The sequence below is a fragment of the Streptomyces sp. NPDC043908 genome (assembly GCF_056435525.1).
The window spans coordinates 114,852-170,614 of record NZ_JBWKEI010000014.1 but is presented as its reverse complement, the minus strand read 5'-3'; the positions used below and the strand labels follow the sequence as shown (position 1 = coordinate 170,614).

55 protein-coding genes (2 of these 55 cut by a window edge) are annotated in these 55,763 nt (G+C 68.9%); 33 read left to right on the top strand and 22 right to left on the bottom strand.

Annotation, left to right across the window (positions count from 1 at the left end; genetic code table 11):
• Positions 1 to 248, top strand: partial view of an NADPH-dependent F420 reductase gene (locus tag AC069K_RS28085; RefSeq protein WP_478621017.1) — the final stretch only. It extends 400 nt beyond the left edge of the window; 248 of the gene's 648 nt are visible here — the last part of the coding sequence; the start codon falls outside the window, past its left edge; the stop codon is at positions 246 to 248.
• 569 nt (positions 249 to 817) lie between these two features.
• Complete coding sequence (locus AC069K_RS28080) at positions 818 to 2,065, top strand: methyltransferase domain-containing protein (RefSeq protein WP_478621015.1); 1,248 nt, start codon at positions 818 to 820, stop codon at positions 2,063 to 2,065.
• 164 nt (positions 2,066 to 2,229) lie between these two features.
• On the opposite strand, the gene AC069K_RS28075 is transcribed toward AC069K_RS28080, so the two are convergent.
• The 4 genes from AC069K_RS28075 to AC069K_RS28060 all read right to left on the bottom strand — a co-directional run bounded on the left by AC069K_RS28075 (position 2,230) and on the right by AC069K_RS28060 (position 6,456).
• A complete protein-coding gene (locus tag AC069K_RS28075) occupies positions 2,230 to 3,012 on the bottom strand; it encodes a phosphotransferase (RefSeq protein ID WP_478621013.1) in 783 nt (260 codons plus the stop codon).
• 194 nt (positions 3,013 to 3,206) lie between these two features.
• A complete protein-coding gene (locus tag AC069K_RS28070) occupies positions 3,207 to 3,563 on the bottom strand; it encodes a darcynin family protein (protein ID WP_478621011.1) in 357 nt (118 codons plus the stop codon).
• Between the two features lie 707 nt (positions 3,564 to 4,270).
• Positions 4,271 to 5,191 carry a MerR family transcriptional regulator gene (locus tag AC069K_RS28065; protein ID WP_478621008.1) on the bottom strand — a complete coding sequence of 307 codons (921 nt, stop codon included), beginning with the start codon at positions 5,189 to 5,191 and terminating at the stop codon, positions 4,271 to 4,273.
• Positions 5,192 to 5,313: 122 nt separating this feature from the next.
• Positions 5,314 to 6,456: a serine hydrolase domain-containing protein gene (locus AC069K_RS28060; protein WP_478621006.1), complete on the bottom strand. Its 1,143-nt coding sequence runs from the start codon at positions 6,454 to 6,456 to the stop codon at positions 5,314 to 5,316.
• A gap of 411 nt (positions 6,457 to 6,867) precedes the next feature.
• On the opposite strand from AC069K_RS28060, the gene AC069K_RS28055 reads away from it, so the two are divergent.
• The 5 genes from AC069K_RS28055 to AC069K_RS28035 all read left to right on the top strand — a co-directional run bounded on the left by AC069K_RS28055 (position 6,868) and on the right by AC069K_RS28035 (position 11,431).
• Positions 6,868 to 7,038 (top strand): hypothetical protein, encoded by a 171-nt coding sequence (locus AC069K_RS28055; protein WP_358833204.1) that lies wholly within the window; start codon positions 6,868 to 6,870, stop codon positions 7,036 to 7,038.
• A 116-nt stretch (positions 7,039 to 7,154) separates the two neighbouring features.
• Entirely contained in the window at positions 7,155 to 8,279 is a 1,125-nt protein-coding gene (locus tag AC069K_RS28050; protein ID WP_478621106.1) for a CgnE/CgnB domain-containing protein, read from the top strand.
• A gap of 35 nt (positions 8,280 to 8,314) precedes the next feature.
• Positions 8,315 to 9,565: an MFS transporter gene (locus tag AC069K_RS28045; protein WP_478621004.1), complete on the top strand. Its 1,251-nt coding sequence runs from the start codon at positions 8,315 to 8,317 to the stop codon at positions 9,563 to 9,565.
• Positions 9,543 to 10,499: a JmjC domain-containing protein gene (locus tag AC069K_RS28040; RefSeq protein WP_365112752.1), complete on the top strand. Its 957-nt coding sequence runs from the start codon at positions 9,543 to 9,545 to the stop codon at positions 10,497 to 10,499. The genes AC069K_RS28045 and AC069K_RS28040 overlap by 23 nt, the downstream gene beginning before the upstream one ends.
• A 197-nt stretch (positions 10,500 to 10,696) precedes the next feature.
• Entirely contained in the window at positions 10,697 to 11,431 is a 735-nt protein-coding gene (locus AC069K_RS28035) for an aKG-HExxH-type peptide beta-hydroxylase (RefSeq protein WP_478621001.1), read from the top strand.
• An 84-nt stretch (positions 11,432 to 11,515) separates the two neighbouring features.
• Here the strand turns inward: AC069K_RS28035 and AC069K_RS28030 are convergent, their stop codons facing one another.
• Positions 11,516 to 12,724 (bottom strand): alpha/beta hydrolase family protein, encoded by a 1,209-nt coding sequence (locus AC069K_RS28030; protein WP_478620999.1) that lies wholly within the window; start codon positions 12,722 to 12,724, stop codon positions 11,516 to 11,518.
• 353 nt (positions 12,725 to 13,077) lie between these two features.
• Here AC069K_RS28030 and AC069K_RS28025 point away from each other — a divergent pair, with 353 nt between their 5' ends.
• The gene (locus AC069K_RS28025) at positions 13,078 to 14,034 is read left to right on the top strand and encodes an SDR family NAD(P)-dependent oxidoreductase (RefSeq protein ID WP_478620997.1); all 957 of its coding nucleotides are present in this window, start codon (positions 13,078 to 13,080) and stop codon (positions 14,032 to 14,034) included.
• A gap of 438 nt (positions 14,035 to 14,472) precedes the next feature.
• Positions 14,473 to 14,820, top strand: coding sequence for a DoxX family protein (locus AC069K_RS28020; protein WP_478620995.1), 348 nt, complete (start codon positions 14,473 to 14,475; stop codon positions 14,818 to 14,820).
• Between the two features lie 152 nt (positions 14,821 to 14,972).
• Here AC069K_RS28020 and AC069K_RS28015 read toward each other — a convergent pair whose 3' ends face one another.
• Entirely contained in the window at positions 14,973 to 15,878 is a 906-nt protein-coding gene (locus tag AC069K_RS28015; RefSeq protein WP_478620993.1) for an FG-GAP repeat domain-containing protein, read from the bottom strand.
• A 363-nt stretch (positions 15,879 to 16,241) separates the two neighbouring features.
• Between AC069K_RS28015 and AC069K_RS28010 the strand changes: the two genes are divergently transcribed.
• From AC069K_RS28010 to AC069K_RS28000, 3 genes are all read left to right on the top strand, one after another.
• Positions 16,242 to 16,790 (top strand): hypothetical protein, encoded by a 549-nt coding sequence (locus AC069K_RS28010; protein WP_478621104.1) that lies wholly within the window; start codon positions 16,242 to 16,244, stop codon positions 16,788 to 16,790.
• Entirely contained in the window at positions 16,769 to 17,167 is a 399-nt protein-coding gene (locus AC069K_RS28005) for a lysine transporter LysE (RefSeq protein WP_478620991.1), read from the top strand. Before AC069K_RS28010 ends, AC069K_RS28005 begins: the two co-directional genes overlap by 22 nt.
• 105 nt (positions 17,168 to 17,272) lie before the next feature.
• On the top strand, positions 17,273 to 17,920 hold the full coding sequence (locus AC069K_RS28000; RefSeq protein WP_478620989.1) for a hypothetical protein: 648 nt from the start codon (positions 17,273 to 17,275) through the stop codon (positions 17,918 to 17,920).
• Positions 17,921 to 18,051: 131 nt separating this feature from the next.
• Here the strand turns inward: AC069K_RS28000 and AC069K_RS27995 are convergent, their stop codons facing one another.
• The 3 genes from AC069K_RS27995 to AC069K_RS27985 all read right to left on the bottom strand — a co-directional run bounded on the left by AC069K_RS27995 (position 18,052) and on the right by AC069K_RS27985 (position 21,638).
• A complete protein-coding gene (locus AC069K_RS27995) occupies positions 18,052 to 18,987 on the bottom strand; it encodes a DUF4232 domain-containing protein (protein WP_478620987.1) in 936 nt (311 codons plus the stop codon).
• Between the two features lie 139 nt (positions 18,988 to 19,126).
• Entirely contained in the window at positions 19,127 to 19,837 is a 711-nt protein-coding gene (locus AC069K_RS27990) for an N-acyl homoserine lactonase family protein (protein ID WP_478620985.1), read from the bottom strand.
• Between the two features lie 172 nt (positions 19,838 to 20,009).
• Entirely contained in the window at positions 20,010 to 21,638 is a 1,629-nt protein-coding gene (locus AC069K_RS27985; RefSeq protein ID WP_478620983.1) for a TlrC/CarA/OleB/SrmB family ABC-F type ribosomal protection protein, read from the bottom strand.
• Positions 21,639 to 21,767: 129 nt separating this feature from the next.
• On the opposite strand from AC069K_RS27985, the gene AC069K_RS27980 reads away from it, so the two are divergent.
• Positions 21,768 to 21,905 carry a hypothetical protein gene (locus AC069K_RS27980; protein WP_478620981.1) on the top strand — a complete coding sequence of 46 codons (138 nt, stop codon included), beginning with the start codon at positions 21,768 to 21,770 and terminating at the stop codon, positions 21,903 to 21,905.
• A 38-nt stretch (positions 21,906 to 21,943) separates the two neighbouring features.
• On the opposite strand, the gene AC069K_RS27975 is transcribed toward AC069K_RS27980, so the two are convergent.
• From AC069K_RS27975 to AC069K_RS27965, 3 genes are all read right to left on the bottom strand, one after another.
• Positions 21,944 to 22,771 carry a terpene synthase family protein gene (locus AC069K_RS27975; RefSeq protein ID WP_478620979.1) on the bottom strand — a complete coding sequence of 276 codons (828 nt, stop codon included), beginning with the start codon at positions 22,769 to 22,771 and terminating at the stop codon, positions 21,944 to 21,946.
• A gap of 442 nt (positions 22,772 to 23,213) precedes the next feature.
• Complete coding sequence (locus AC069K_RS27970; RefSeq protein WP_478620977.1) at positions 23,214 to 24,515, bottom strand: glycine-rich protein; 1,302 nt, start codon at positions 24,513 to 24,515, stop codon at positions 23,214 to 23,216.
• A gap of 592 nt (positions 24,516 to 25,107) precedes the next feature.
• The gene (locus tag AC069K_RS27965) at positions 25,108 to 26,751 is read right to left on the bottom strand and encodes a protein kinase domain-containing protein (RefSeq protein ID WP_478620975.1); all 1,644 of its coding nucleotides are present in this window, start codon (positions 26,749 to 26,751) and stop codon (positions 25,108 to 25,110) included.
• Between the two features lie 672 nt (positions 26,752 to 27,423).
• Here AC069K_RS27965 and AC069K_RS27960 point away from each other — a divergent pair.
• A complete protein-coding gene (locus AC069K_RS27960) occupies positions 27,424 to 28,299 on the top strand; it encodes an isocitrate lyase/PEP mutase family protein (RefSeq protein WP_478620973.1) in 876 nt (291 codons plus the stop codon).
• On the top strand, positions 28,296 to 28,547 hold the full coding sequence (locus tag AC069K_RS27955) for a hypothetical protein (protein ID WP_478620971.1): 252 nt from the start codon (positions 28,296 to 28,298) through the stop codon (positions 28,545 to 28,547). Before AC069K_RS27960 ends, AC069K_RS27955 begins: the two co-directional genes overlap by 4 nt.
• 112 nt (positions 28,548 to 28,659) lie before the next feature.
• On the opposite strand, the gene AC069K_RS27950 is transcribed toward AC069K_RS27955, so the two are convergent.
• The 3 genes from AC069K_RS27950 to AC069K_RS27940 form a co-directional block, all read right to left on the bottom strand.
• Positions 28,660 to 29,235, bottom strand: coding sequence for a GNAT family N-acetyltransferase (locus tag AC069K_RS27950; protein WP_478620969.1), 576 nt, complete (start codon positions 29,233 to 29,235; stop codon positions 28,660 to 28,662).
• 195 nt (positions 29,236 to 29,430) lie between these two features.
• Entirely contained in the window at positions 29,431 to 30,036 is a 606-nt protein-coding gene (locus tag AC069K_RS27945) for a dihydrofolate reductase family protein (RefSeq protein WP_478620967.1), read from the bottom strand.
• A 274-nt stretch (positions 30,037 to 30,310) separates the two neighbouring features.
• Positions 30,311 to 30,898 carry a cysteine hydrolase family protein gene (locus AC069K_RS27940; RefSeq protein ID WP_478620965.1) on the bottom strand — a complete coding sequence of 196 codons (588 nt, stop codon included), beginning with the start codon at positions 30,896 to 30,898 and terminating at the stop codon, positions 30,311 to 30,313.
• 74 nt (positions 30,899 to 30,972) lie between these two features.
• On the opposite strand from AC069K_RS27940, the gene AC069K_RS27935 reads away from it, so the two are divergent.
• From AC069K_RS27935 to AC069K_RS27880, 12 genes are all read left to right on the top strand, one after another.
• The gene (locus AC069K_RS27935; RefSeq protein ID WP_478620963.1) at positions 30,973 to 31,953 is read left to right on the top strand and encodes a GlxA family transcriptional regulator; all 981 of its coding nucleotides are present in this window, start codon (positions 30,973 to 30,975) and stop codon (positions 31,951 to 31,953) included.
• Between the two features lie 989 nt (positions 31,954 to 32,942).
• Positions 32,943 to 34,946 carry an RICIN domain-containing protein gene (locus AC069K_RS27930; protein WP_478620961.1) on the top strand — a complete coding sequence of 668 codons (2,004 nt, stop codon included), beginning with the start codon at positions 32,943 to 32,945 and terminating at the stop codon, positions 34,944 to 34,946.
• Between the two features lie 79 nt (positions 34,947 to 35,025).
• On the top strand, positions 35,026 to 35,586 hold the full coding sequence (locus tag AC069K_RS27925; protein ID WP_478620960.1) for a hypothetical protein: 561 nt from the start codon (positions 35,026 to 35,028) through the stop codon (positions 35,584 to 35,586).
• 137 nt (positions 35,587 to 35,723) lie between these two features.
• Positions 35,724 to 36,518, top strand: coding sequence for a papain-like cysteine protease family protein (locus AC069K_RS27920; protein WP_478620958.1), 795 nt, complete (start codon positions 35,724 to 35,726; stop codon positions 36,516 to 36,518).
• An 11-nt stretch (positions 36,519 to 36,529) separates the two neighbouring features.
• Entirely contained in the window at positions 36,530 to 37,396 is an 867-nt protein-coding gene (locus tag AC069K_RS27915; RefSeq protein WP_478620956.1) for a hypothetical protein, read from the top strand.
• A 309-nt stretch (positions 37,397 to 37,705) separates the two neighbouring features.
• Positions 37,706 to 38,311: a hypothetical protein gene (locus AC069K_RS27910; protein WP_478620954.1), complete on the top strand. Its 606-nt coding sequence runs from the start codon at positions 37,706 to 37,708 to the stop codon at positions 38,309 to 38,311.
• Positions 38,304 to 39,581 (top strand): MFS transporter, encoded by a 1,278-nt coding sequence (locus AC069K_RS27905; protein WP_478620952.1) that lies wholly within the window; start codon positions 38,304 to 38,306, stop codon positions 39,579 to 39,581. Before AC069K_RS27910 ends, AC069K_RS27905 begins: the two co-directional genes overlap by 8 nt.
• A 71-nt stretch (positions 39,582 to 39,652) precedes the next feature.
• Positions 39,653 to 40,852: a threonine aldolase family protein gene (locus AC069K_RS27900; protein WP_478620950.1), complete on the top strand. Its 1,200-nt coding sequence runs from the start codon at positions 39,653 to 39,655 to the stop codon at positions 40,850 to 40,852.
• Between the two features lie 898 nt (positions 40,853 to 41,750).
• On the top strand, positions 41,751 to 42,020 hold the full coding sequence (locus tag AC069K_RS27895; protein WP_365108639.1) for a phosphopantetheine-binding protein: 270 nt from the start codon (positions 41,751 to 41,753) through the stop codon (positions 42,018 to 42,020).
• Positions 42,010 to 43,233 carry a beta-ketoacyl-[acyl-carrier-protein] synthase family protein gene (locus AC069K_RS27890; protein WP_478620948.1) on the top strand — a complete coding sequence of 408 codons (1,224 nt, stop codon included), beginning with the start codon at positions 42,010 to 42,012 and terminating at the stop codon, positions 43,231 to 43,233. The genes AC069K_RS27895 and AC069K_RS27890 overlap by 11 nt, the downstream gene beginning before the upstream one ends.
• 26 nt (positions 43,234 to 43,259) lie before the next feature.
• Positions 43,260 to 44,405 (top strand): type III polyketide synthase, encoded by a 1,146-nt coding sequence (locus AC069K_RS27885; RefSeq protein WP_478620946.1) that lies wholly within the window; start codon positions 43,260 to 43,262, stop codon positions 44,403 to 44,405.
• Positions 44,406 to 44,587: 182 nt separating this feature from the next.
• On the top strand, positions 44,588 to 44,998 hold the full coding sequence (locus AC069K_RS27880; protein ID WP_365108631.1) for a VOC family protein: 411 nt from the start codon (positions 44,588 to 44,590) through the stop codon (positions 44,996 to 44,998).
• A gap of 329 nt (positions 44,999 to 45,327) precedes the next feature.
• On the opposite strand, the gene AC069K_RS27875 is transcribed toward AC069K_RS27880, so the two are convergent.
• The 6 genes from AC069K_RS27875 to AC069K_RS27850 all read right to left on the bottom strand — a co-directional run bounded on the left by AC069K_RS27875 (position 45,328) and on the right by AC069K_RS27850 (position 49,295).
• Entirely contained in the window at positions 45,328 to 45,792 is a 465-nt protein-coding gene (locus AC069K_RS27875; protein ID WP_478620943.1) for an RICIN domain-containing protein, read from the bottom strand.
• A 536-nt stretch (positions 45,793 to 46,328) separates the two neighbouring features.
• The gene (locus AC069K_RS27870; protein ID WP_478620941.1) at positions 46,329 to 46,652 is read right to left on the bottom strand and encodes a transcriptional regulator; all 324 of its coding nucleotides are present in this window, start codon (positions 46,650 to 46,652) and stop codon (positions 46,329 to 46,331) included.
• Entirely contained in the window at positions 46,649 to 47,113 is a 465-nt protein-coding gene (locus AC069K_RS27865; RefSeq protein ID WP_478620939.1) for a hypothetical protein, read from the bottom strand. Before AC069K_RS27865 ends, AC069K_RS27870 begins: the two co-directional genes overlap by 4 nt.
• Before the next feature lie 294 nt (positions 47,114 to 47,407).
• Positions 47,408 to 47,779 carry a GNAT family N-acetyltransferase gene (locus AC069K_RS27860; RefSeq protein WP_478620937.1) on the bottom strand — a complete coding sequence of 124 codons (372 nt, stop codon included), beginning with the start codon at positions 47,777 to 47,779 and terminating at the stop codon, positions 47,408 to 47,410.
• 179 nt (positions 47,780 to 47,958) lie between these two features.
• Entirely contained in the window at positions 47,959 to 48,714 is a 756-nt protein-coding gene (locus AC069K_RS27855; protein WP_478620935.1) for an anti-sigma factor, read from the bottom strand.
• Positions 48,711 to 49,295 carry a sigma-70 family RNA polymerase sigma factor gene (locus AC069K_RS27850; protein WP_478620933.1) on the bottom strand — a complete coding sequence of 195 codons (585 nt, stop codon included), beginning with the start codon at positions 49,293 to 49,295 and terminating at the stop codon, positions 48,711 to 48,713. The genes AC069K_RS27855 and AC069K_RS27850 overlap by 4 nt, the downstream gene beginning before the upstream one ends.
• Before the next feature lie 240 nt (positions 49,296 to 49,535).
• On the opposite strand from AC069K_RS27850, the gene AC069K_RS27845 reads away from it, so the two are divergent.
• Together AC069K_RS27845 and AC069K_RS27840 are read left to right on the top strand one after the other, a co-directional pair.
• Positions 49,536 to 51,125: a molybdopterin-dependent oxidoreductase gene (locus AC069K_RS27845; protein WP_478620931.1), complete on the top strand. Its 1,590-nt coding sequence runs from the start codon at positions 49,536 to 49,538 to the stop codon at positions 51,123 to 51,125.
• Positions 51,126 to 51,196: 71 nt separating this feature from the next.
• On the top strand, positions 51,197 to 51,841 hold the full coding sequence (locus tag AC069K_RS27840) for a fasciclin domain-containing protein (protein WP_365108612.1): 645 nt from the start codon (positions 51,197 to 51,199) through the stop codon (positions 51,839 to 51,841).
• Between the two features lie 162 nt (positions 51,842 to 52,003).
• Here AC069K_RS27840 and AC069K_RS27835 read toward each other — a convergent pair whose 3' ends face one another.
• Positions 52,004 to 52,597, bottom strand: a complete 594-nt coding sequence (locus AC069K_RS27835; RefSeq protein WP_365108609.1) for an MBL fold metallo-hydrolase — start codon at positions 52,595 to 52,597, stop codon at positions 52,004 to 52,006.
• Positions 52,598 to 52,689: 92 nt separating this feature from the next.
• On the opposite strand from AC069K_RS27835, the gene AC069K_RS27830 reads away from it, so the two are divergent.
• The 4 genes from AC069K_RS27830 to AC069K_RS27815 form a co-directional block, all read left to right on the top strand.
• Complete coding sequence (locus tag AC069K_RS27830) at positions 52,690 to 53,646, top strand: GlxA family transcriptional regulator (protein ID WP_478620928.1); 957 nt, start codon at positions 52,690 to 52,692, stop codon at positions 53,644 to 53,646.
• A gap of 96 nt (positions 53,647 to 53,742) precedes the next feature.
• Positions 53,743 to 54,321 (top strand): TetR/AcrR family transcriptional regulator, encoded by a 579-nt coding sequence (locus tag AC069K_RS27825; RefSeq protein ID WP_365108599.1) that lies wholly within the window; start codon positions 53,743 to 53,745, stop codon positions 54,319 to 54,321.
• A 265-nt stretch (positions 54,322 to 54,586) separates the two neighbouring features.
• A complete protein-coding gene (locus tag AC069K_RS27820; protein ID WP_478620925.1) occupies positions 54,587 to 55,519 on the top strand; it encodes an MBL fold metallo-hydrolase in 933 nt (310 codons plus the stop codon).
• Between the two features lie 140 nt (positions 55,520 to 55,659).
• Positions 55,660 to 55,763, top strand: the beginning of a protein-coding gene (locus AC069K_RS27815) for a hypothetical protein (RefSeq protein ID WP_365108594.1). 106 nt of this gene lie beyond the right edge of the window; the window shows 104 of its 210 coding nt (coding positions 1-104); the start codon lies at positions 55,660 to 55,662; its stop codon lies beyond the right edge, outside the window.

Genomic DNA, 55,763 nt, shown 5'->3' with positions numbered 1-55,763 from the left:
TGTTGTACATGGTCATGACTGCCCCTGACACCCTGGCCGCCCCACCGACGGCCTACCTCTCCGGTAACGACGAACACGCGAAGAAGACCGTCACCGGTCTGCTCCGCGACCTGGGCTGGCAACCCGCTTGGATCGAGGACCTCGGCGACATCACCACGGCCCGCGCCACCGAAGCCATGATCCTCGTGGTTCCGCACATCCTGCGCCGCAACGGCTTCCAGCCCTTCGCCGTCTCGCTGACCCGCTGATCCCACCAAGGCTGCATTCGCCGTGCCGACCGCGTACCCGGGTATTTCAGGGCAGACGGTTCGGCCCCGGGGTTCTCCCCTTCGTCCCTCGTCCTGCCTGCGCGGACTCGTATAGGAAGGAAGGGAAGGAAGGGAGGGAGGAAGTGGGGGCGCGACGCGCACGAAGAAACAGTCCGAGGAGCCGAAGAAGGATTCCGACAGAACAATCCGCCGGAGAGCAGGCGGCCGAGTCCGAGTCCGAGTCGGATTACGCGTAGGTGTGGGGGCAGGCGGGGGGACGGGCTCCGGGTCCTAGGGCCCGCCGCCAGCCCCCCAACCCTGCCGCCTGGCGCATCCGCACAGGTGACCTGAACTGGCTGGGCGCTCCCGATCACCATGGATGAACCCCTAACGTAGTTCCGAGAATCCGGCTAGCGTCGTGCGGACTTGGGGGGCCACCGATGGACACCAAACCCGGGATGGGAAAGCACCGCTCGCCGATCGGCGATGACGGGCAGCAGACGGGCCGACCGATCCCGCCGCCCGAGCCGACCCCGCCGCCCAAGCCGTCGAAGAAAGGACCCCCTGCTGTGACGAGTGCTGGCCAGTCCGGCCCCTCCGTACGGCCGGACTCCGGGGAGCAGGGGCTGGTCGCTGAGGTCGCCCGGCAGTTCGAGGAGCCTCTGCCGCAGCGGTACGACGAGGCGCTGCGGAGGGTGTCGCGGCATTTGTTCTTGCCGGATGTGGTGTGGCCACGAGATGGCGTGGGCGGCTGGCGGTCGGTCACCCGTGAGAGCGAGCCCGCTGCCTGGTGGCAGGCGGCGTACGCGGATGCTCCGCTCGTCACCCAGTTCACCGACGGGCAGCCGTCGTCATCGGCTTCGATGCCTTCGCTGGTGGTACGCGCCTTGCTGCTGGCCGACCCCGCCCACCACGTCGGCACGGCCGTCGACCGAGCGCCGGGTGCCGGTACCGGTCAAGGAAAGTTCCGATTCCTGGAGTTGGGCACCGGCACGGGTTACAACGCGGCCCTGCTGTGCGCCCTGCATGGCGACAGGGCCGTCACCACCCAAGAACTTGATCCGCAGCTCGCTCAGCGGGCGCGGCGAGCGCTCAAGAGCGCCGGATACACGCCGACCATCGTCATTGGCGACGCCTCCCGCGAACTCCCCCACCGGGAGGGGTTGTTCGACGTCATCGAGGCGACGTTCTCCGTCGACCATATCCCGGACACATGGCGGGCAGCCGTACAGCCCGGCGGGCGCATCGTCACCCCCTGGTTCTCCGACTGGTCCGCCTTCGGCACCCTCGCCGTCGACGTGTACGCCGATGGTGCCGCCGTGGGCCGCTTCCATCCGTTCGGGTCGTTCATGACGATGCGCATCCCTGGCACACCATCAGCAGGGGCCACCACGCAACATTCCGATGGCCCGGGACAGCAGGGCGGTGCCGACGCGGTGAGCACGACCTCACTGTCACCGTGGCGTGTTGCCGGCGCAGACCCGGATGCCGACTTCCACCTCGGGATCGCGGTCCCGCACGTCTCCTACGAGTGGGACACCAGCGGGCAGCACGTCCCCGTGCGGCTGTGGCTGGCCCACGTCGACCAGGAGTCGGTGGCCGCCATCGACTACGACGGCAGGGACGCGTCCCGGTTCACGGTCAGCCAGTGGGGCCCGAAATGCCTGTGGGACGCCGCTGAGGCGGCCTACGCCCGGTGGGAGCTCCTCGGACGCCCCGGTGTTGGCGACCACACCCTGACGATCACGCCCGAGGGCGAGCACGTCGTCCACGTCCACGACGGGCAGACACCGGTCCTGCCGCGCCTCAGCCGCTGACCGACGGGCGCGGCACCCGGCGCGGGTGAGCCGCCCCCGCCGTGACGTTTCATGGCGCCTGGCGCTTCGACCGGCGTGGTCCTGACTGCCTGGCTGCCTCTCCGCCCCTGGCTCCGGGGATTTCGCGATCCGGCCATGGGTGGCGGGTGGTCGAGGAGGTTTGGTCACACCGCAGGCGGGTGGTTCAGGAGAGCGGTGCGGTTCGAGCGGAGCCAGGAGCGTTCGGCTTTCATCTCTTCCGCGTCGCCACGGGTGAGGAATGTCGCCCACGGCTCCTGGCCCAGGCTGCCCAGCCGTTGGATGCGTGCCGTCTCCCGGGCCTGGAGGCTGTCCAGCGCGTCCAGGACGGCTGCGGGGTCGGCACGGTAGGCGGCGCACAGGGCGTCGAGACGGCTTCGCAGGGTGGAATCCCCGCTGATTGACTCCCTGCGCTGCTGCTCAAGGGGGCGCAGGGGCACGGTGTACCAGGCGAGTTGCGCGAGGTCGTCGAGAGCGTGACCGGGCGCGGCGAAGTCCCAGTCGATGAAGCCGACCAGTCGGTCACCGTTCCAGATGGAGTTCCAGGGGCCCAGGTCGCCGTGCCGGATGATCATGCCGGGCCGCCACGGCTCCTCCTGTGCGCGCCAGCGCGCGTCGGCGGGGGGACGGAAGTCGCGGACCGCTGCGTGGTACTCGCGCAGCCAGCATCCCAGTTCCTGGATGCCGGTGGTCGAGCGCAGTGCGGCGGGCCAAGGGCTGAACGCCGGTTCGCCGTGCAACAGTGAGACGACCTCGTCGGCGCCGTCGGTGCCGAGGGCCCGAGGGGCCCGGCTGAAGCCCGCCGCCTCCAGGTGGGCCAGCAGGGCGTGCACTGCCGGGCTCCACTCACCGGCGGGTCGGCGGATGGTCTCGCCGACGCGCCGCACGGTCGTCACACTGCCCTGGTCCGTGGCACCGTCTTCGATCATCGTGCCAGCTTAGGCGCCCGCCCACGCCACTGCCGGAGCGGCAACGGAGTTGGCGGCCGCGCGACGGTATTCGACGCCGTCCTCACCACTCCCGGAGACGTCATCTTCGCCCAGCGGGTCACCGCGGCGACGCGTGTAGTGCGTGGCGATCTGGGAGTCCGACAGCCGGTCGCCGTCACGGAGCCCGCGACGGCTCAGTCACGCTGCCCGGTCCGACGCTCGTAGTCGGCGAAGCCGTCCTCGACCGTGGGCAATATCAACTCCACTCGGAAATACGGCACGCTCCACAGCGGACTGTCACGAAGCCCCTCGAACAGATCGGACCACGAGGTCAGGTCGTCAGTCGTTGCCACGAGAACATCGGACGGAGCGGCGGCCCAGGCTTCAGCGTCGAACCACCGGACCTGAACGGTGTCGTGTGCGTCCAGCAGAGGTTGCACGTGCTCAGCGATGATCTGCTGACGCTCAGGGCGCCCCAGCGCGAGCCACGAGGGCAAGGCGGTGAGGTGCACGAATATGGTGAACCGCGGACGCGGTTGGATGTTGGTCATAGCTTCATTGTGGATCAATCAACGCGACTGAACGCCCGCTCAGCTCATGGGGGGAGGCACCCGCGGCGGTGAGAACGCTGGCGCCCCGGTGGCTCGGAGCTTCACGCCCGGTCAGGCGCGCCATCCAGGGTTGTTATTCGCGGAGGCTGACGAACCGTGACGTCCGCGGTCGGTCAGCTGGCTGTGGCACCGTTGCCCCCTGTGAAGGGGGTGGGTTCCAGCACGGGCTGGGCAGGAGGAAGTTGCTGAGCCGACGCGCTGCCGGTAAGCACGCACAAATGAGGCGCGAACCACCCGCACCGGTGGTACTGACCAGCACGGTCACTTACCAGGAGAGCCCATGAATCCGACCGGAGAGTCGACCACCCTGGCCTATAAGGGTTTAGACGGGATGCCCATGTGGATACTGGTGGGCATCGTCATTGTTCTCTTTGTGGGGTTTGCGGTCGGGAAACGAAAAGGTAAGTAGCGCTACCGGGCCAGGCCACAAGTGGACAAGACCGTTGAGCGGCGGCCCGCCTGCGGTCCAGCCGAGCGTGGAGCACGGTCGGGGTGGGCTCCTCAGGGCGGTTCGCCGCTTCAGCGAACGATGACATTTCTCGTGGCGTGCCGACTGTCGAGCAGCCCCGTCGCCGCCAGCACACCCCACCAGTCCTGTCCTGAAGAGCAGCGCACTGGCCGACCCTGCGGGGTTACTAGGCCGTGTTTTAGGTAGCGGGTGGCTCTTGGGCGGATAGTTCTTCGGCCAGTTCCATACAGCGCAGGCGGGCTGCGGAGAAGTCGTAGGGCATCTTGCCGGTGGCTTCGAGCACGCTCATGGAGTCAGCCTCCCGCCTGCCGGAGCTGAGGTCGGCCTCGTCCTCGCCGTCCTCGGCGTCATCGACGGTAGCAGGGTGCAAAGTGTCCCAGGCGTCGAAGAGGGCATCGTCGTCCTTCCCTAGGCCGGACTGTTCGATGACGGCCTGCAGTGCGCTTTCGAAGGCGTGCCGCTCGACGGACACTTGAGCCACCCGTGGATCATCGACGGCGACGCCGTCATCGAGGGCCTCCTCGGCGTCATCGATGCGGTCGGAATCCTTGCGCAGAGTGGGATGCGTGGCCAGGACGACGAAGCGGGTGGCCTGGATGGCCGCGCCGAGCGGGCCGAAGATCCGCTCAGTGACCAGCAGACTGTCCAGGTCCGCCTGACGCAGGGAGCCCTCGGGCAGGCTCGTGAGGCGTTGGGTGACGAAGTCGGAGAGCAGGCCCATCCGGCTGCCTTCGGTGCGCATCCGCTGCACGGCGGTCCGCTGCCGCCGCAATTCCGCCTCCTGCTCGGCAAGGGTTTCCTCCAGCCGCTCCAGGATGCCCGCGATACCGTCTTCGCTGTCCGCATCGGCGGAAGCTGTGCCGGTGGTAAAGGCGTCACGGATGTCGTCCAGGGCGATCCCGGCGTCGGCCATCTTGCGAATCCACAGCAGGCCGATCATGTCCTCGTACCCGTAGCGGCGGCGGTCATCGCCGCCCCGCGCAGGCTCGGGGAGCAGGCCGATCTCGTGGTAATGGCGAATCGCCCGCGGCGTGGTGCCGGCGAAGGCCGCCGCGTCACCGATCTTGACCTGGCGAGGTGGCATGAACGGCGCATGCATGAGCAAGGACCTTTCTCAAGGGACCGGGACGTAAGACCGGGACGTAAGACCGGGACGTAAGTCCACCGGATCACATGCCGCTACGGAATGTGCAACCCCCTACACACCGCCCCACTCCAATGTCATGGCTCCAGGGCAGCGACCACGCGGGTGATCATGTCTTCCTTCGCGTTCAGTGGCATCGGCGTGTACGACAGCACGAAGCGGGTGCTGAGGTCTCGGGTGGCGAACATGCGGGTTCGGTAGCCGTAGGTGTCGCCGGTCTTCCCCCAGTAGGTTTTGCCGTTCACCGTGGCTGCCTGCAAGCCCATGCTGTGGCGAGCCGGGCTCCCGTCCAGCATGCGTACCGTCGACGGGGGGAGAGTGAACATCCTGTTCAGTGCCGTTGGTGCCAGAAGCGCCCCCGTGAACAGGGCCTGCTGGAAACGGAAGAGGTCCTCCGCGGTGGCGACGAGTTCACCTTCGCCCCAGGAAGAGGACTGGTCATAGACCGTGATGTCGACCAGGCTGCCGTCCGTCATACGCAGATAGCCGCGTACCTGTGGGCCGTGCAAGCGAAGGTCGTCTCCGGGGATCAGGGTACGGGTCAGCCCAAGAGGCCGCAGGACACGGTCGGCGATCGCATCGCCGTAGCGCTGTCCGGTCAGCTCTTCGATGAGCAGCGCCAAGAACACGTAGTTGATACCCCGGTACTCCTGCCTGGTGCCGGGAGTGAACTTCAGGGAGTCGTGCGTCACGGTGTCGATCAGCGCCGCAGGTGTCCAGCGGTCGAAACGGTGCCGCAGAACCTTTTCCGGTGTGTCGAGGTCCGGCATGCCCCGGTGGTCGGGCAGGCCGCTGGTGTGACTGAGCAGGTGCCCCACCGTGACGGAGACGAATCGGGACGGAAGGCGGGCCCCGGGCAGGCAACGGATGATCGGTGCGTCGAGATCCAGCAGGCCCTCGGCCCACAGTTGCAGAACGACCGTTGCCACAAAGGCCTTGGTCACGCTTCCCGCGCGGAACCGGTCGTCGGCCCGCACCGGTCGGCCGTGCGCGAGGTCGGCCGCACCCGCAGTGCCGTACCAGTGGCCCTCCCTCCAGCTCAACATCAGTTGGGAGGAGGCGGCTTGCGGATGTGTGAGGTCGCTGATCGCGGCTTGCACACCACTGGTGTTGCCGGCCGGCGCGGCGGCCGAGCGGCCAGTCACGCTTGTGGTGGCGAGCGCGAAGGCGCCGGCGGCGCAACTACCGGCGAACGCGCGCCGAGAAAGGTTTCGGGTCATGGCGACCGATGCTTCCGCTCGCCCAGGCCCCACGGCATCCGGGGCGACCCCGGCGCAGCCCTGACACATCCCCGAAGGACCCCTGACGCGAGAAGGGTCCCGCAGCGTGATCCGGTCCGGGCCCGGTCCGGGCCCGGCCCGGTCCGGGTCCGATCCGATCCGAGCTTGTTGAGGGCACCCCACCGGCATTCCACTTGAGTCACACTCAAGTGGCACTCAAGCCGTATTCAAGTTGGGCGCCCAGGCGCAGGTCACCGCACGAATTGACTGGAGACGGACCAGCGCACAGCCGACGCCGAATACCCCAACACCACGTGTACAAACGGGAGTTGATGGATGTATCTATGTTGACCTTACGTGGCCATGCCACATAGCATCACGCCGCAAGCTATTGGCTGAGAGGAGTGCAAGATGGCACAGACTTACACCCCAGCAATCGGCACCACTACTGAACCAGCCACCTACGAATCCCTGGTCGAGGATGCGCTGCGTGAACTCGGCGCTGCCGAATCGGCCGAGGTGCTCGAACCGGTCGGGAGTGGCGAAGAAGGCCCGCTCATGGCTTGGTTCGTAGCCACCTGATCCATCCCGCAGGGCTCTGAGGGTTCCAGCCGCACCGGATTCCGCGGCTGGAACTCTCATGGAAGCGACCACAGGACAGCAGGACGGCAGGACAGGGGGAATAGGTCTTGAGTGTTGTGCAGTCGAGCCGCGAACTGCGGGATGGAGTCGATTCTCTCCTCGACCGGTACGTCGGAATAACCAACCACGATCACTGCGTCATCGCCTTCTCCCCGGACAGCCGGGAAGCGGCCGCCTGGCTCATGGCCGGCCTGAAGCAGCGAAATGTCAGAACACAGATCGTGGGCATGCGACCGCTCGTGGACTACGAGTTCGCCGGACGCCTGAACGCGGCTGTATCGGAGGCCGATCCCGACACCGGCCGGCTCATCATCTTCACTCTTGAGCGAGACACCATGTCCCACTTCTCGCCTCTTCTTGATGTGTTGCAACGGTTCGGCGCTGACCGGTGCATGGTGGTGCGTATCATCAGCGCATCGCGCGATTTCTTCGAGAAGGCCCTCAACCTCGGCCCAGACGAACTCAGCGCACGCAATGCCGCACTGCTGACGCGGCTGACCAAGGCGCGTAGCATCAGGGTCCGCACGCGAAGTGGTACGGACCTCCGCATCGGCCTCGACTCCGATCGTTTCGAATGGATCAGTAATCGCGGTGTGTGGCGACCGGGCGGGTTCACCATTCTCCCGGCGGGGGAAATCGCCACGTATCCCGCCAGGATCGACGGCCGTCTGGTGGCCGACGGGGCCCTCAATTGCAACGTCATCACGCGGATCGACACCAGGCTGGCTGCCAACCCTCTGACGGTCGACATCGAAGACGGTCGTGCCATCGGTTTCACGTGCGTCGACGACGATGTCCGCGAGCTGGTGGAGCTCTGCTTCAAGCAGCCGCACGGCACCCGCGTGGGCGAGCTCGGCTTCGGAACGAATGCGGGAATCGACGCATTCATCTCGGCCAACTCTCACATCAATGAGCGGCGAGTCGGCGTACACATCGGATTTGGACAGCACAATCAGGACCGTTCCGTGGTCGAGTACGAGGAGAAGGTGCATCTCGACCTCATCACCGATGGCGCTGAGCTCTTCCTTGACGACGAGCCGGTACCGATCGACCTGGACGACCTCCAGTTGGTCGGGGACGAGCACCCGGCACTGGTGAGGGACGAGGACATCACGGGCGACTGCTGCGGGTTCGGCTACGGGCAGTTGACCGACCCGGCTACGGCGGCTCCGAGCGCCTGATCATGCCTATCCCGAGCAAAGCTCCTTCCTCGCGCATGGCCGACGGCGCCATGGGAGTGCGCGACTTCCGGTTCCTCTGGGCCGGACAAGCGGTCAGTGCCGTGGGAGACCAGCTTTTCACCATCGCCGTGTCTCTCCGGGTGATCGAGGTCGGCGGTGATGCCGGCGATGTCGGGCTGGTGATCGGCGGCCGGATGCTCGCGATGGTCCTGTTCGTGCTCGTCGGCGGGGTCTGGGCGGACCGTGTGCCCCGGCGAAGGGCGATGATCGTCGCTGATGGGTTCCGGCTGGTGGCCATCACGGTGGTCGTGTTGGGCGCGTTCGACACGGCAACGCTTCCGCTCGCCGCCATGACCTTCCTCGTGGGCAGCGGCGAGGCGTTCTTCCGCCCCGCATACGGCGGCCTTGTACCCTCGGTCGTCCCCGAAGAACGGTTGCTCAGCGCCAACGTATGGCGAGGTGGCATGGAGAGCGCCGCAGCCGTGCTGGGGCCGGCGCTCGGCGGGCTCCTGGTGGCCACCGCCGGCACCCGGTTGGCCTTCACCATCAACGCCGCCACGTTCGCCGTCAGCCTGGTGTGCGTACTCGCCGTCGCCGAACCACCGATGCGGCGGCGGGACCCCCGCTCCTCCATCATCCGCGAGAGCCGAGAAGGACTGGCCGCGGTGCGTCGCGTGCGGTGGACGTGGGCCGTTCTCGTCATGACCGCACTGCAGACCATGCTCGTCGTCGCGCCTCACATGGTTCTGTTGCCGGTCATCACGCAGGAAAAGTTCGGGGGACCTTCGTCCTATGGTCTGGTCCTCGCCGCGTTCAGCCTCAGCGGCCTCGTCGGTACATTCATCGTCGGACGCATTCAGCTGAGGCATCCCGGAACGAGTGCGATCGTCTTCAACGCGCTTTTCGCCACCGTTCCCCTCGTCTTGCTCACCCCGTTCTCCGTGGGCTGGGTCATGGGCGGATACATGGTCGCCGGATTCGCGATGATGCCCTTCAATACTCTTTTGCATACTGCCTTGCAGCGCCAGTTCTCCCCGTCCCTTCTCGGCCGGGTGACTGCGGTCGACTCGCTGTGCAGTCTCGCCCTGCTGCCGATCGGTCTCGCGAGCGCCGGGCCACTGGCAGATGCCCTGGGCCGCACGACAGTACTGGGCGTCGCCGCGGCCGTACAACTCGCCACCGCGGCATGGGTGCTGACTGTGCCCGGAGTACGCGATTTCCATCAGGACGAACGGTCAGATATCGAGAATTCGGAGGTAGAAGATGGCGCTGGAAGAAGTTCTTGATGATCCGTCGATGCTGGCATCCATTCGGGACAGGAAGCCGCACGTCAGTCGAGGTCTGGGCAAGCTGGACCACGTGTTCTCCACGGAGATCGCGCAGACGCTCCTTTTTGACCGCGGACTGCGCGCCCCCTACATCAGGCTGTGGCGCAAGGGTGAGGACATCGGAGTCCGGGACACCGCCAAGACCAAGGGCGGAGCCGATGAGCGCAGGGTACTTTCCGGGCTCGTGGATCCTCAGTACGCGGTGTCGGAAATTCGTGCCGGCGCGACGCTCGTCTTCCAGGCGATGTCCACGTACTGCCCCGAGGTGGCGTCATTTTGCGCGGACCTGAGTGACGACGTCGGTTGTCCCGTCGCCGCCAACGCCTTCCTGACTCCGCCCCACGCTCAGGGGGCGCCGGTGCACTACGACATGGCGAGCGTCTTCATACGGCAGTTGGCGGGATCGAAAACATGGCGTCTTCACGAACCGCCGGTTACCTGGCCCATCCGGCGCTCGAAGCCGGGTGACAAACCGAAGACCCCACTGGCTCATGAAATCACCCTCCATCCCGGTGACTGCCTCTATCTGCCCCGCGGTTACTACCATGAGGGGATCACGGGAGAAGAGGGATCCGTTCACATCACGTTCTCCGACGGAGTGGAGGACCATTGGGTTGAGGTCCTGCACGACGTACTGGACCTGGTGGCCGAGCGAACCGAATCGTTGCGGGGCCGACTGCCCGGCAGGGCCGAGGCGTTGAGCGGCCAGTCGAGGGAGCTGTGGCAATCCGTCCGGGAGGATGTGGTTCGCGCGCTGGACGGGCTGGGAGACGAGATGATATCCGCGCTGATTGTACGGCGTCTCCAAGCACGCGAAGAGGAACTTTCCAGGTCGGAACCGGCCCGCCTTGCCGACATTCTGTCAGTGGAGTCGAAACCGGGTGATGTGTGATGGGAGCCGGCCGGGACGAAGCAATCCGGGTCGGGATAACGCCAGCCGGCACCATGAGCCTGGTCCGAAGCCACCAGAGAGCGGTGTTCGGTCTCCTTGAGTCATATATCGAGGAGGGGCAGGAGCCTTCCTGCCTGCACCCCGGCCTGGTCTGGGAGTCGACGCAGGCATCCGCCGCGGGGGTGGACTTCGAGCGCATGGCCGACCTGATCCGCAGCCTGGGCACCGCCGGTCTCATGCCTCCGCTGGAGCACCTCGCGCTTGACGCACCGCTGTACCCCGACTGGTGCCGGTGGGGCATCCACCAACTCCTGACGGACATTCAGCGCACGCGCGGCACGGATGACGCTGCCTTCGTCACACCGGACATGAAGGAGGGCGTCGCACACCTGGAAGGCGCCCGGGAAGTCCTGCGAAGGGTATGGCCGGAGGCCGCCCTGGAAATGGATCTGCTGATCCGTGTCATCGTGTACGTGCAGGGTGGCGCCTTCCGCTCCGCCACACTTCGTCAGACCTTCGGGGCCATCTACCTCGGCACGGCCAGCGTCGAAAGCACTCCTGCCGCCTTCGAGGCGCTCCTGCACGAAACCGGCCATCACGCCCTCTATCTCCGCAACCACTTCGAGACGTTCGTGACGAACGGTGACGCTCTGGTGAGCCACGCCCTGCGTCCCGAGCCACGACCAGTCGCCGGTGCCGTGCACGCCGCACATGTGCTCGCGCGTATGACGTACGGGCTCGCCCGCTGGGCAAGCGAGCCGACCGCGCCGCCCGAGGTCTCCGAACGACGCGACCAGGCCCTGCAACGTCTCCAGGCAACCATCGCGGCACTGGAACCGGTCGCCGAGTGGACGGAGAGGGGCCGGTTGTACTTCGACGATCTGCTCGCGTGGGAGCGGGAACTGACGGGCATTCAGGGCCGACGGGGCTGAGGGGGCGGAGCGGGTTGGTGGGGTGACGCCTCGCGGTGGCCCGGCTGCGTACCGTCGGGGACCACGAGGCGAACCGCGTCACCTCTAGCGGCCGGCTATATGCTGAATCTCCGGGTAGCGCGGCGAGGCCCCCATGAGCAGGTGCCCCTTGTCGGGGCGGCCGCGCAGGTGCGCGTCGAAGAACGTGCGTACGGTCGCGCGTACCGCTGCCACTGCCCGTTCGGCGGGGATCGTACCCAGTGGCAGGGGCAGCGGCACTCCCAACTGCGGTCCCATGGACACCAGGTCCGTGAACGAGAGGTGGTCCGCGTCGGCCAGGCGCAGACACCGATGCCAGCCGCGCAGGTTCTCCCAGAGTGCGGACCAGGTCGGATCCTGGCGGAGGCCGTCGTGGACGGCGGTGTCCACCAACAGGAACGGCTGGTCCAGCCCACGCTCGACCACCGGTCCGCGGACGGAGCCGTCGAGGTTGATGCCCGCTCGCACCCGAGGATCCTCGGCCATGACGGCCGCCGCCGCGGCGCCGCCCTGGGAGTGTCCGAACGCCCCCACGCGGGACAGGTCCAGGACCTTCGACAGTCCGCGCGGCAGACGGCGCCGCTGGGCGTCGGGGTTTCCACCCCGGTCGAGGCGGGCCAGTTGGTCCAGTACGAACCGCAGGTCGGCGGCGCGTACCGCGACTGCCTTCCTGACGGTCTCCTCGTCCTCCTCGGGGCGTGTGAGTACGACGCGGCCGTCGGGGAACTCCACCTCGCCGGAGTCGTAGGGGTGGTCGACGGTGACGACCACGTACCCCCAGGACACCAGGTCCTCGACGACGAGGGTGTTGAAGGTGCGGTCCGAGGCGTAACCCGGCGAGTACAGGAGGACGGGGCGCCGGCCGGAGCGGGCGGGTGCGCGATCCGCGCTGTGGGTCGCCGGGAGGACGACTGCGTCCAGGGCACCTCCGTAACGGGCCTTCAGCGCACGTTCGGCGCCGGCCGGCAGCCACGGCAGTCTCGTACGGCCCCGGGTGTCGTCCGCCGGATAGGTGACCGTCACCATCAGCTCACGTGGTTGCTTCGGATCCGCCCACGGGTCGGTCCTGGAGGGGTCGACCAGGTGCAGTTCCGCCGCGCCCACCGGGAGGGGGCCGCTCGGTCCGGCCAGCCGTACCGTGACGGGACCGGCCGTCGGCGCGGCGGACCGCGCGGGCGCCGGGGCGGCGAAGGCGGGATGCAGGGCGGAGGACGACGCGACTGCGGCGACGCCACCGGCTATGAGGACACGGCGAGTTGGGCGGACGGGAGGCACAGCACTCCTTCCACGGCCCGGCTCGACGCCGTGAAGAAGACCTCGATGGACCCGGCCTGGTGATCATCTAGTCCCTCCACAGCCTAGATCACTCCGCCCGGAACCCCGGCGCCACCCCTGCCTTCGCGGCCGGTCGCACCGACCACCTGACCGGACACGACGTCGGGAGCTGTGAATCCGGCCGTCAGGCGGTCAGGCGGACGACGGTCCCGGTCCCCGATCCTCCGGGGGTGTCGGAGCTCTGTCGGCGCCGGACGTGATCTGTAGGGGGTGTGTCGGTGGCGCTTGCGACCGTGGCCGGGATGGTGCTCCCGCTGAGCACACGTGTCCCCCAGAGCAAGGAGCCTGCCCTCATGCTTCCCGCACCCCAGAACCAACCGTGGGACGTTCATTGCCTGCCGTCAGCCGAGGGCCGGACTGTACTGGTGACCGGAGGCAACGCCGGGATCGGCTATTTCGTTGCGGAGCAGCTCGCCGCCACCGGCGCCGTCATCGTGCTCGGCAGTCGGGACGCCGCGAAGGCCGACGCCGCCATGGCCTCCATCCGTGCGCGTGTACCCGGAGCTCGCGTACGGCACCTGCAACTGGACCTCGCCGATCTGTCGTCTCTCAGGGCAGCCGTGGACGCACTGGGCCTTGACCGTCTCGACGCGGTGGTCCACAACGCCGGGGTTGCGCTCGATGATCCGCCGCGTCGGGAGACCGGGGACGGCCACGAGCTGATGTTCGCCACCAACCACCTCGGCCACTTCGCACTCACCCGATGGCTGGCACCCCTGCTGTCCGCAGCGCCGGAAGGCCGCATCGTAACGGTGGGAAGCTTCGCCGCACGGTCCGAGCGCCTCGACGTGGATGATCTGCAGTCGAGACAGGACTACCGGCCCAAGCGCACCTACGGCCGGTCGAAGCTGGCGCAGATGTGCTTCGCCTTCGAGCTCGACCGCCGCCTGCGCGCCGCCGGCAGCACGGTACTCAGCGTGGTGGCCCACCCCGGCGGCGCACTGGACGCCCTCACCCCGTCACGACCGCCCGTACACGTGACGACCCCCGCGAAGCGACTGCGGGCCGTGTCTGCGGGGCTCGTGGTGCAGGGCAAGGACGCCGGAGCATGGCCCATCGTCCGTGCCGTCCTCGACGCGGAGGTGACAGGCGGGCAGTTGTGGGGACCGAGGGTCTTCGGCCTGCGTGGCACACCACGACGAGAGCCCGTCCCCTCGCACATGGCCGACCGGACTGTCGCGGCCCGCCTGTGGGACGCCAGCTGCGAGCTGGCCGGCACCGATCGCCTCCTCGGCTTCCGTCGCCAGTAGACGCGGAACTTCCACTGGAACATCCCCGATACCGACAACCGCCGCAGAGCGGGTGCCCCACGGCGGTGACGTGCCGGAAGACGATGATCAATCCGGACCGGTTCCCCGATGTGGTGCTTCTCATCGTGACGTGCCGGGTGGGGAGAGATAGGGGGATCAGCGTGTCCCGGCCGACCGCCAACGCTCGCCGACCGTCATCGGTGAAGGGGACGAGAGGCGGTTGGCATGGCGGGGCAGGGTGACACGTTGCAGGGCCCGACGGACGGCCAGGCGCGGAGGCCGGCGAACTTTTTTTGAGAATTTCTCGCGACGCTGTCACACATCGGGGCGGACGCGGTTCAGCCAAGTGTGAGGGTGCGCGGCGACGCCGACCCCTTCACACCGGATCGGCCCACCGGCCGTTCACCGAAGCCGCGTCACCACGTATAGGAGTACCCCATGTCCATGGCCTACGTCATCGTTGCCGTTTTCACCGCCGCCTGGATCGGCTTTTCGGGATTCTCGCTCCTGCGCCGGGCGGAGTTCGTCACCGAGCCGCTGATGGACTACGGCGTGCCGCGCTCGTCGTGGACGCTGCTGGGGCTGGCCAAGGCGGCCGGGGCCTTCGGTCTGCTGGTCGGCCTGGCGGTCCCTGTGATTGGTGTCGTGGCCGGGGTCGCTCTGGTGCTGTACTTCCTGGGCGCGGTCGTCACGGTGCTGCGGGCCCACTCGTACAAGACGGTCGTCTTCCCCGTCCTGTATCTCGCGCCCGCCGTGGCCACCCTGATCCTCGGCCACGCGGCTTGAGGGGGCAGGGGGGCCCTGGCCCCCGGGCCGCCGGCAGGCGCGAATGCGCGCCTGCCGGCAGCCGGGTCCACCCGATGTGCGCGGCGAAAATGCCAGGGACCGGTTACACCGGGAACGCCGGGTCAGACCGGGAACACCAGGGACGCTCGGAATCAGAAGAGCTCGCGGTACTGGTTGTAGCCGTAGCCGATCTTTACCTTGGCCTTGAAGGGTGCGGCCGCCTTGCCGGTGCCCTTGTACAGGTAGAGGTCGCCCTTGGTGTCACGGGCGACCAGGTCGCTGCGGCCGTCCTCGTCGACGTCGCCAGTGGCCACCAGCTTGTTGAACTGGTTCCAGCCGCCGCCGACGCGGACTCGCTGGGCGAAGGGCGTGCCCAGGTCACCGGTGCCCTTGTACAGCCACAGAACGCCATCCTTGTCGCGGGCGACGATGTCCGGCCGGGTGTCGCCGGTGAGGTCGCCGAGGCCGGTGATCTGGGCGTACTGGTTCCAGCCGCCACCGATCCGGGTACGCGGGGCCAGCGAGCCGTCCGTCCTGCTCTGCCAGCGCCACAGGTACCCCTGCTTGTCGCGCGCCAGCAGGTCGGGGTGCTTGGCGCTGCCGAGGGCGCCGGGCATGATGATGTTGTCGTACGGGCTCCAGCCGCCGCCAATCCGCTTGAGATCGCCGTGCAGCCACAGGTTCAGCGTTCCGTCGTTCATGACGTGGTAGGCGCCGTCCTGGGCGCCGGTCATCTCCAGGTCGATGGAGACGCCGTACTTGAAGTCCTTCCAGACGTACGCGCCGGAGCGGGGGCCGTAGCCGCCCTTTCCGTCGGGCAGGTATACGTACATCTGGCCCGACGGGAGGATCCCGGACAGGAAGTAAGAGGGCGCGGCGGGCGTCGGCTTGTGGGCTGCGGCGGCCTTGGCCGTCGCCAGCGAGACGTTCTTCGCCGAGGGTGACGCGGCGGAGCCGTCGGCGACGGCCGTACCCGCGGCCGTCGCGGCCAGGATGACGGTCGTCGCCACCGTGGCCGTGCGCGCCAGGGCACGCCGACCGCGGAAGAGGTATTTCACAAGGAACTCCGGACGGTTGATGGATGTGGCGGAAGCAGTTCGGGCCGCACCAGATGTGGATGTGCCGCGCCGATGAACCTGAGCACGCACGGTCGGGCCGACCCTGCGGATCCCCCCACGAGGTCTGAACCGCAAGAGTATCGACGGGCCGTCCGGCCACCCGGCCCGGGGCGCACCTCACATCTCTTCGTGCCCAGGCACAGTCGGACGACGCGTCACAGTGACTGAGAGATCGACGCGGGAGCGACCAAGCCGGCCTCCGGACCGCAGCACTTGGGTTTCCTCGTGGCGCAGCAGGAATGTGGCTGGGCGCTCTTGGCGTCGGGCGGTACCGTGCGGCCCAGGACCGAGGGGGATGAGCTGATGCGCCCAGTGCTGTTGGTGGATGTGGACGGACCGCTCAACCCGTATGCCGCGAAGCCGCAACGTCGGCCTGCGGGGTATCAGACGCACCGTCTGCGCACGCCTCGTTGGGAGGCCGGCGAGCGGCGTCGGCTGGCTGAGTGGGGGCTGCCGAACAAGCCCGTGAAGCCGCTGCGGGTGTGGCTCAACCCGGAGCACGGCCCGGCGCTGGCTGCCCTTCCCTTCGACCTGGTGTGGGCGACCACCTGGGAGGAAGAAGCCAACGCTTTCATCGCGCCGGTTCTGGGACTACCCGAGCTGCCCTTCATTTCCTGGTCCTCTCGGCAAGTGCGCCCCGGCGGCGGTGTGTTCTGGAAGACGCCGGAGATCGTTGCGTGGGCGAAAGGCCGTGCGTTCGCCTGGATCGACGACGAGATCACAGAGACCGACCGCGCCTGGGTTGCGGAACACCATGACGGTTCCGCCCTACTGCGCCGAATCGACCCGCGTCGCGGCCTCACCATCGACGACTTCACCGCGCTGACGGCATGGGCGACCGACCTCGACTGACTTCCCAGCCGCTCGACTACCGCCGCGACACCATTCCCCACGCACCCTGCGGGACAGCTCATCGGCGAGGGCAGGACATCGGTGAATTCCTGGTCGAGACCGTGGGGGAGGTGATCCTGAGCGTGGTGGCCTGCGGCCTGCTCAATTGCCTTGTTCTGCTCGTCTATCTGAGCTGGTCGTTCAACCCGCGTCTGACCGTCGCGGGAGCTGGGGTGATCAGCTTGTTCCTCGCCCACGGCGCATGGAGGACGTTCCGCGCCTCTGAGAAGGGACGCGGCTATCGCGGCCTCGCCGCCGCGACAACCGCAGCCTTCACTCTGACAGCCACCACAGCTGTCTTCCTGTCTGCCTACGCCTCGAATTGCGGCTGCCTGTAGGAAATGGTGTGGTTGCCGGGCCTCGGCGTGCCGTCGCCCGAAGGCTCGGGGAGTTGACGCCGCATGACGAGGGGGACTGTCAGTGGCGTCTTCTACGGTCCTGCTATGGGTTTCACTTCGGTCTGGTCGATCAGCTCTCACGACGACGCCTTCATCCACCACGCCCTGGCGCCGCGGCTACTGCCGCTGATCGCTGCGGAACAGAGCCAGCCACTGGCCCGGGAGCGGTGGGATCGCTGGCGGCGCGAGCCACTGCCGGACTTTCGTACCTGGTGGCGGCCTTTCGGACGGTCAGAGGGCGGGGAAGCGGACGCACTCCATTCCTTCCACGAGCTGACTGCCTCCGGAGAGCACGTGCAGAAGATGTACGACGGACTCTCGCCCGAGGACGAGTTCTACCTCCTCACCCACGTATGGGACCTGGTGAGCGACGCGCAGGACATCTTCATGTCCGTTCAGAGCAAGGATTTCGCGTTGCGGTCCTTCTTCCATGCCATTGGCCCCCATCGAGCAGCCCTCTTGCCCGGATGGTGCGGCAACTTCTTGCTTACCTCAGCCCAGGTGCGACTGACGCTTGCCGCGGTCGAAGAGGCTCTGGCTTTCACTCCTGACGAGCGCGCGGCGGCAGAGGATCAGGACTGGCTGGACTACCGCGAAGGTGAGGAGAGCGTCCTTGCCGGACCTCTGCGGATGTGGAGGCAGGCAGCGGCGGATGGACGTGGCCTGTGCGGGGTATCGGTGGTCATCTACTGATCTCGGCGATTCCGCGTCGCCCGGGCCGAGCGCCAGGGGGCAGGCTGTCGGTTTGGTTGGGCTGGGTCGTCGAGGCCTGAGCACGTCAGCAAAGTCAGGACTGGTGGGTGATGACGCCCTGTGTACCCAATCTACTGTTCTGTCTTCGACCACGGTTTGACGCCGAGCCTCCCGGTGGTTCCCAGGTCGAGGTTCAGGGTCAGCGTGACCGGGGAGGCGCTTGTTTTCGCACGGACTCGCACATAGGGCACGTTCACGGGCGTGCCGGACTCCGTGGTGTTGCGCCACACCAGGGCAGCGGTCGCGGACTGGCCGGGGCGCAGCGTGACGGGTCGGGGCTGCTGGTCGGGCCCGGCGCCTGTGGTGATCTCGCTGGTGCCATGGAGAGTCTTGATGCCGTGAACGGTCTTGTAGTTGCCGTCCAGGAGTTCCAGCAGTGGGTAGCCCTCGATGCTGTAGTTGCGCTTGCCGCAGTTGTCGAGATGCAGACCTACGACGCGCAGCCCCATAGCCGCATCCCCGTTGTCGGCGCTGACGCGGATCCCGGAGGCGGGACATGCCCCGGGCCCGGCAGGCGCTTCGTTCGCGGGGACTTTGGTCACTTTGAGGACCTTGGCCCGTGTGACCCGCGGTGCAGAGGGCGGTAGTTGACCGGCCCGGACCGTACCCCTCACGATTTTTCCTGGGCCGACGTTGCGCACGGTCGTGGTCTGACTGGCGACTGCCCCGCCATCACTGCTCATGAAGGTGATGACGACCGAGTAGGTGAGGGTTTGGGTGCCCTCGTTGGTGACCTCAAAGGACGCGACGGCGTCGCCTGAGTCCAGGGCAAGGCTGTCCGCGGAGACGGAAACGCGGCGGGTGGGTGTGGGGGAGGGGGAGGGGGACGTGAGGGTCAGTGAGGTGATCCGTACGCCGTCCTTGCCCGGATCCTGGACCTGCGGACGGGACGGCGGTACGGATGCGCGAGCGCCAGAGGCCCCAACGCCCGCGCTCTCCGTACCGCAGGACGTGAGCAGGAGGGCGGTCGCGCCGACAGCGGACAAGAGGGAGGAAGCTCTTCGCATTCGGTCACCTCATCAGGGAATGGACCACGGGCGTGTGGCGGAGGCCATAATTCCGGCCACAGACGTGTCACAACACTGGGTCCCGCAATGTCTATGAGAGCGGGCACCGGACGATGGGGCGGCGTCGCTGGATCAGCTTTTAGAAGGTGCTGTCTGCGGGTTCCCAGATTGAGCAGTCGTGGGCGAAGAGGACACGTCGTGGGTCGAAGTCGGCAAGCCGCTCCAGCCACGGCGCATAGTCGGGAAGAGGTTGTTCCGTGCCGTTGAGCGCGGCCTGGCGGGCCAGGTGGTCCGACGCGAAGTGAGAGGCGAAGTCGTGTGCCTGGCCGGCGAGGACCACGGTGCCGTCGTTTTGCCGGAGGACCAGCGACTGGTGTCCTGGGGTGTGCCCGGGAGTCGGGATGATCCAGACGCCCGGCCAGACCTCGGTTTCTCCTGCGAGTTCCTCGTACGTGGCACCGGGAAAGTCGATGAGTGCATCGATGGTGTAGTTGCCCCGACGGGCGGTGGCCAGCTCCGTTTCCTGGACCAGGATCGGCTTGCCGCTCAGCAACGGATTGCCGCCGCAGTGGTCGAAGTGGAGGTGGCAGTTCACGACCAGAGAGATGTCGTCGAGGGTGACTCCGGTCGCAGACAACGCCTCCTGCAGTTCACGACGTTGGGGTCGGTAGTGCGCCTCGGTTTCAGCGTCGCCGCTGCCGATGCCGGTGTCGAAGAGGATCAGTCCCTGGTCGTGCCGCACCAGGTAGCCGAGCACGGGTTCTACGCGCGGTTGCGGGCCACCTGCCTCTGAAGCCGGTCGGATGAAATACCCCAGGTCGAGTCGGCGCACTGCTGTGTTCTTCCCCATGCGGCCATCCTGGCAGGCGGTGATGGGCCGTCCAACGAGTCCGCCGACAGCACAACCATTACCTCACCGCGAGACGGTCATCTGGGTGACCTCGGACGGAGCCGGCAGCTTCTCCGCGGCCCGGGGGACGTCGTAACTAGGCAGGGCCGACTGTCCCCCGGGCTTCCGCTGCCTATGGCAGTGCCAGATGCTCTCCATGGAACTGCGTCCGCAGGGTCCGGTCGTGGGTGACCAGCACGATCGCCCCGGTGTAACCGGTCAGAGCCTCTTGCAGTTCCTCGACCAGCGCCGGTGACAGGTGGTTGGTGGGCTCGTCCAGCAGCAGGAGGTCGGCCGGCTCCGAAACCAGCCGCGCCAGATCCACGCGGCGGCGCTGGCCATACGACAGCTCGCCCATGCGCACATGCAGTTCCGCCGGGCGAAAGAGGCCGAGGGCGAGCAGAGCGTGGGCGTGCTCGTCGGGGCCGTCCACGCGGCCGAACCCGAACGCCTCGATCACCGTCAGTTCCGGTGGCCACGGCGTCTCGTCCTGACGCAGATGACCCACCCGGCCAGGCACCCGCAGCGACCCTTCGTCCGGCCGCAGTTCGCCGGCGAGCAGTTTCAGCAGTGTCGTTTTGCCGGCGCCGTTGGGGCCGGTGACGAGAAGCCGCCCGCGGGGGCCGAGGGTGAGAGAGGCGAGCTGCAGGCGGTCTCCTATGCGTACGTCCGTCAGCTGAACGGCAGGAATCTTCGCCGAAGCGGTATCGGTGCCGTCTCCGGCGACGTCCTGCGCCGTTCCCACGTGCGCAGTGAAGGCCAGTTGGTCGGGCGGTGGCACCACCGGGTTCGCGGTCAGCCGCTCGACCCGTTCGCGGGCGTTGCGGATACGGGCCATCGCGCCGTGCGCCCGGCCGCGGGCCCGGAAGCCGCCGTGGCCGAAGTTGGCCAGCGGCGCCTTACGCGGAACCGCGCTGAGACGTACGGCGTGGCCGGCGGCCAATTGCTCGTTGCGGGCCAGCTCGGACCGCCACTCCTCGTACTCCTGGAGCCGGCGGCGGCGATCCGCTGCCTTTGCCGTGCGGTAGCCGGTGTAGCCGTCGCCGTACCGGGTGATCTTTCCCGCTTCGGCCTCCAGGACCGTGGTGGTCAGGCTTTCCAGGAAGACGCGGTCGTGGGTGACCGCGAGCACCGTGCCGCTGTGTGCCTTGAGTTGTGCCTCCAGCCACTCCACGGCCTGATCGTCCAGGTCGTTCGTCGGCTCATCCAGAAGCAGCAGCTCGGGGCGGCCCGCGAGGACGCCGGCCAGGGCAAGACGAGAGCGCTCGCCGCCGGAAAGGGTGCCGAGTCGGCGCTGACGGTCCAGTCCCGGCAGGCCGAGATGGTGCAGAGCGATGTCCACCCGGTGGTCGGCGTCGTAGCCGTCCCGAGCCTCATAGCGTGCGAGGAGCGTGGCGTACGCGGCGAGTGCTGAGGGGTCCTGGCGGTCGCTGAGCGATCGCTCGGCCCGGCGAAGCTCTGCCTCCAGAACGCGCAGGTCGGCAAGGGCCAGGTCGACGGCGTCCTGGACGGTGGCGGTCGGAGGTAGGGACAGGGTCTGCGGCAGGTAGCCGATACCACCGGCCGCGGCCACGGTTATCTCACCGCTGTCGGGACGTTCCTGACCTGCGATGAGCCTGAGAAGGGTGGACTTGCCAGCCCCGTTGTCCCCGATGAGCCCGGCCTTCTCGCCCGGCTTGAGGGTGAAGGAAACCTGGTCGAGGACGGTGCGGCCGGGGTAGCGCTTCGTGACGTGGCAAAGGGTGAGTTGTGAGGTACGCAAGATGGGAGTCCCTCCTGGCCAGGTGGGTCTCTGCCCGGGCCGGATCGGGGTGGATGGCTGCACGGCGAGGCGCGGCGACGGCGGAGCGGTGCTCTACGCGGTCGGCGCGGAGAATTTCACAGGGAACCCATGCGAAGGACAGTACGGCACAACGAGGGGTTTGACAAGACGATACGTGTCGTCTCGTTGCTCATTTGGTGCGTCCGGATTCTCCTGGAGGTGGTGCCGAGCGCCGACCTGTACGACGCCGAAACCGCGGAGCGCTAGGCCGGATAGAGGCGGCGCGATGCCCCGCGCGCGGTCCTTCAGGGTTGAGCGGGAGCCTTGAGCAGGGGAACTACCGAGCCCGCCTCTTTGTACCGGCTGGTGTGGAACTGCCAGTGGTAGGTCGCCGCGATCTGGTCGGCGAGCGATTCGAGGTATTGCGCGGTCTGATCGGCCATGGGCGTGGCGGCGAGGGCTTGTTGGCTCAGGAGGATCTCTTCGAACTCGTCCGTGAGTTGGTTGACGTGGTCCACGGCGGCGTTGAACGCTTCCTGCGGCGAGCAGTGCAGGGCGGCCTGCGTGACGGGCACGAGGTTGAACATCTGCCCATGGCGGACGACTTCCTTGTGGTACGAGAAGAGGTCGTTCATGAGTCCGCCGATGTGGACGGTGATGTCACGGGCCCGGTCGATCACGGGATGGCGGATCACTTCGTCGGGCAGGAGGAACCCACGGGCATAGTCGGCGAGTTCGACCTCCACCTTCATCCCGGAATCGCTGTAACGGATGCGCGTGTACCGCTCGATGTCGGGGGTTCCGTTCACGTAGATGTCCCTGACCGGCCGTTTCATGGCTTGCAGGCACTGCTCCACCGCCGTCGCCAGTCGCTCCAGGAGAAGGGGCGGGGCGCTGTGCGAGAACAGTTCGCGCACCCGTGCGAAACCCGTGCTGATCGCTTTGCTGTCCGGTAGGGCGCCGGCCGACACGGCGCCGGTTCGCAGGGCCTCCACGGCCCTGTCCATCATGTCGGCCACTTCTGGGGACATGGTGTCGTCGAGGCTTGAGCGATGAGGGCTGTGCAAGTCGTCGACGTAGAAGAGTATGTCGTTGAGCAGGCCCATGGGGATGAGCCGGTCGGCTGGGGTCACGGGGAACAAGTACCTGGTCATGGAGGTGTAGGCCGCATGACTGGGTTGTGTCAGGCCTACCGCGAGACACTCTCTGCGGATGACGGCCTCGGCCCGGGTGGCGTCGGGGTTGCCATCGCGCGGTGGGAACCCTCGCAAATGCGAGAGATCGAAGGTGGAGGGTGGCTTGCCTGGGGCCATATGGTCTCGTTCCTCCTCCAACTGCCGGCGGCGGAAGCGTGGCTTGCTGGTATGGAGCTTCGACGCCCGCCCAGCGTGCGTCAAGGTCTGCCGGTGCCGGTGCCGGTGCCGGTGCCAGTGCCAGTGCCGTTGCCAGTGCCGGGGGAGGCGAGGGCGGGGCTCCGGACGACGGACTCGGCGCTCCGGACCCCCGCCGCGACGGGGCATGCCCGGGGGTGGACCCGGGGATCGATCGGGCCCACCCTGAGCGGCCTTCGCTGTGTCAGGAGCAGCTGGCCAGGAGGATGGAAATCACGTTGCAGTTGGCCGTGGCGCTGTCATTGACGGCGTTGGGGTCGGTCGGCATCGACGCGGTGCGGGTGCCGGTCACCGACACGCGGCCCAGTGAGAGCAGATGCAGAGGGATGTCGAAGGACTTGGTCGCGCCCGCACCGCTGGCGATGGCCCCCCAGGTGCAGGTGACGGTTTCTGCGTGAGTGGTGCATCCGGCAGACAGGCCCGTTGCGGTCGTACCCCGGGGCAGGGAGGCGGTGATCGTGGCCGAGGTGACGGCGTTGGGACCCGTGTTGTTGGCCGTCAGTGTGTAGCGGAGATAGGGCACCAGGATGCCCAGCTGCGGCTTGGCTGTGACGCGCACGCCGACGTCCGCGGAGGACGGCGTATAGGTGATGCTCACCGAGCCGTCGCCCGCGTGCACGCCCGTCTGGAAGACGGTGCCGGCCGGACCGTACCCGCTGCCTCCGCCTCCCCCTGCCGAGCCGACCGTGGCGGAGGGGCTGCTCAGGATGCCGCCGCCACCCCCGCCGCCGAACCAGCCCCCGCCTCCGCCGCCTCCGCCGGTACCGCTGGCACCGGCGCCGCCCGTGCCTCCGAAGCCCGGGGATCCGGCTGCCGCGGGCTCGGCGCCGTTCGCGCCGAGCCCGCCGGACCCGCCCGCGACGGCGGTTCCGGCGCCGCCGCCTGTCGCCCCGTCGCTCCCGTCGCCCCCGGGGGTAGCGGTGGTGCCGCCCCCGCTGCCGCCCGTGCCGCTGACCGCGGTGCCGATCCAGTTACCGCCACCTCCGCCGCCACCGGCCACCAGCAGCCGCTTGCTCAGGCCGTTGCCGCCCTTGCGTACATCTGAGGCGCCTCCTCCGGCGCCGCCGTCGGTGTCCGGATCGATACCCTTGCCTGCCGCGCCCGAGCCGCCGAAACCGCCCGATCCACCGACGTTGATCTGGAGGATCTGCCCCGGAGTGACCGCCAGTCGGCTCTGAGCCTCCCCGCCCAGTCCGCCCGCGCTGCCACCCGCAGGGCCGTCCTGGCCCTGGGCTCCGAAGGCGTCCACATCGATCGAGTACACCCCGGCGGGCACGGTGAAGGACTGGGAGCCGCCCGTATAGGCGAAGGTGACCGTCGTTGCGGCCAGCGCCGGTGGCGCGAATGCGACCAGCCCGGCGCCGGCGAGCGCGAGCGTGATCGTGCCCGGCAGAACCAGCCTGGTCAGCCACCTGGTCAGACTGCCTCGGAGCAGTCGTGAGGTCGAGGATCTGCTCTCGTGCGCGCAATGAGTTCTGAGTGACACGGGGGATGGCCTCCCTTTTCTGAGGGCTGCGATCCTGCCCCGGCGGCCCCCCTCGGACCGACTGGACGCGGCAGGCCGCCATGGCCCACCGCCCGCCCCTGCCCCAAGCATGAACGGACGCCGGTCCGGTGTTCCGTCCTCACCAGTGCTCCGCCCATGACCTCCTGGCCATGCCCCACGCAGAGGTCCTGAGGTGAGTCCGCTGCATACCGTTCACAGATCAACGAGCATGCCCGCCCGGAACCTGCGCCGAAAGGAGTCAACAGGCCACAGTCACGGGGGCCGGCCCCCGTCCCGGTCCGTCGGCCTTCACACCTTCCGGTGGGCGATACAGCCTGTTGCCTGTGGTGTTGGTGTTGTAGGCAAGGTTGAGGACAGCGGCGTCGCCGGGCTTGAGTGGTTCCACCCAGCGGGCTGAGCTTTCAGCCGTCGTAGGACGGCAGTTGCGACACCAGGTTGCGCGGGTGCAACCGCTGTTGCGACAGGCGTGAGTGCTCCGTAGGTTCCTGCATACGGCGTAACTACCGTGCGCCGTAAGAGCATTGATCGGAAGGATGAGGGGCGCTGACCCATCCGGCGCCCTCGCGAACCGTTATTCCTTGTGGATGTCGGCCGCGACGATGGTGCCGTTGCGAACGGTGTACGTGCCGGCGAAGAACTGATGCGTTCCGTCCGTCTGTGTCGCATCGAGCCGCACGGCCACGGTTTCCCCGGAGACGCCTTCGACGGTGACCGCGTCGGAGGCGGTGGTCGAGAAGCCCTTGACGTAGGAATCGTAGGTCCCGCCCAGGTTCTTCCCCCCGAGCTCCCAAGCACGCGCGTAGTCCTTGGTGTCGATGGCAGCGAAGTAGTCCTCGACGACCTGCTGGGCAGGTGCGGTGGTGGGGGTAGGTGCGGTCGTGGGGGTGGTGGGGGTCGGGGTCGGTGGGACCGACGTCGATGCGGGGTTGGATTGTGCCGGTACTGGTATCTCGCTGGCCTGGCTTGGAGGGTTTTGCGTAGCCGTCCGGGTGACGATGCTCTGCGAGACGGCGGGTGCGGGCTGCGGGGTGTCTCGGGAGACGCTGGTCATCACTGCGGCTGCGCCGCCGCCCACCAGTGCCGCAGCTAGTGCGGCTCCGGCGATCAGCGCCCACTTGCGGCGCCTGCGCCGATCGTCGCCGGTGGCGCCCCCACCTGGGTGGTCATCGTGGTCGGCGGAGGGCACCCGTACGGTCGGCGGAGTGGCCGACCGATGCTCGTCGTATCCCGCCGCGGCGGGCGCGGGTCGCTTGCCCAGCCCGTATGACGGCACCGGTGTGTGGGGTGTCGTCTCCGTCGGCTCCGGGGCGGAGCGCCCCTTGCTGGCGCTGTCCGTCGGCGGTGCGATTTGCGTCGGCGGATGCTCCGCTGTGCCGGGCGCGGGGGCGCTCACCGGCAGCCCGGCCGCCACATCGCCCAGCATCCGCTGAGCCTGCTCCGCTGTGGCCCGCTCGTTTGGGTCCTTACGGAGCAGCGCTTCTATGACAGGGGCGAGCGGGCCGGCATGCCGGGGTTCAGGAAGCTCCTCGGCGACCACCGCCTGCAAGGTGCTCATCGTCGTGGTGCGGCGGAACGGTGACTGCCCCTCCACCGCGGCGTACAGCGTTACGCCGAGCGACCACAGATCCGACTCCGGGCCCGGCCGGTGGCCCATGGCACGCTCGGGGGCGAGGTAGTCCGGCGAACCGACGACGTCGCCGGTGCGGGTCAGGCCGCTGGAGCCGCCCATGACGGCGATGCCGAAATCGCTGAGCACCACCCGGCCGCCGCGCTCAAGCAGCACGTTGGCCGGTTTGACGTCCCGGTGAAGAACCCCGAGCTGGTGCGCCCGGTCAAGCGCCGACAGCAACTGCACTCCGAGCCGGGCCGCGTCCCGTGGCAGCAGTGTCCCCTCCGTGGCAATGACATCGGCGAGCGATTGGCCGTCGATCAGCTCCATCACGATCCACGGTCGACCGTCCTCTTCCAGCACGTCGAATACGGTGACGACCCCCGGATGTTTGACGCGCGCCGCGGCCCTTGCCTCCTGTTCCATGCGGGTGTGCAGCACCGCGAGCTCTTCGTGGGGCAGACCGCTGACCGTCAGCTCCTTCACCGCCACTTCACGGTTGAGCACCTGATCCTGCGCCCGCCACACGGTTCCCATCCCGCCGCGGCCGAGCTGTTCGACGAGGAGATACCGACCGGCCAGTAGCCGTTCCGCAGCGCTGCTCATGGCGCCGCCGAGCCGTCATCGCACAGGCGCGGGCATCGTGCACGATGTACGTATCGTCATGGCTCCTCACTTCCGCCGTCATGCGGCAGAGGATCCCGTCTCTTTCCATGCTGTGCCGACTGCTCGGTGTTGTCGCGCTGAGCGGATGTGAAGGCTGTGCATCAGAGCGGATTGTCCATCGGGTGGCGATCAGGGCGCGGATGCGGACCTCGGGATCGGGGCCGCGCAGGACGAGCCGGGTGACGCTTCGCCCGACTCGAGATCCTCTACAGCGGTAAGCCGAGTCTCGCGGTCAGAGGCTTGTAGGGGCTTGCAGCATGCCCCTGGGCACACCGAAGGCTGTCACCGAATCACACCGAAACGTAACGGAAGGTCGGTCCCGAGCCGAAGAGCCTGTGCGGTTCGCTGCCGCTGGATCTGCTTCCCGTTACGGGAGGCGCCCCACGCCCGCACAGGCTCGGCCGGTGAGAGCTGGGCGGAGGTCAACTCCGGTCCCGTGATCGGTGGCCAGTGACGTTTCTGTGGTGAATGGAATAGTCCGTTGGAGTGAGTAAAGGTCTAGTACGGCGACGATCTAGAGATGGCCCAGAAAGGATCAGGGTCGGGTAAAGCGCTGCGTGTCGCAGCGTCCTCCCAGGGTTCGTACCTCTTCTCCCCTCGAAGGAGCTGACGATGAGTTACGGGAACAAACTGCGTGCCCAGATCGCGGAGCCGGGCACCACACCTCTGATCGGCGTGTACGACATGTATTCGGCCTCGGTCGCCGCCGGGCACTACGACGCGATGTTCGTCTCGGGGTTCGGGTTCGCCGCCTCCCACTACGGGCTCCCCGACATCGGCTTCATCGCCTGGCCGGACATGCTGGCCTTCGTCCAGCGCCTGCGCGGAGCCTTCCCCCAGCATCACCTGCTCGTGGACATCGACGACGGTTACGTCGACGTGGAGGTCGCCTGCCACATGGTGGAAGGCCTGGAGCGGATCGGTGCCTCCGGGGTGATCCTCGAAGACCAGAAGCGCCCGCGCCGGTGCGGGCATGCCGACGGGAAGCAGGTCCTGCCGCTGTCCGAGTATCTCGACAAGCTGGAGGCGGTGCTCGAAACCCGTAAGGACATGCTGGTCGTGGCCCGTACGGACGCCACCGAGGAGGCTGACATTCTGCGCCGGGCCGAGGCCCTGGCCGCGACCGCCGCCGACGTCGTCCTGGTCGACGGGGTCCGCAGCGTCGAATGGATTCGGCGCATCCGCGAAGTCGTCGGCATCAAGCCGCTGCTGTTCAACCAGATCGCCGGCGGCAAGTCACCGCGGCTCTCCCTGACTGAACTGACCGAACTCGGCGTCGACGTCGCGATCTACAGCACGCCGTGCCTCTTCGCCGCCCACCGGGCGATGGACACCGCCCTGGCCGAACTGCGACTGGCCGACGGTCGGCTGCCTGCCGCGGAGGGACCCAACGGGGGGATCGGCGTGGGGGAGTCCACCAGGCTCCTGGCCAAGAACATCGCTCGTCGCCAGATGGTCCCCGCCGCCCCTCAGAGCGCCGGGGTATGAGCGGCGCGCGCATCCGGGCCGCCGCCTTCCTGGCGGTGACCCTGGTCTGCGGCAGCGCGGCATCCGCCGTGGCAGGGAGCCTGATCACCGTCGTCGACAATTCCCATGCCGATTCGATCCTGGAAGTCGACCGCACTGCCAACATCCAGACCGGAAGCGGCACCGCCGGCAGCGACCACGACGGCAGCGCCGTCGACATGTTCGCCACTCTCATAGACTCCGTGCACGCCGAACGCGACAACAAGTAGGCCGACTACCGGTGCGGTCGGCCCCGGTAGGGTGCCGATCGCATCGACGTCAGCACGACGGCCATCAGCGGTGATTCGTCGGGAGCCGGAGCCGGAGCCGGAGCCGGACCGCTTAGAAGCCCGGCGTCGGTACGGTCGTCGACGACTGCCACTCTCGCCTGAGTAGCCCGAACACCCACGAGTCGGAGACCTCGCCGTTCACGACGCAGTCTTCCCGCAACGTCCCTTCTCGCACGAATCCGAGTTTCTCCAGAACCCGGGCAGAGGCCACGTTGCGCGTATCGGCCTCGGCCTGCACTCGGTTGAGGTCCAGTGTGTCGAAGCCCCACTGCAGCAAGGCATGCGCGGCTTCCGTCGCGTAACCGTGGCCCCACATCGCACCGTCGAGGACATAGCCCAGCGACGCACTGCGATTGCCCGGGTCCCATTGCGTCAGACCGCACCAGCCGACGAACGCCCCGTCAGAAACACGATCGATGGCCACCCGCGCTCCGGTACCTTCTTCCGCCATCCGTCCGCACATCGCGATGAAGCGCTCAGCGCGCGCCCGTTCGTTCCACGGTGCTGAGTCCCAGTACCGCATCACATGGGTGCTGCTGTGCAGTGCGAAGAGGCGGTCCGCGTCGGCGTCGCCGAAGGGGCGCAGGCGCAGGCGAGTGGTGAGTAACACGGGAGTGGCCAGTGTCATGCGGACCATCTTGCGTCCGCATGGGGTGGGCAGGACACCGAATATCCGACCCCGGTCCGGTCCTGGCCCCTCCGGGCAACGTCGCTGCCAGAAGTCGACTTGTGCCGAGCCCGCCCGGGCCGCTCGTAGGATGGAGCGCGGGGGCCCGGGGCGGGCCTCTTCGTCTGGTCCGTTCGGTGCCCCGGACGGAACCGCCTAGTAGCTGTCGTATGCGGGCTTGCCGGTCGGGCGGTAGACGCCGACGACGGTGCCACCCTTCGTCGTCGAAACGCTGACCGGCTCCAGTGCGGTGGGGATCGCTCCGTCGGCGAAGAGCCGCTTGCCGGTGCCGATGATCACCGGGTGGATGGTCAGCCGGTACTCGTCGACCAGGCCGTGCTGCATGAGGGTCTGGGCGAGGTCGCCACTGCCCACAACGTTGATGTCGCCGCCGTCGGACGCCTTCAGCGTGCGTACGGCATCGACGGTGTCGCCTTCCAGCAGCGTGGAGTTCTGCCACTCGACGGACGTCAGGGTCCGAGACGCCACGTACTTGTGCATGCTGTTCATCCGATGGGTGAAAGGGTTTTCGGGATCGGCGGTCGGCCAGTACGAGGCGAAGATGTCGTACGTCCTGCGGCCGAGCAGCATCGCGTCGGAGGCCTCGTACCAGCCGGCGATGGCCGTGCCGACCTCCTCGTCGGTCACCGGCTTCTGCCAGCCACCGTGCTCGAAGCCGCTCTGTGCGTCCTCGTCCGGGCCGCCCGGTGCCTGCATGACGCCGTCCAGCGTCAGGAACGTGCAAATGATGATCTTGCGCATGGTGCGCTCCCTTCGTTGACAGGTAGACCGCACCACCGCTCAAAACTCATCGGCGGGACTTCCGCAGTGCGGCACGCGCGTCTGGCTCCACTCTGCAGCCGCCGCCGACAGGAGGCCACCAGGGATCTGACACGCCGCATCCAGGCTCCTACTCACCGTAACCGTGCGGCCTGGGAAAGCACCCTATTCCCGCATAAACTCACCAGGACCGGCAGGCCACTCGCCTGGGCGACGCGCGCCCTCCGGAAGCGGCCCGCGCACCTGCCCACCGGCGTCAGGAGCGGACGGCGGCCACGAGCTCGCCGGTTGTCACCACCTGGGCGAAGCCGCCGCCGTGCAGCGAGACGGCACTGGCTCGGGCCAGTTCGTCGGCCGTCAGCTGCCAGCCGTTCGGGCCGGTCAGGTCGAAGGTGTGGGTGGCGTCGAGGGCGACCAGCACGTCGTAGCCGAGGTTGCCGCCCATGCGGGCGGTCGTCTCCACGCACATATTGGTCTGGATGCCGACCAGGACGATCTGGGTGATGCCGGCAGCCTTGAGCCAGGGGTCGAGTTCGGGGGTGCCGTAGAACGCCGAGTTCACGGACTTGGTGACGAGCAGCTCCGGGCCGGGGCCCTTGCCGCGCCGCGCCTGGACGTACTCCTTGAAGTCATTCCCCTCGTATCCGGTCCGCAGGGGCGAGCCGGGCTTGTTCGAGTCATGCCGTACGAAGACGACGGGTCGGTCCGTGCGCTGCCAGGCCGCGATCAGCGAGGCGATGTTCTCGTCGGCGCCCGGGTTGTTGCGTGGTCCCCAGAACTCCGACTCGTCGAAGCCCTTCTGCACGTCCACTACGACCAGGGCTGCGTTCTGTGTGATCTCCATGCCGATGATCCTGCCGCTCCGGACGGCTGTCTCCCAGAGGACCAGAAGACAGCGATCGATGGTTTACTGCCACCGTGACGCGACTCGTAAGGGCCCACCGCATTGCCCTGCTCGCCTTCCCCGGCATCCGAGCCTTCGACGTCTCGGTGATCACCGAAGTGTGGGGTACGAACCGCACGGGCGACGGAGTACCCGCCTTCGAACTGCGCCGGGTCGCCGCGGACCCGGCCCCCGTGACGATGCGCGGCGGGCTCGCGCTCACGCCCGACCGCACTCTCGCCTGGCTGCCCCGCGCCGAGCTGATCCTCGTGCCGGGCCTGGACGACCACGCCACCCCGGCGCCCGAGCCCATCCTCGCCGCGCTCCGGCGTGCGCACGCCCGGGGGACCACCATCGCCGCGCTGTGCGGCGGCGCCTTCACCCTCGCTCAAGCGGGACTGCTGGATGGACGCCGGGCGCTGACCCACTGGGCACTGACCGATCTGCTGAAGACCCGGCACCCCCAGGTGCACGTCGAGCCCGACGCCCTGTTCGTCGAGGACGGCAACCTGTGGACGGCCGCCGGCACCGCCGCGGGCATCGATCTGTGCCTGCACCTGGTGCGCACCGCTCATGGCGCGGAAGCCGCCGCGACCATCGCCCGCTCCATGGTCACCGCCCCCTTTCGGACAGGAACCCAAGCCCAGTTCATCGAACACCCGACGCCGGCCGCCGACCGTGACGTGGACGTGCTGGCCGAGGTGCGTGCCTTCGCCCTGGCCCACCTCGGTGAGCCGCTCACCGTGGCCGCGCTCGCCGCTCGCTCCGGAATGTCGCCGCGTTCCTTCGCGCGGCACTTCACGGCGGCGACGGGGACAACGCCGCTGAGCTGGCTCTTGGGCCATCGCGTCGCGGCGGCCCAGAAACTGCTCGAACGCACTGATCTGCCCATGCCCGAGATCGCCCGCCGGTGCGGTTTCGGCAGCGAAGTCACCATGCGCCAGCACTTCGCGTCCCGCCTGGGGACCAGTCCGCGGGCCTACCGCACCTCGTTCGCCCAACCGTCAAGGTACTGACCCGGTTCTCGGTTCCAAGTCCCGGTGGTATCGGCGGCCGTGGGTGTCACCGGAAGCGGCGTGCCACGGCGTGGAAGGACTGTTTGGGCTCCCAGTGACCGGTTTCCAGGTAACCGGTATCGAAGTTGACGCCCTTGTAGGTGAGCGGTCCAGCGGTCCGCGATGACGCCGCCGGCACGGTAGCTGTCGTATGGGCACGCGCGTTGCCGGCGATGCAGAGGGTGGAGAGCGCCGCGGCGCCCGCAAGGAGCGTCCGGCGGGTGGTAGGTGCTGAGGGTGCTGGGGTCATGCTGCCAGCCTGTACGCAGTGGGGCGGGCGGCACGTCGGCCGAAAGGCTCCCACCCCACGACCAAAGTCGTTACCGGGTCCGACCTTCGGCGCGTGGAGAGCGTGGCCTCGATCGCCGCATTCCGCACTCCCTCGGCATCTCCGCGGCCGATCTGCATCACAGTCGGGCAGGGCAGCACGAACCCCATCAGATCCCGCTCGGACCCGGCCCGGCGCAGTCGACCGGGCAGCACTCCGACGTTCAGCCCTGGCAGCGCTCTTTTCAGCAGGCTGTAGCCGAGCATCCGCAATGCGTCATCTTCGGTTCTATAAGCACCCCTTGGGCTTGCCTAAACAGATTACCCAGGAAAGTGATCTTGGGTGATAACGTCGGCACGCTGTGCAATTGCACACAAGTGGAGCCACTCATTCCATGATAACGATCTTCCTAAATGGCGCCTCGCGGGCCCGCCGCTCATTGGAATGGACCTTTGATGCCCGCCCGATCAAATCTGGTACACAGAACGGAACTTGAGGGAACGTCAGTAGCGTCCGCGCATTGCCCAGAAGTGCCCGCTCCTATTCCCCGCACAAAGCAGCCCTGTCAGTTCGTGCATCCGCTCTGGCACACTTCCGGCCAACCACAACTCCCCCACAGAAATGAGGTGTGGCCTTGTCCGGTCGCAGAAGACAGGTGCAGCAACGGCGGCGAAGACGCGGCATGCTCGTCGTAGCGGTAGCCGTCACGGCGGGAGCCCTCGCCGGTACAGCGGCACTCGGTGGCGTCTTCGACCACCACGCGTCCCGGCCCGAGATCACCGCCGCGCGAGCCGAGGCGGACGGTCCCGCTCCGGCGCCCGCACACGACAAGACGCCGGAACCGGTGGCACGAATACCCAACGAGGACCGCACGCGCGGCCTGGTCTACAAGGGCCTGCGTTCCGCGCCCAAGGGTGACCGTTGCGCCGGCGTCCTGCGCACCCCAGACGGCCGGTGCACGCACGGTCCCGACAAGCCCCCCAAGGGGGTGGACATTTCGAAGGACACGCCACCCGCCGTGAAGGCGCAGGGAACGGCGGGAACACCAAGCCGTCCCGCCACCCAGAAACCCTCCCCGGACCAGCCGTCCTCCGGCACCACCGCCTCGGTGGACGCCCGCCGGCCGGGCGCCGCCGCCAAGGCACCGCCCGCCGCCCCCACGCGGGGCTCCGGAACCGGAAAGGCGGCGCCGGGTGGTCAGGCGGTGCAGTGCGACGGCGACGGGATCACGGGCAACCGGGTGCAGGTGGTGTACGCGCACGGTCCCGGCAACGACCGGTACGGCGAGTACCTGGCGTCGTTCCGCAAGTGGGCCGCCGACGCCGACACCATCTACTTCGCCAGCGCTCAGGAGACCGGCGGCGTACGGCACATCCGGTACGTGACCGGCGCCGACTGCACGCCGTCCGTGCTCAACGTGGAGGTGGCGAACGCGGCACTCGCCGAGTTCGGTGCTCTGAACTCCGCACTCGCCGCCAAGGGCTTCGACCGGCGCGACCGCAAGTACATGATCTTCGCGGACGCCAAGGTCTACTGCGGCATCGGAACCTTCAACGGTGACGAGCGCCCCGGCGCCGCCAACCTCAGCAACTTCGGCCCTTCCTACGGCCGTACGGATGCCGGATGCTGGGGTGGTTCCACCGCGGCGCACGAGCTCGGACACAACCTCGGGGCGGTCAACAACAGCGCACCGAACAGCAGCCGTGGCGCCCACTGCACCGACGAGTGGGACGTCATGTGCTACTCGGACACGCCGTACTACCCCACCATGCGCAACGTCTGTACCGAGCGGAACCATGACGAGCGCCTGGACTGCAATCACGACGACTACTACAACACCAGCCCACGGGCGGGCAGTTACCTCACCACGCACTGGAACGTCGCGAACAACCAGTTCCTGATGACCGGCGGTGGAACCCGGCCCGACCCGAACCCCAACCCCAACCCGAGCCCCACCCCGACCCCGACCCCGAAGCCGACCGGCAGCACCGGACCGACGACGGGCCCCGTCCCGGTCCTCGGACAGCTGACGTCCGACTCGGCCGTGGTCAGCTGGCCGGCGGCGCCCTCCGCCGCCTGGTATCAGCTCGTGCTCAACGGCAGCCACCTGGCATGGGTCCAGCCCAACTCGGCCCGGGTCTACAACCTGCGCCCCGACACCGACTACAGGCTCGCCGTGGCGGTCCGCGACCAGGCCGGCCACGACTCCGCGCCCGGACGCACGCTCTCGTTCCACACCCCGCCCGTCGGCAGCACCACCCAACCCGGCACGCGGTACACGCTGACCAATGGCCACACTGGGCTGGCGGCTGAGATCTGGGGCGGCCAGAGCGCCGACGGCGCCGTCCTGGTCGGTTCGCAGCCCAACGGGTTCACCCCTCAGCAGTGGTACCTCGATGACGCTTCCGGCGGCCATGCGCGCCTTCGCTCGGCCGTGTCCGGCAAGTGCCTGCAGCTCGGCGGTGCCCCGGCTGCGGGCCAGTGGATCGCCCAGAAGCCCTGCTCCGGCAGTGACGCCCAGCAGTGGCGACTGACCACGTCCGGAACCGGTCTGCGCCTGACCGCCAAGAACAGCTCACTCGTCCTGGGCGTCGGCAATCGCCCGTACTACGGAGCCTGGCTGCTCGAACTCCAGGACCCAGGCACCTCCAGCTACCAGACCTGGACCTTGCAGAAAGCATCCTGACCCACCCCTAGTGGCAGGGGCCGTCGTCATACGGCCCCTGCCACCCCCCACCCCCCCCTCACACCGGAGTCACCCCCTCATGCCCGATCGCCGCTCCACGGCAGTGGCCGCCGCCCTCACGGGTTTGTTCTTCCTGGGCTCCACGGCAACGGCACACGCCCACGGCGACACCATCCACCTGACCGTCACGGGCGTGTCCGCCGGCCACCCCGTCACCAGGGCGACCTGGGAGGACGACGGTCACCCCGTCAAAGAGGCAGTCGCCGGAACCCTCACTGCCACCTCGGCTGACGGCACCAGCGTCGGGCCCTGGCGGTTCGTACCGGTAGCCGGCGAGCCCGGTACCTTCACCACCGCCGAGGCGCTGCCCGCCGGCCACTGGACCATCACGGCGCAGACGGCCTTCCCGGCACTCGGCCGCGCCGAGTCCCAAGCCGAAGTGGCCCCCGCGTCGGTTGCTCCGCCGCCCGCCGCACAGGCAGTGGCGACACCTCGCGGGGCGGCAGCACCTGATACCGACACCGACGGCGGTCCCGGCGCAGGCACCCCGCTGGCCATCGGCGCCGGCGTCCTGTTCGTCGCCATCGCCGGCCTCGCCGTATTCCGTCTGCGGCGCCGCAGCCGTATCCGCCCTTCCTGATCAGGACGACCACCCTGATCAAGACAAAGGAACCACCCATGCACAGATTCCGCAGGACATCCCGCACACCCGGCCATACGCTGCCCGGCAGGCAAGCCCCCGGCAGGCAAGCGCGCAGAAGAACGCTGACGTCCGCAGTGGCCGCGGCCACCCTGTCCGCCGGCCTCCTGCTGGCCGGCGCCCCGCAGGCCCAGGCCGCCATCACCGGAACAGTCGTCGGCGGCCAGGGCAACTTCACCACCATCAACCAGCGTTCCCTGCCCACCTTGTCCTCCAATGTCACCGGAAGCTCTCCGGTGGGTGACCACATCCCGATGGTCTGCCGGACCACCGGCGACGCCGTGGAGAACAACTCGCGCTGGATCTGGTCCGGGGCCTACTACCTCGCCGACGCGTTCATCCGCGAGGACACCGGCAGCCTGCCGGTGTGCGGCACCACCCGGCCTGCCAGCTGGACGGCCCTCAACATCGGCATGCAGAAGCAGGTCCAGAACCAGTGGTGCTGGGACGCCTCGGGCCTGACCATCGCCAACTACTGGGGATACACCGGTTACACCCAGTACGACTTCTGCCGACTGGCCGCCCAGAACAGCTGGCTGGACTGCAACAACCAGCCCGCCACGCTGGGCGACATGGCCAACGCCCTCAAGAACATGGGCTTCCGCAACAGCGGCACCGACCTGTACCGCAGCGCCTCCTTCAGCGAGACCCAGAACGAGATCGCGAACGGGCGCCCGTTCGCCGTCCGCATCGGCTGGACCTCCGGCGGCGGGCACATGAACGTCATCTACGGCTACGACAGCACCAGCAACATGGTGGCGGTCGGCGACCCCTGGCCCAGCACCCAGACCTACACCTGGTGGAACTACTCCACCTACGCCGGAAACAACTCCTTCCGGTGGACCCATACGCGCACAGGCATCCACGGTTAGGGGAACCGACCATGCACCGTACAACCACACGCGCCGCCACCCTGCTCGCCGCCGCTGCCGCCACCCTGTGCGCGGCCGCTCCCGCGCACGCCGCCGACCGGCCCCCTGCGCCCGCCGCGGCCGACTACACCGCCGCTCAGCAAGTGCTCAGCTCCGGCCGCCTTCACGACACCGTCTCCCGCTTCCTGACCGCCGCCGAGCACCGAACGCAGGTCACAGGGGCGGACGGCGGCACGGCCGGTACTCGACACGGCCTCGTCCAAGCACCCACCACCGCACCCGGGTTCGACCTCAAGAAGCCCGTCCCGCTCTACGAACTCGCACCGGAGTTCGTCACCGGCAAGACCAAGCCGACCGCCGCCTCGGCTCTGCGGCTCTCCTACCTCATCTCCCGGGTCTCCGCGGCCGATGGCCACCAGGCCGCGGTCCTGCTCGCCCAGAAGCAGAGCGGCCGCGCCTGGGAGCTGGCGGGGATCCGCGACGGCGACGCGGACATCAGCACCGCCGAACGGGGGACCGAGCAGGCACAGACCTTCATGGAACCTCAGATCCACGCCTGGTACCGGGCGACCAGCACCGGCACCGTCGAGCCTCTCAACAAGGAGGCCGGTGTGGCACTTCAAGGCAAGTCGCAGGTCAGCCTCAAGGCCTACCAGCAACTCGTCGTCAAGCGCTACAGCGACAAGCTCCCGGGCTCGGCCTACGATCGCAAGGGCCTCGCCGGCGGCTACGCCTCTGCCGAAGACCGGCCCGCCACCACGGTGGCCGCTGCCGCCGGTACCTCACGCCCCTGGGTCCCTGCCGCCTCCGCCGGGGTCACCCTGTCGGCGGCAGGGGGAGCACTCTTCCACCTGCGCCGCCGACGTCGTTCCGCCTGACCCGCGCGGTCCGGCCCCCTTCGCGGAGGCCGGACCGCCGCTTGGCAACACGACAGCTTGCGCCGTGGTGACCATGATGACCGTGATGAACCACACCGGGACCCGCTGGATACTCAAGTGCACCCCCCGCACCGCGGAGTTCGACCTGTGGCGTTTGCCGGGTGCTGTCTGCCCTGTGAGGTGCGCGCGCGTCCGTTGGGTGCCTGGCCCTCGCTCGCGGAGCACCTTCACGAAGACGGCGTTCGATCGCTTCCGGGACCCGAACAGACGCAGGGCGCCGACCGCCTCGGACTGGAACTGAGCGACCTGATGAGTTACGTCCACACCCGCCTGGACTACGCACACGGCCGCCCGCTCGGCTCGGTCCTGCTCGACCCCGGCCCCGAGCGCGACGAGCTCACCACGTTCGCCGACCGCTGTCTGCGGGCGCTCGGGCTGCGCGACGGCGCCTTCCACCTGGAGGTGATCCGGCGTCCGGGGGGCGAGCTGGTGTTCCTGGAGGTCGGGCTGCGGCCGGGCGGCGCCCAGGTGCCGTTCCTGCACGTCGACCTCTACGGCATCGACCTGTTCGCCGAGGCGTTCCGGGAGGCCCTGGGTCTGCCCCCGCTGTGGCAGCCGCCGTCCGAACCGGTCGGGCCTGGGGCGGGAGGCTGGCTCATCTACCCCACTCCGCGCGAGCTGCCCGGACGGGTCGTCGCGCGCACCTCGCCCCGCTCTGCCGTCCTCGAGATCTACCACGAGGAACTGCCCGCGCTCGGCCAGGTCATGACCGGGCCCGGCAGCTACGACGAGGGCTGCGGGATCTTCCGGTTCCGGGGGCGGAGCGCCGCCGGGGTGCGCGCCGCCGTGCACACCGCGATGGAGGTGTACGGGTTGCGGACCGAGCGGACCGAGGCCGTTGAGGCGCATGGCTGAGGCACACCGGCACGGCGTGCTGCACGCCTGGTTCCAGGAGATCCTCCCGGCCGCCGGGAACGCGCGCCGACTCGGCGTCCTCACCCTCATCCAGTCCCTGGGCCTCGGGGTGTTCCTCACCTCCAGCGCCGTGTTCTTCACCCGGACCATCGGCATCCCCGCCCAGCGCGTGGGCCTCGCCCTGTCGGTCGCCGGGCTCTGCGGCCTGGTCTGCACCGTGCCCATCGGCCGGCTCGCGGACCGGCTCGGCGCCGGCCGGGTGCTCACCGTCAACTTCCTGCTCGCGGCGGCCGGATTCACCGCGTACTGCCTGGTGGACGGCTTCGCCGCGTTCCTCGCGGTCGCCTGCGCCATCGCGGTCCTGGAGACCTCGGCGGGCGCGCTCCAGGCGTCGCTCACCGACGCTCTGGTGGGCGAGGGGGAGCGGGTCAGGGTGAGCGCGCAGATGCGCAGCCTGTTCAACCTGGGCTTCCTCGGCGGCGCCGCGCTGGCCGGAGCCGCCATCGCGGCCGGCACCTCGACCGCCCTGTACGCCACGGTCCTGGCCAACGCCGCCCTGCAACTGGTCTCCGTCGCCGTGCTGCTCGGGATGCGGCTGCCCACGGGCACCAAGCCCCGGGCCGCCGCAGCCGAGGCGCCCAGCCGGGTGCTGGCAAGTGCCGCGCTGCGGGACGGGCGCTATGTGGCGGTGGCGCTGGTGTGCGGCGCCCTGGAGCTGTACCACCCGTTGCTGACAGTCGGTCTGCCGCTGTGGATCGTCACCGGCACCGACGCACCCGCGCTGCTGGTGTCGGGGCTGCTGATCCTGGACACCGTCCTGGTGCTGTTGTTCCAGGTCACGGTCAGCAGGGGCGCGCGTACCCCGGCGGGAGCGGCACGTATGCTGCGCTGGGCGGGGTGGGCGCTGGGGGCGTCCTGCCTGGTCTTCGCGGTGAGCGGGGGGCACGGCGCGCTCCTGGACAGCGCGGCCCTCCTGTGCGGCGCGCTGGTGCTCGTCCTCGGCGAGCTGTACCAGGCGTCGGCGAGCTGGGGCCTGTCCTTCGGGCTCGCCCCGGCAGGCAGACAGGGGGAGTACCAGGCGGTGTTCTCCCTGGGGCGCGGGCTCCAGCAGTTCGCCGGGCCGTGGCTGATGACCTCCCTGGTCGTCGGCGCGGCGGCGACCGGCTGGCTGGTCCTCGCGGCGCTCTTCGCCGTGCTCGGGCTCGCCGCGCCGCCGTTGGTGCGCGGCCTGGAGAAGGCCCGCGCGCGGACGGAGCCGGCGCCGACCTGAGCGGACCGGACGGCATCTGTCCGGACCACATGTGTCAGTACCCGTACGACCGAAACGAGTAAGCGAGCACCATGACCGTACAGCGACGACACAACCCGGACGAGCGCGGCTTCGCCAGCGACAACTACGCGGGTGCGCACCCCGAGGTCCTCGCGGCGATCGCCCTGGCCAACGGCGGCCACCAGGGCAGCTACGGCGCCGACGTGTACACCGAGCGCCTCCAGGAAGTGGTGCGCGGCCACTTCGGCCCCGCCGCGCACACGTACCCGGTGTTCAACGGCACCGGCGCGAACGTGTTCGCGCTCCAGGCCATGCTCGACCGCTGGGAGGCCGTGGTCTGCGCCGAGTCGGCCCACATCAACGTCGACGAGGGCGGGGCGCCCGAGAAGGTCGCCGGGATCAAGCTCCTGACGGTGCCCACCTGGGACGGCAAGCTCACCCCCGAGCTGATCGACCGCCAGGCGTGGGGCTTCGAGGACGAGCACCGGGCCCGGCCCAAGGTCGTCTCGATCGCCCAGTCCACCGAGCTCGGCACCTGCTACACGCCGGACGAGATCCGTGCGATCTGCGACCACGCGCACGACCTCGGCATGCTCGTCTACCTGGACGGCGCCCGGCTCGCCAACGCCGCCGCCACCCTCGGCGTGCCCCTGCGCGAGATGACCGCCGACGCCGGCGTGGACGTCCTCTCGCTCGGCGGCACCAAGAACGGGCTGCTCTTCGGCGAGGCCGTGATCGTGCTCAACGAGGACGCGGTGCGTGGCATGGCCCACCTGCGCAAGGCGAGCATGCAACTGGGCTCCAAGATGCGTTTCCTGTCGGTGCAGTTCGAGGCACTGCTCGGCGGCGACCTCTGGCTGCGCTCGGCGGCCCGCTCCAACGCGATGGCCCAGCGGCTGTACGAGGCCGTGCGCGAGCTGCCGGGTCTGGAGATTGCCCGCCCGGTGCAGGCCAACCAGATCTTCGCCGTCCTGCCGCCCGCCGTCACCGAGCGTCTCCAGAAGCGCTTCCGTTTCTACACCTGGGACGAGCAGGCCGGCGAGGTCCGCTGGATGACCTCCTTCGACACCACTGAGGACGACGTGGACGCGTTCGCGGCGGCGATCGCGGAGGAACTGGCGGCGGAGCGGGGCCAGGGTCCGGCGGGTGCGCTGACCACGGCCGAGCGCGAGGAACTGGTGCAACTGCGCCGCAAAGTCCGCGACATGGAAGAGACGATGGAAATGCTGGGGAAAGTGGCCGGCTTCTCCGCGGACCGCAAGACGAAGTAGCGAGCGGTAAAAGCCCGGGGGCGGGGGAGCGCCCTGGCCCCCGGGCGGGGGAAGCACGATGAGGCACTCCAGTTCCAGGTCTCTCTGCCCGGCAGCTTGCCCGGTGATCACCTGAGGAGGCGTTCGGGCGCCATGCGCCTCCGATGGGGGATCCTCGTCGGCGGGGCAGCGCGGTCCGGCTGGTGGTCGGCGGTTGCGGTTGGCGGCCGACCGGCAGATCTCCTCCTCCGCCGCCTGCGCCTGCACCAGTGCCGGTCCCGGTGCCTGGGGCCCGACAGGTGACCGACCCGTACAGGGTGTCTTGACGATGTTGCGCCGATGGAGTGGCTCACCGTCGGCCTCAGCCACGTCAGCTCCTGCCCGGCCGGGAGCTGCGGATACAAAGAGGCGATGTACGCGAGCGACGCGACCCCGACTGGGACAGAGCGGATTCTGCGCGAGTTCGAACCGTCGGCGGGACGTCTGCTGGACCAGCACCTGGCGGTGGCGCGCGAGTGGTTCCCCCACCCGAACGTGCCGTGCAGTACGGCGCGGGACCGCGAGAAGCCGCTGAACGGTGCCGACGGGGACCCCCATCAGTCGGCATGGCCGCGGGCCGTGCGGAACGCCCTGCTCCGTATCCATACCGGGGTTCCCGGCCCCCGCTGTGAGGGGCGCGGACGTGGGCATCTACGACCTCGACGTCCACCACGAGCACGTCGTCAGGCCGCCGGTGCGCGCACTCGGGGAGACGGGCATGCCCGGCCTCGGCCCGCCCGGTGAGCAGGCGGGCCCCAAAACGGCTGGGGCGGCACACGGACTGGCTGCGAACCCAGGCCTCTCGTGCCCGCGACCTGCGCCACCGGGTGAACACGCGCGGCCCGGGTCGTTCCCAGACCATCGATCAGGAGGTCACGACATGACACAGGTAGCGGCCAACGACACCCAGCCGGGGCTCCCGGAGCCCCTGGTAGCTCTGCTGACCGAGCAACTGGGCGTGACGGTGGAGCGGGAACGGCTGACGGCGGCGACGACGTTCCAGGAACTGGGTGTGAACTCGCTGTCCCTGATGGAGATGGTGGTGGCGGCCGAGGAGAAGTTCGGGATCGTCCTGCCGGAGGAAGCAATGGAGCTGTCCCCATCACACACGCTGGGCGAAGCCGCCCGGCTGTTCGCGTATGCACGCTGAGGTCGCGGTCACGGGGCTGGGTCTGGTGACTCCCGCCGGGCACACGGCGCAGGCGAACTGGGCGGCTCTGTGCCGGGGCCGCTCCTTGGCCCGCCCCGACCCCGAACTCGCGGGTCTGCCCGTGGACTTCTCGTGCCGGGTAACGGAATTCGACGCCGCCGCTGAGCTCGGCCGGTCCCTCGCCCGAAGGGCGGACCGGTTCGTGCACTTCGCCCTCGTCGCCGCCCGACGAGCCGTAGCCGACGCACGCCTCGATCCCGCTTCCTGGGCCGCCGAGCGCGTCGGAGTCGTACTCGGGGTCGGATCGAACTGTCTGAGCACCTACGTCACCGAGTTCGGCCATCTCGGCGCGGGCCGCTCCGAGCGGGTCTCACCCCTCGCGCTGCCACGCAGTGTGCCGAACATGGCAGCCGGGGAAGTGGCGATCGACCTGGGCGCCCAGGGACCGAATTTCACCACCTCAAGCGCCTGTGCCTCGGGTGCGACGGCGATCGGTGTCGCACGGGACCTGCTGCGTTCGGGTACCTGCGACATCGTGCTGGCCGGAGGCAGCGAGTCCGGCCGTTCACGGATGACGGCCACGTGCTTCACCCGGATGCGCGTACTCTCACGCCGACGGGAACGGCCGGAGCTGGCCAGTCGGCCGTTCGACGCGGCACGGGACGGCTTCGTCCTCGGTGAAGGCGCCGCCGTCCTGGTACTGGAACGCCTCGCCCATGCCAGAGCGCGCGGAGCGGCGGCCCAGGCGCTGCTGTGCGGTTACGGAGCCGGATCCGACGCCCGTCACCCGGTGGCCCCGGACCCGACCGGTGCCGGAGCGGCGCGGGCCGTCCGTGCGGCCCTGCGGGACGGGGCGTGTGCGGCACGGGACGTGGGTCTGGTCAACGCGCACGGTACGTCGACGCCTTTGAGCGACGCTGCCGAGGCGGCAGCCTTGACCAGCGTGTTCGGGGACAGGGTGCCGCCGGTGACCGCGGCCAAGGGCGTGATCGGTCACGCCCTGGGCGGGGCGGGCGCGATTCAGGCCGCGTACACGGTGTTGGCCTTGCGCCACGGCCTGGTCCCGCCGGTGGCGAACTTCGAGGCGGGGGACGGCGAGCACCGGCTGGATGTCGTGGCCGCCCGTCCCCGCCCGGTCGGCGCATCGGCGGGAATCAGCTGTTCCTTCGGCTTCGGTGGGCAAAACGCCGTCCTGCTGTTCAGCACGGCCTGAAACGACAGGAAGGGTGAGAACTGACCATGAAGGAACTACTGGCGCAACCCCCACAGACGGCCACCGCACACCACCGCGCCAAGGACGCCGAAGGCGCCTTGTGGCCGCCGCGCATCGTGGCCGTCACCACGGCCTTCCCGCCGCACCAGTACCCCCAGCACGACATCATGGCCACTCTGGCGCGCGACACCCTCATGAACTCCACGACCGGCACCCTGATGCTGCGGAAGATCGAGGCCAACGCGGGAGTGACCACACGCCATCTGGCGCTGCCCCTGGACCAACTCGTCGCCCTCGCCGACCACGACGACTTCACCCAGACCAACGAGGTATGGCTGAGGACCGCGCTGGACCTCGGCGAGCGAGCCCTCACGGCAGCGCTGAACGCGGCCGATCTACAGCCGCGTGACGTCGACGCGGTCATCAGCACCACCGTCACGGGCCTGGCCGTACCCTCACTCGAAGCACGGCTGGCGCAACGCATGGGGATGCGGCAGGACGTCAAACGCATCCCGCTGTTCGGCCATGGCTGCGCCGGGGGAGCCGCAGGCCTCGCCCGCCTTCACGATTACCTGTGCGCCCACCCGGACCAGACCGCGGTCCTGCTCGCGGTGGAACTGTGCTCACTTGCCTACCAGCAGAAGGACGCGTCGATGGCCAACATCGTCGCCAGCAGCCTGTTCGGCGACGGCGCGGCCGCAGTGGTGGCCGGCGGCGGTCGCCGCGCGAAGGGGCACCAAGGTCCTGAACTGCTGGGCAGCTACAGCTGGTTGCTGCCGGACAGCGAAGACGCGCTCGGTTGGGAGATCGGCTCTCACGGGTTCCGTATCCGTCTGGCACCCGAGGTGCCGGAGCTCGCCGAGAAGCACCTGCCCGAGGCCGTGCATGCCTTCCTCGCACAGAACGCGCTGACGACCGACCGGATCGGCAGATGGATCGTGCACGGTGGCGGCCCGAAGGTGCTGGCCGCGGTGGAGCGCGGCCTCGGGCTGTCCCCGGACGCGACAGCCCTCACCCGCTGCTCTCTGGCGGACAGGGGCAACCTGTCGTCCGTGTCGGTGCTCGATGTGCTGAAGGCCGCGACAGACACCGCTCCCGCACCCGGGACACTGGGCCTGATCGCGGCCATGGGCCCCGGGTTCGCCGTCGAGCTCGTCCTCGTCCGCTGGTGATCGAGCTGTCGGACGCCAGGAGAGAGGTGCACCCGTGACGGATGTGAGCGGCGCACGGAATCCTCGGCACGACGGATGGTGTGCAGCGGCCCTTACGCGGTCGGATCGAGGGAGCCGGGATAGGTCCTGTCCCGAGCCTGTCTCCCAGCCCCGTTCGTTGGGTCTTGTGGCAAGATCACGGGATGCTACGACTAACCGACTTCATCATCGACTGCCCGGACGCGATGAAGCTGGCAGCCTTCTACTCCGATGTGACGGGGCTGCCGGTCAAGGAGGGCAGTAACGAGAACTGGGCCGGTATCCAGCTCGGTGGCATCGAGCTGGCCTTCACCCCGGTGGAGGACTACCGCGCGCCGCAGTGGCCCGACAGTGAGCACCCCAAACAGTTCCACCTCGACTTCGAGGTCGACGACATCGAGGCCGAACAGCGCCGCGTCCTGGCCCTCGGCGCGACCCTGAAGCGGGACTGCACCGGCCCCGAAGGCTACGGCTTCCGCGTCTACGTCGACCCCGTCGGCCACCCCTTCTGTCTCTGCCGCAACAAAGGTGTCATCTGGACCGACCAGGGCCCTGTCTGGCCCAAGCGCGGCTAGAGTGTGTTGTGAGTGAGCTGAGCGGCGTCGAGTCTTGATCGGGACGAGGTGAGGTCTTCGGGCCGGGTTCATCGACCTCGAGGAACCCGGCCCCGGAGGCCTCGTGGCCGCCTCGGCGGTGAGGCGGCGGTCCGATTCGACCGGCGCACACGGCGCACACGGGGTGAGCCTGGAGCCGAGCTGTTGTTTCCTGCTCCCCGGCGGACTCCTGGCAGGCGGTCTACGTGCTGGTCCGGCGCTGGCGGCGCGACGGAGCCTGGACGCATCCTGGACACGCTGGCCTGGCCTGGTCTGGCCTCGCCTGACCGGAGCGAGGTTCGAGAACGAGCTCAGCCGATGGTCCACCGCTGAAGGCGGTCGTTGCGGTCGCACTCGGTCGTCCGGTAGAGCCCGTCGTAGGTCTGGTAGAGGCACAGGCGGGTCGCCGTGTTGCGAAGCATGACGGCACTGGCCGGCGCGGGTTGGATGACCTGCCACAGCTGGTTGTTCCCGCCGTTGCACGCGCCTGTGTAGACGTGCCGCTCCTTGTTGCTGTCGAGGCAGTCGTCCCATATGTAGTTCTTCAGTGTCGAGGACGTATTGGTGGTGCCGGTCCACCACCAGTACTGGACGCCGTAGCTCTTGTCGCAGGCTTGGGCCCACAGATTGAAGTAGGCGTTCTCCTCGATGCACTGCTTGTACTCATAGTTCGCGAACCGAGCCCGGGACGCCGCGGTTTGAGCGGCGGTAGCCGTGCCTGGCGTAGTGAGGGTCAGCGACAGGGCGAGCCCCACCACCGTCCCGATGGCCGACACAACGCGCGTGATTCTTCTTCCTGAAGCGGACAAGGTCGATTCCTCTCACTCGCTGCCCGGCTCCTCTGAGTCGACCCGCCACATGGTGGCAGCCGATCGTCGTGATCGGGACCCCTGCGGTGGACCCCATCCCCCGAGCACGCGAGAACCGCCTGCTGGAACGCCTGCCGCTCCCTCAAACAGCATGCGGTCGGCATACCGCACCAACGGTCGCGGCCGTCCGGCGGGGGCACAACGATGTTGCGCCGACTTCGACGGATGCGCGCCCCCCGGTGGTGCCGCTGCTCCCGCCGGGCCTCTCACTCCACCCGGACCGTGACCTTCCAGGGCAAGACGCTTCAGGGGCTGGCCAGCATGGGACGCATCATGTGTTCGGCCTGGAGCCCGGACGTGGCGCACTTCCATGCGGGAGAGGCCCCAACGTTTGGGATTAACGATGGGGGGGGGGCTTGCGTCGCCGTTGCGGGTGGAGATCTGACGGGGGAGCGAGTCGTGGTGGGGTCGCGGACACGCTGAACGCTGCGCGCGGTACCGCGCTATGGGCGTGACGCAGGCCCCTTCGCCGGCGCCGCGGCCTCGGCGACGATCGCCTGCAGTGCGGCGACGTGGCCGTTGAACGCATCCCGCCCGGTGCTCGTGAGCCGGGCGCGGACCTTGCGGCGGCTGCCATCGAGGCGGCGCTCCGTGGCGACGTAACCGGCTTCCTCGAGCGTCGCGAGTTGCTTGGAGAGTGCCGAGTCGGACAGTCCGAGACGGTCCTTGAGGAAGGCGAAGTCCGCCCAGTCGGCCGCAGCCAGGGTCGCCACCAGTGACAGGCGTGTACTCGGGTGGATCAGCTCGTCGAACCGTGCGTCCGTCATGCCCGCACCCAACGCCGCAGTGCGCGCAGGATCTCCGGTCCACCGAATCCGACGATCGCCGCGACCAGCGCCGCCGCCCACATGGCGGCGTGGTTCGCGCCGTCGGCGTCAAGTGCGAGTGCAGCCAGGACGGTGAGGGCTACGAGGGCGATCAACATGCCGACCACCACCAGGGGGATGCGTCGGCTCGCGATGGCCGCACTGACCTGCAACTGGCCTGTGCGGCGGCGCCCGTTGAGCAGGCCGGACGCGAACGTGCCGTGGGCGGCGCCGAAGACCGTGGTCGCGATGCCGGCCACCCACGGCGTAGTCCAGGTGCCGAGCGCGCCCAGCAGCAGCCAGCCGGCCGCCATGGCCCACCAATAGCCGCGGGGCAAGCCGACCTCCTCGGCCACCTTGCTGCGGGCGTGCTCGACCGCGTCCAGCGCGGCACGGGCCTGGTCGGAAGCGATGTTCTCCACGATGGACCTCCCTTTCCTGTCGGGAAAGTCAGAGTCCCACTTTCCTGACGGGAAAGTCAACGCTTCGACGCCAGTGACTTTCCCAATGGGAAAGTCGACATGCTGGCGGGGCGACCTGCGTCGGCCCGCGCTGTTCTATCTCCCATCAGCCCGCACGGCAGGGACGCCGTGCTGCAAATGGCTGGCCGACAGGCGTATAAACCTGGGCGTCTTCGCCCGGAGGGGCCCCGTAGGAGTGCGCGTCCGTATAGGGAGATCAGCCGAGTTAAGTGGGTCCTACCCGTCCTACCCGTTCTACTCCTGGGATGGAGCCACCGGCCCCCCGGCGATCAGGACGTCGGCTTCGCGGCGCCAGCCGAGGGAGGCATAGAGGTGCTGGCCTTCCGCACTGGCGATGAGGAGGCCGGTACGGGCGCCCTGGGACAGTGCGGCCTCCGCCAGCGCGCTCATTACGGCGCGGCCCAAGCCGCGTCGGCGGTGTGCCTCCTCCGTCTCGATGCGATCGGCGATCGCATCGGTGCCGACGACGGCGATGGTGCCGCGCGCCGCCACCTCCCCGGAGGCGTCATGGAGGGAGACGACCGTGACTGGCCCCTCCGTGCGGACCTTGCGCTCGTACGGCTCCGTGGGCGCGTGCTGCGGGTGCTCGGTCGGATCGGTGGTCATGAACCACTCGACCCCACCCGGCTGGGCTGCCAAGGCCCGGTGTCCGCCATGAGCAGCGTCCGTTGCGGGCGGCCCGCTCCGCGCCCTTGGCGAACACGGCCTCAGACGGGATCCGGATCCGGATGCGGATGCCGACGCGGGTGCTGGACCTTCGCACTCACCTCCCCGCCCCATGCGCCCTACACCGCTGGCAGCCGCATGAGGGTCAGGGGCGGGGTGGTGGGGTGGGCGGAGCCTCCGGCGGGCTCCAGGGTGAGGCCCATGGCTGTGGCGTTGTCGATGGGGCCGGACAGGAGTACTGCTGTGGTGGTCCGGGTGGGGTCCATCAGCCCGGCGGGGCGCATGGTACCTGTGTCGGCGAACCAGAGTTGGTAGACCTTGCCCGTGGGAGGGCGGGAGAGCCCGGAGGCCAGGAAGACGGCCTGGTTGCGGCTCCGGGCCGCGACGAGGGTTCCGGTCGCATTGCCCGCGAACTGCCCCGTGGTCGTTTTGGCATCGGGGGCCGCGAGGACTTCGGCCAGCTGCTGGTACTGCCTCTGTGCCGTCTGTACCTGGCCGCGCACCGTGTTGGCCTCCTGGTACTGCCACACGGCGATTCCGCCGCATGCCGCGGTGGCCGCGAGGCAGGCTGCGAGAGCGAACCGGGCCAGGGCGTGCCTGCGGCTGGGGCGCACCAGTGTCCGGGCGGCGGATGGGGTGTGGGGCGGCTGCTGCCGTACGGTGCGGATCTGCCGCAGTACGGATGCTTTGAGATGCGCCGGCGGAGTCGTGGTCATGGCGAGTCCCAGTCGTCCGGCAGTGGCGGTCAGCTCGTCCACCTCCTGCCTGCACGCCTCACACGCGGCCAGGTGACACTCGAACTCCTCGCGTTCCTCGCCGAGGAGCGCGTACATGGCGTACGCGCCGGTCAGTGTGTGCAGTTCGGCGGGCTTCATACGGTCACCCCCAGGCAGTCGCGCAGCCGGATCAGTCCGTCGCGCAGGCGTGTCTTGACCGTGCCGAGCGGCAGGGCCAGCAGTTCGGCCACTTCGCGGTAGGTCAGTCCGCGGTAGTAGGCGAGGGTGACCGACTCGCGTTGCAGCTCCGTCAGGGTCCGCAGACAGCGGCGTACCGACTCGCGCTCCAGACGGGACTCCACCTCTTCACTCACCTCGTCGAAGGCGGGCATCTGAGCGAGCAGCGCCGTTCTGTTCTCCCGTTCCACCGACGCCTGGACCGAGCGGACCCGGTCCACGGCCCTGCGGTGGGCGAGGGTGAGGACCCAGTTCATCTCTCCGCCGCGCTCGGACTCGTAGCGTGCCGCCGTCCGCCACACGTCGATCAGCACCTCCTGGGCGACCTCTTCCGACTGGGCCGGATCACGCAGCACGCTGCGCACCAGCCCGAAGACGGGGCCGATGACCGCGTCGTAGAGAGATGAGAATGCCTGCTCGTCGCCGCGGGCCGTCCTGGCCAGTAGTTCGGGCAGGCCCGGTCCGGGCTGTTGGATGCCGCTGATGTGCACTGCCTCTTTCACCCGGTGATCCTCCCGGAGATACGTCGCTACAGAGGTGGTTCGGAGCTGGAGCGTCGGCGGATTGCCCGGCGGGCCGGATTCTTGTGTCTGTGACGTCGTCGTTCGCCCCGGGTGGCCGCTTGGGCGGTGTGCTTCCCCATCGTCAGGGGAGTGGACAGGACGCAGTGCGCCGGGCCGGTCGTCAGCCGGTACAGGTGCGTGGCCAATCCGAACGCCCGCCGGTTCCGAATAGGAGCCGTGATGAAACTTATGGGCAGAGGGATCCGCCTTCCGCTCGCCGCCCTGTCCGGCCTGCTCGCCGGGTTCGCCGCGCTGACCGTCGCGGAGCTGGTTTCCGCAGGGGTCCGCCCCGAAGCGGGTCCGGTGATCGCGGTGGGCGGTGCGGCCATCGACCGGACTCCGCCGGCGGTGAAGGACTGGGCGATCCGGCATTTCGGGACCAGTGACAAACTCGTTCTCCAGCTCGGCATTCTCGCGGTCCTGGCCCTGTTGGCTCTCGGCTTGGGTGTGCTGGCGCTGCGATTTCGCCGTACCGGTGCCGCAGGCGTGCTCCTGTGCGGGCTTGTGGGGGCGGTGGCCGCGCTCGGCCGCCCCGACTCGACGAGCCTTGCTGACGCCCTGCCTTCCGCGGTCGGCTCGGTGGCGGGTGCGGGGCTGCTGTATCTGCTGGTCGGCCGCTTCGACGCAGCGGGGCGCGACGAGGTGGAAGCCCGGGCGGAGAGCTCTGGCAGTGCCGCTGGCTGGGACCGGCGCGGGTTCGTGGTCGCGGCGGGCGCGGCTGCCGCCGCTTCCACCGGCGCGGGACTGCTGGGCAGGTCGCTGAACAGCTCCCGTGGCCAACCGGCGATCGCCTCGCGGAACGAGGTCATGCTCCCGGGCCCCGCCTCCGCGGCCCGGCCGATCCCGCCCGGCGCGATCCTGCACACCCCGGGCATCAGCCCCTTCGTCACGCCCAACGCCGACTTCTACCGGGTCGACACCGCCCTGGTGATCCCGAAAGTCGATGCCACGACATGGCGGATGAAGATCCATGGCAAGGGCGTCAGCCGCCCCCTCATGCTCACCTTCAACGACCTCCTGCAACGTGAACTCATCGAGCGGGACATCACGCTCACGTGCGTCTCCAATGAGGTCGGCGGCCCCTATGTCGGCAACGCGCGCTGGATCGGAGTGCGTCTCGGTGACCTGCTCAAGGAGGCCGGGGTCCGCCCTCCCTCACGAGGTGGCGCGGCCGACCAACTGGTGGCGCGCTCGGTGGACGGCATGACGATCGGTACGCCGGTCGAGGACATCATGGACGGCCGTGACGCGATGCTCGCCCTCGGCATGAACGGTGAGCCGCTGCCGTTCGCGCACGGCTTCCCCGTCCGCATGGTGGTCCCGGGCCTGTACGGATACGTCTCGGCCTGCAAATGGCTACGGGACCTGGAGCTGACCACGTTCGCCGCCTACGACTCGTACTGGGTGAAACGGTCCTGGGCGCAGAAGGCACCGGTCAAAACCTCCTCCCGGATCGACACCCCGAAACCCTTCGCGCGCCCGAAAGCCGGCACGGTGATGATCGCCGGGGTCGCCTGGGCACAGCACCGCGGCATCGACCGGGTCGAGGTCCGGATCGACGAAGGCTCCTGGCGGCCGGCCGATCTCGCCGCGCAGGACACCGCCGACACCTGGCGGCAGTGGTCCCTGCCCTGGAAAGCCACCCCCGGCGGGCACACGCTGACCGTCCGGGCCACCGACCGCTCCGGCCAGGTACAGACCGAACAGCGGGTCCCGACCATCCCGGACGGCGCCAGCGGCTGGCACTCGGTGGTGATCACCGTGGACTGAACCCGCCCCCTTCGTCGAAACCACCCACCTGGGCGAGCCTCTTCGCCCGCCCCACCCTCATCGGAGAAACCATGAACACCCTGCGTCTGCGCCGTATCGCGATGACCGTCACCGCTGCCGCTGTCCTGCCCCTGGCGCTGAGCGCCTGCGGCGGTGACGACAACAAGAAGGACAACTCCGCATCGTCCGATGCCGCCACGCCGGCCGGACAGCCCGCCGCCGGTGATGACCCCTCGATGGCGGGCAAGCCCTTCGGGCCCGCGTGCGACTCGGTGCCCAAGGAAGGTGCCGGTTCGTTCGACGGGATGGCCAAGGACCCTGTCGCCACCGCTGCCTCCCACAACCCGGCACTGTCCACGCTGGTCACCGCGGTCAAGAAGGCGGGCCTGGTCGACACGCTCAACAGCGCCCCGAACTTGACCGTGTTCGCGCCCACCAACGACGCCTTCGCGAAGATCCCGAAGGCCGACCTGGACAAGGTCCTCAACGACAAGGCCACCCTCACCAAGATCCTCACCTACCACGTGGTGGGCCAGAAGCTCACCCCTCAGCAGTTGGAGAACGGCTCCTTCGACACCCTGGAGAAGGGGAAGGTCACCACCTCTGGTTCGGGCACGGCGTACAAGGTCAATGACGCGGCGAACGTGGTCTGCGGCAACGTACCGACCGCCAACGCCACCGTCTACATCATCGACACCGTCCTGATGCCCAAGTAGCCGGCGCATGACGGTCGACGGCGGCCGTCATACGCCTTCGGAGTGTGCGGGCCTTGTGAGCGGGCCCGCGCACTCCGGCCCCTTGCAGCAATGAGGGGTAAGGGGCAGGGCACCCGCTGCTTGAAGGGACCCCTGCGCAGCATCTCCGGTATCGCTGGGCCGCTAGCGGGGTGTGGAGTCGTCGGCTTCGAACGGCCCGCCGTGGCCCGGCACGATCAGGTCCGCCGCTTCCAGTACCCGCAGCCTGGAGGCACGCAGAACCTCGCGGTCCGGGGCCACCGGGTCGTCTGCCGGGCCCTGCGCGTGCCACCACAGGTCGCCGGCGAAGGCCACCACGCCCGAGTCCGTGCCCGCCAGCAGGGTGATGTCCTCGGGGCTGTGGCCAGGGGTGCGGATCAGCCGGAGCGACGGGGTGAGTTCGTAGCCCTCCGCGTCCCGGTTCTGCCACTGGTCACCGAGATACTCCACCTTGTGGTCGTGGACCCGGGCCTGAGGGAAAAGGCCCACGTTCATGGTGTTGTCCGGGTGGTGGTGACTGAGCACCACATCGGTGATGTCGTCGGGGCCCAGCCCCAGTTCGGCGAGCGGGGCCAGGATGTGGTCACGGCTGGCCACCATGCCCGGGTCGAAGATCACGTGCCGCCCCGCGTCGGCGATGTAGGAGACGGTGGCGGCGACCCCGGGGCCGGTGGAGCCCACGTAGCCGGTGGTCAGGACCTGGTACACGGCGCTGCGGCCGAGCGGTGCGTCTGTCATGGCCTCAATCCTGCCGGGCCAGGGGGCGGTTCACGAGTGGCACAGGAGCCGCACATCGCAGGATTCGTGCCACCGTGTGTCACACTGCGCCCATGCCGCCTTTCCCCACCGTCGCCGCGTACGTCCCCCCAGGCGTCGGCATGCTCGCCGTCGGCATCGTCACCGAGGTGTTCGGCCCCCATGGGTCCGCGCTGCCCGGTTTCGACTTCGCCCTGTGTGCGGACCGTCCCGGGCCGGTGCCCACGGACCACGGTGTACCGCTCTCTATCCCGCACGGCCTGGACCAGCTCGCCGAGGCTGATCTGCTCATCGCCCTGCCCGGAACCGACTTCCGTACACCGCCCGCCGGGGCCGTACTCGACGCGCTGAGAGCCGCGCACGGGCGCGGCTCGGTCGTCGCGGCCCACTGCGTCGGTACGTTCGCACTCGCCGCCGCCGGGCTGCTCGACGGCCGGCGGGCGACCACCCACTGGCGGTTCGCCGACCTGCTCGCCGACCGCCACCCGGAGGTCACCGTGGACCCCGACGCGCTGTACGTCGACGAGGGGAGCGTTGTCACGGGCGCGGGGGCCGCTGCGGGCTTCGACCTCTGCCTGCACCTGCTGAGGCGGGAGTACGGCGCCGCGATGGCCAACACTGTCGCCCGGGACATGGTGCTGCCGTCCCACCGCGACGGGGGACAGGCCCAGTACCTCGCCGCGCCCGTCCCCTCGGACAGCCAGGACGAACGGCTCGCCGAGGTCCTCGGCTGGGCCCGCGAGCACCTTCACGAGCCGCTGCCCGTCACGGAGCTGGCCCGCCGCGCCCTGATGAGCAAACGCACCTTCGCCCGCCGCTTCACCGCCGCGACCGGCACCACCCCACACGCCTGGCTCCGGAGCCTGCGACTGAGCAGGGCCGAGGAGCTCCTGGAAACCACGGACCTGCCCGTCGAGGAGGTCGCCCGCCGGGTCGGTTACGCGAGCGCGGCCGTGCTGCGCGAACAGTTCGTACGGCGCCGGGGAGTCCCGCCCCGCTCCTACCGCCGCTCCTTCACCAGCGTGCCGTAGGAAGACGCCCCCGGATCCGCCGATCCTATCGATACCGGCAAGGGCAAGGAGGGCCTGGGCGAGCCAGACGCAACTTATTCGCGTTAAGCTGGCCGCATGAGTGCCCGAGCGACCACACGCCCCGGCGGGCGCAGTGCCCGTGTCCAGCAGTCCGTGCACCAGGCCGTCCGTGATCTGGAGGCGGAGGTGGGGCGGGACGCCCTCACTGTTCCGTTGATCGCGGCCCGCGCGGGAGTGACTCCGTCCACTATTTACCGGCGCTGGGGGGACCTGCGGGAACTGCTGTCCGACGTGGCCGTGGAACGACTGCGTCCCGATGCCGAGCCGGCCGATTGCGGCAGTCTCCGGGCGGACCTGGAGGCGTGGGCGTTGCAGTTCGCGGAGGAGATGTCCTCGACGGCGGGCCGCACGTACATCCGCGATGCCCTGCTGGGCGACCCTGAGCAGGGCAACGCGGTGCGCTGCTCCGACTACGCGGCCGAGCAGTTGAAGGCCATCGGTGTGCGCGCGGCCGGGCGGGGGGAGGCTGTGCCCGATGTGGAGAGCCTGCTGGACGTCATCGTCGCCCCCCTGATGTACCGCATCCTGTTCCGCCCCTCGGATGTGTCGGCGTCCTACACCGATTGCCTGGTGGCGGCGGCACTCGGCCGGAGCGCTGCGTCACCTCGCGACTAAAAGCTAATGGTTTGCGTTTTGTAGACGCCAGGGCCTACTCTGCCTAAAGCGAAGCGTTTGCCTTTAGGTGTGAGGGGTGCTCCATGCCCAGTGTTCTAGGCCCTGACCGCGGGCACGCTCTCGGACCACCACCTGGGCCGGCGCCCGGTCCTCACCGGTGCGTGGCCCGTCGAGGCTGCCGTAATGACTGTCTCCGCCACCGCCCAGCGGGCAGGGGCGCTGATCGCCGCCCGGATCACCGTGCCTCTCCCGTAAGGAACCCTTCATGGACACCGCCGCAGCCTCTCAGGACACTTCCCTCACCAGCACGGAATGGAGCCTCGGCGGCATCGCCGTACGCCGCGTCGACGAGATCGAACTGCCGCGGCAGACCGGCCCCTGGCTGCTGCCGGACGCCACCAAAGACGTGCTGGACGAGGCCTCGTGGCTGCGCCCCGACTTCGCCGACGCCGACGTCCCGCGCCTGGCGAGCCACAGCTTCGCCGTGGAGGCGGGCGGGCTGCGGATCGTCGTGGACACCGGCATCGGCAACGCCAAGCCGCGCGCCAACGCGGCCTGGAACGGTTTGGACACCGATTTCCTTCGACGCCTCACGGCGGCCGGTTTTCCACCCGAGTCCGTGGACCTGGTGATCACCACACACCTGCACACCGACCACGTCGGCTGGAACACCCGCCTCGCCGGTGAGGACTGGGTTCCCACCTTCCCCAACGCCCGCTACCTCGCCAGCCGCACCGAATGGGACCACTGGGCTGCCGCCGACCTGGACGAGCCCCGCCGCCAGATGTTCCGCGACTCCGTCACCCCCGTCCGCGCCACCGGACAGTACGAATGCGTCGACGTGCCCGAGCAGGGCCACGAGGTGGCGCCGGGTGTCCTGTTGGTCCCCGCGCCGGGCCACACCCCCGGGCAGGTCGCCGTGGAACTGCGCGGCAACGACCGCCGCGCCCTGATCACCGGCGACAGCATCCACCACCCCGTGCAGCTCTCCCACCCGCACGTGCACAGTTGCGTCGACATCGACCCTGCCCAGGCGATCCGCACCCGCGCCCGTCTCCTCGACACGCTGGCCGACACGGACACGCTGCTCCTGGGCACCCATTTCCCGAGGCCCACCGCCGGGACCGTGCGCCGCGACAACGGCCGCTACCGGCTGCACGCCGAGCACGGCACTGAGATCCCGGCCAGTACATCCTGACCGCAGGAGCGGCCCCGCCCCCCCCGCCGCGCGCACCAGCCCGCGCACGCTGCCGCACCCACACCTGCCAGACAACCCTCGGCCTTCAAAGCATCGTTCGCTTCGCCGCTCCCACCACCCACACCGAGAGGAAGAGCCCCATGTCAGCCGTCGATCTCACACCGCCGGAGGCCGCCCGCTGGGCCGTCCGCGCCGGGCTGGTGCTGCCCGAAGAGCGCCATGCCGCGGTCGCCGCGGTCGCCAA

Bases quoted from the DNA above. Each gene is read 5' to 3' on its own strand.
- AC069K_RS28075 (WP_478621013.1), bottom strand. From the start codon at position 3,012: ATGATCGAAGACGGTGCCACGGACCAGGGCAGTGTGACGACCGTGCGG.
- AC069K_RS28070 (WP_478621011.1), bottom strand. From the start codon at position 3,563: ATGACCAACATCCAACCGCGTCCGCGGTTCACCATATTCGTGCACCTC.
- AC069K_RS28065 (WP_478621008.1), bottom strand. From the start codon at position 5,191: ATGCATGCGCCGTTCATGCCACCTCGCCAGGTCAAGATCGGTGACGCG.
- AC069K_RS28060 (WP_478621006.1), bottom strand. From the start codon at position 6,456: ATGACCCGAAACCTTTCTCGGCGCGCGTTCGCCGGTAGTTGCGCCGCC.
- AC069K_RS28055 (WP_358833204.1), top strand. From the start codon at position 6,868: ATGGCACAGACTTACACCCCAGCAATCGGCACCACTACTGAACCAGCC.
- AC069K_RS28045 (WP_478621004.1), top strand. From the start codon at position 8,315: ATGGCCGACGGCGCCATGGGAGTGCGCGACTTCCGGTTCCTCTGGGCC.
- AC069K_RS28040 (WP_365112752.1), top strand. From the start codon at position 9,543: ATGGCGCTGGAAGAAGTTCTTGATGATCCGTCGATGCTGGCATCCATT.
- AC069K_RS28035 (WP_478621001.1), top strand. From the start codon at position 10,697: ATGGCCGACCTGATCCGCAGCCTGGGCACCGCCGGTCTCATGCCTCCG.
- AC069K_RS28025 (WP_478620997.1), top strand. From the start codon at position 13,078: ATGCTTCCCGCACCCCAGAACCAACCGTGGGACGTTCATTGCCTGCCG.
- AC069K_RS28020 (WP_478620995.1), top strand. From the start codon at position 14,473: ATGTCCATGGCCTACGTCATCGTTGCCGTTTTCACCGCCGCCTGGATC.
- AC069K_RS28010 (WP_478621104.1), top strand. From the start codon at position 16,242: ATGCGCCCAGTGCTGTTGGTGGATGTGGACGGACCGCTCAACCCGTAT.
- AC069K_RS28005 (WP_478620991.1), top strand. From the start codon at position 16,769: ATGGGCGACCGACCTCGACTGACTTCCCAGCCGCTCGACTACCGCCGC.
- AC069K_RS28000 (WP_478620989.1), top strand. From the start codon at position 17,273: ATGGGTTTCACTTCGGTCTGGTCGATCAGCTCTCACGACGACGCCTTC.
- AC069K_RS27995 (WP_478620987.1), bottom strand. From the start codon at position 18,987: ATGCGAAGAGCTTCCTCCCTCTTGTCCGCTGTCGGCGCGACCGCCCTC.
- AC069K_RS27990 (WP_478620985.1), bottom strand. From the start codon at position 19,837: ATGGGGAAGAACACAGCAGTGCGCCGACTCGACCTGGGGTATTTCATC.
- AC069K_RS27980 (WP_478620981.1), top strand. From the start codon at position 21,768: ATGCGAAGGACAGTACGGCACAACGAGGGGTTTGACAAGACGATACGT.
- AC069K_RS27965 (WP_478620975.1), bottom strand. From the start codon at position 26,751: ATGAGCAGCGCTGCGGAACGGCTACTGGCCGGTCGGTATCTCCTCGTC.
- AC069K_RS27960 (WP_478620973.1), top strand. From the start codon at position 27,424: ATGAGTTACGGGAACAAACTGCGTGCCCAGATCGCGGAGCCGGGCACC.
- AC069K_RS27955 (WP_478620971.1), top strand. From the start codon at position 28,296: ATGAGCGGCGCGCGCATCCGGGCCGCCGCCTTCCTGGCGGTGACCCTG.
- AC069K_RS27950 (WP_478620969.1), bottom strand. From the start codon at position 29,235: ATGACACTGGCCACTCCCGTGTTACTCACCACTCGCCTGCGCCTGCGC.
- AC069K_RS27945 (WP_478620967.1), bottom strand. From the start codon at position 30,036: ATGCGCAAGATCATCATTTGCACGTTCCTGACGCTGGACGGCGTCATG.
- AC069K_RS27940 (WP_478620965.1), bottom strand. From the start codon at position 30,898: ATGGAGATCACACAGAACGCAGCCCTGGTCGTAGTGGACGTGCAGAAG.
- AC069K_RS27930 (WP_478620961.1), top strand. From the start codon at position 32,943: ATGCTCGTCGTAGCGGTAGCCGTCACGGCGGGAGCCCTCGCCGGTACA.
- AC069K_RS27925 (WP_478620960.1), top strand. From the start codon at position 35,026: ATGCCCGATCGCCGCTCCACGGCAGTGGCCGCCGCCCTCACGGGTTTG.
- AC069K_RS27915 (WP_478620956.1), top strand. From the start codon at position 36,530: ATGCACCGTACAACCACACGCGCCGCCACCCTGCTCGCCGCCGCTGCC.
- AC069K_RS27910 (WP_478620954.1), top strand. From the start codon at position 37,706: ATGAGTTACGTCCACACCCGCCTGGACTACGCACACGGCCGCCCGCTC.
- AC069K_RS27905 (WP_478620952.1), top strand. From the start codon at position 38,304: ATGGCTGAGGCACACCGGCACGGCGTGCTGCACGCCTGGTTCCAGGAG.
- AC069K_RS27900 (WP_478620950.1), top strand. From the start codon at position 39,653: ATGACCGTACAGCGACGACACAACCCGGACGAGCGCGGCTTCGCCAGC.
- AC069K_RS27895 (WP_365108639.1), top strand. From the start codon at position 41,751: ATGACACAGGTAGCGGCCAACGACACCCAGCCGGGGCTCCCGGAGCCC.
- AC069K_RS27890 (WP_478620948.1), top strand. From the start codon at position 42,010: ATGCACGCTGAGGTCGCGGTCACGGGGCTGGGTCTGGTGACTCCCGCC.
- AC069K_RS27885 (WP_478620946.1), top strand. From the start codon at position 43,260: ATGAAGGAACTACTGGCGCAACCCCCACAGACGGCCACCGCACACCAC.
- AC069K_RS27880 (WP_365108631.1), top strand. From the start codon at position 44,588: ATGCTACGACTAACCGACTTCATCATCGACTGCCCGGACGCGATGAAG.
- AC069K_RS27870 (WP_478620941.1), bottom strand. From the start codon at position 46,652: ATGACGGACGCACGGTTCGACGAGCTGATCCACCCGAGTACACGCCTG.
- AC069K_RS27860 (WP_478620937.1), bottom strand. From the start codon at position 47,779: ATGACCACCGATCCGACCGAGCACCCGCAGCACGCGCCCACGGAGCCG.
- AC069K_RS27855 (WP_478620935.1), bottom strand. From the start codon at position 48,714: ATGAAGCCCGCCGAACTGCACACACTGACCGGCGCGTACGCCATGTAC.
- AC069K_RS27845 (WP_478620931.1), top strand. From the start codon at position 49,536: ATGAAACTTATGGGCAGAGGGATCCGCCTTCCGCTCGCCGCCCTGTCC.
- AC069K_RS27840 (WP_365108612.1), top strand. From the start codon at position 51,197: ATGAACACCCTGCGTCTGCGCCGTATCGCGATGACCGTCACCGCTGCC.
- AC069K_RS27835 (WP_365108609.1), bottom strand. From the start codon at position 52,597: ATGACAGACGCACCGCTCGGCCGCAGCGCCGTGTACCAGGTCCTGACC.
- AC069K_RS27830 (WP_478620928.1), top strand. From the start codon at position 52,690: ATGCCGCCTTTCCCCACCGTCGCCGCGTACGTCCCCCCAGGCGTCGGC.
- AC069K_RS27825 (WP_365108599.1), top strand. From the start codon at position 53,743: ATGAGTGCCCGAGCGACCACACGCCCCGGCGGGCGCAGTGCCCGTGTC.
- AC069K_RS27820 (WP_478620925.1), top strand. From the start codon at position 54,587: ATGGACACCGCCGCAGCCTCTCAGGACACTTCCCTCACCAGCACGGAA.